This is a genomic window from Mesorhizobium sp. M1423, assembly GCF_040317575.1.
Lineage (GTDB): Bacteria > Pseudomonadota > Alphaproteobacteria > Rhizobiales > Rhizobiaceae > Mesorhizobium.
Map to the genome: position 1 here is coordinate 1 of NZ_JAMYKU010000039.1, position 47096 is coordinate 47096.

50 protein-coding genes and 6 pseudogenes are annotated in these 47096 nt (G+C 60.8%); 25 read left to right on the plus strand and 31 right to left on the minus strand.

What is annotated here, in order from left to right; genetic code table 11:
• From NKG95_RS31055 to NKG95_RS31065, 3 genes are all read right to left on the minus strand, one after another.
• The coding region (locus NKG95_RS31055; protein ID WP_502914002.1) for a SpvB/TcaC N-terminal domain-containing protein at window positions 1–1645 on the minus strand (1645 nt) is incomplete at its 3' end.
• 544 nt (window positions 1646–2189) lie between these two features.
• The gene (locus NKG95_RS31060) at window positions 2190–2462 is read right to left on the minus strand and encodes a hypothetical protein (protein ID WP_353043372.1); all 273 of its coding nucleotides are present in this window, start codon (window positions 2460–2462) and stop codon (window positions 2190–2192) included.
• An 80-nt stretch (window positions 2463–2542) separates the two neighbouring features.
• Window positions 2543–2941 (minus strand): hypothetical protein, encoded by a 399-nt coding sequence (locus NKG95_RS31065; RefSeq protein ID WP_353043373.1) that lies wholly within the window; start codon window positions 2939–2941, stop codon window positions 2543–2545.
• A gap of 161 nt (window positions 2942–3102) precedes the next feature.
• Between NKG95_RS31065 and NKG95_RS31070 the strand changes: the two genes are divergently transcribed.
• Entirely contained in the window at window positions 3103–3357 is a 255-nt protein-coding gene (locus NKG95_RS31070; RefSeq protein ID WP_353043375.1) for a hypothetical protein, read from the plus strand.
• A gap of 43 nt (window positions 3358–3400) precedes the next feature.
• Here NKG95_RS31070 and NKG95_RS31075 read toward each other — a convergent pair whose 3' ends face one another.
• Window positions 3401–3958: a hypothetical protein gene (locus tag NKG95_RS31075; protein ID WP_352857771.1), complete on the minus strand. Its 558-nt coding sequence runs from the start codon at window positions 3956–3958 to the stop codon at window positions 3401–3403.
• A gap of 268 nt (window positions 3959–4226) precedes the next feature.
• Between NKG95_RS31075 and rsgA the strand changes: the two genes are divergently transcribed.
• From rsgA to NKG95_RS31095, 4 genes and pseudogenes are all read left to right on the plus strand, one after another.
• The gene (gene rsgA / locus NKG95_RS31080) at window positions 4227–5234 is read left to right on the plus strand and encodes a ribosome small subunit-dependent GTPase A (protein WP_353043424.1); all 1008 of its coding nucleotides are present in this window, start codon (window positions 4227–4229) and stop codon (window positions 5232–5234) included.
• 135 nt (window positions 5235–5369) lie between these two features.
• Window positions 5370–5675 carry a hypothetical protein gene (locus NKG95_RS31085; protein ID WP_353043377.1) on the plus strand — a complete coding sequence of 102 codons (306 nt, stop codon included), beginning with the start codon at window positions 5370–5372 and terminating at the stop codon, window positions 5673–5675.
• A 22-nt stretch (window positions 5676–5697) separates the two neighbouring features.
• A pseudogene (locus tag NKG95_RS31090) lies at window positions 5698–5973 on the plus strand (HU family DNA-binding protein).
• 373 nt (window positions 5974–6346) lie between these two features.
• Complete coding sequence (locus tag NKG95_RS31095; protein WP_353043378.1) at window positions 6347–7648, plus strand: glucoamylase family protein; 1302 nt, start codon at window positions 6347–6349, stop codon at window positions 7646–7648.
• Window positions 7649–7832: 184 nt separating this feature from the next.
• On the opposite strand, the gene NKG95_RS31100 is transcribed toward NKG95_RS31095, so the two are convergent.
• Window positions 7833–8042 carry a DNA ligase-like domain-containing protein gene (locus tag NKG95_RS31100; RefSeq protein ID WP_353043380.1) on the minus strand — a complete coding sequence of 70 codons (210 nt, stop codon included), beginning with the start codon at window positions 8040–8042 and terminating at the stop codon, window positions 7833–7835.
• Window positions 8043–8298: 256 nt separating this feature from the next.
• Window positions 8299–8481 (minus strand): topoisomerase DNA-binding C4 zinc finger domain-containing protein, encoded by a 183-nt coding sequence (locus tag NKG95_RS31105; protein WP_353011141.1) that lies wholly within the window; start codon window positions 8479–8481, stop codon window positions 8299–8301.
• 308 nt (window positions 8482–8789) lie between these two features.
• Here NKG95_RS31105 and NKG95_RS31110 point away from each other — a divergent pair, with 308 nt between their 5' ends.
• Window positions 8790–9650: an alpha/beta fold hydrolase gene (locus NKG95_RS31110; RefSeq protein WP_353043382.1), complete on the plus strand. Its 861-nt coding sequence runs from the start codon at window positions 8790–8792 to the stop codon at window positions 9648–9650.
• A 129-nt stretch (window positions 9651–9779) separates the two neighbouring features.
• Here NKG95_RS31110 and NKG95_RS31115 read toward each other — a convergent pair.
• A pseudogene (locus NKG95_RS31115) lies at window positions 9780–10070 on the minus strand (tyrosine-type recombinase/integrase); the annotation flags it as partial.
• 135 nt (window positions 10071–10205) lie between these two features.
• Window positions 10206–10383: pseudogene (locus NKG95_RS31120) on the minus strand (monovalent cation:proton antiporter-2 (CPA2) family protein); the annotation flags it as partial.
• Window positions 10384–10542: 159 nt separating this feature from the next.
• Between NKG95_RS31120 and NKG95_RS31125 the strand changes: the two are divergent.
• Complete coding sequence (locus NKG95_RS31125) at window positions 10543–11532, plus strand: AraC family transcriptional regulator (RefSeq protein WP_353043383.1); 990 nt, start codon at window positions 10543–10545, stop codon at window positions 11530–11532.
• 59 nt (window positions 11533–11591) lie between these two features.
• The gene (locus tag NKG95_RS31130) at window positions 11592–12800 is read left to right on the plus strand and encodes an MFS transporter (RefSeq protein ID WP_352857696.1); all 1209 of its coding nucleotides are present in this window, start codon (window positions 11592–11594) and stop codon (window positions 12798–12800) included.
• A 199-nt stretch (window positions 12801–12999) separates the two neighbouring features.
• Here the strand turns inward: NKG95_RS31130 and NKG95_RS31135 are convergent.
• Together NKG95_RS31135 and scpB are read right to left on the minus strand one after the other, a co-directional pair.
• A pseudogene (locus tag NKG95_RS31135) lies at window positions 13000–13173 on the minus strand (transposase); the annotation flags it as partial.
• A gap of 111 nt (window positions 13174–13284) precedes the next feature.
• The gene (gene scpB / locus NKG95_RS31140; RefSeq protein WP_353043425.1) at window positions 13285–13869 is read right to left on the minus strand and encodes an SMC-Scp complex subunit ScpB; all 585 of its coding nucleotides are present in this window, start codon (window positions 13867–13869) and stop codon (window positions 13285–13287) included.
• Between scpB and NKG95_RS31145 the strand changes: the two are divergent.
• A pseudogene (locus tag NKG95_RS31145) lies at window positions 13813–14157 on the plus strand (Rossmann-fold NAD(P)-binding domain-containing protein); the annotation flags it as partial. The gene scpB and the pseudogene NKG95_RS31145 overlap by 57 nt on opposite strands.
• Before the next feature lie 42 nt (window positions 14158–14199).
• Here NKG95_RS31145 and NKG95_RS31150 read toward each other — a convergent pair.
• The gene (locus tag NKG95_RS31150) at window positions 14200–14331 is read right to left on the minus strand and encodes a hypothetical protein (protein WP_353043384.1); all 132 of its coding nucleotides are present in this window, start codon (window positions 14329–14331) and stop codon (window positions 14200–14202) included.
• A gap of 29 nt (window positions 14332–14360) precedes the next feature.
• On the opposite strand from NKG95_RS31150, the pseudogene NKG95_RS31155 reads away from it, so the two are divergent.
• The 4 genes and pseudogenes from NKG95_RS31155 to NKG95_RS31170 form a co-directional block, all read left to right on the plus strand.
• Window positions 14361–15038, plus strand: a pseudogene (locus tag NKG95_RS31155) (LysR substrate-binding domain-containing protein); the annotation flags it as partial.
• A 27-nt stretch (window positions 15039–15065) separates the two neighbouring features.
• The gene (locus tag NKG95_RS31160; RefSeq protein ID WP_353043385.1) at window positions 15066–15851 is read left to right on the plus strand and encodes an epoxide hydrolase family protein; all 786 of its coding nucleotides are present in this window, start codon (window positions 15066–15068) and stop codon (window positions 15849–15851) included.
• Window positions 15844–16497, plus strand: coding sequence for an NAD(P)/FAD-dependent oxidoreductase (locus NKG95_RS31165; protein WP_353043386.1), 654 nt, complete (start codon window positions 15844–15846; stop codon window positions 16495–16497). The genes NKG95_RS31160 and NKG95_RS31165 overlap by 8 nt, the downstream gene beginning before the upstream one ends.
• 2 nt (window positions 16498–16499) lie before the next feature.
• Window positions 16500–16943, plus strand: coding sequence for an Rrf2 family transcriptional regulator (locus tag NKG95_RS31170; RefSeq protein WP_353043387.1), 444 nt, complete (start codon window positions 16500–16502; stop codon window positions 16941–16943).
• 492 nt (window positions 16944–17435) lie between these two features.
• Here NKG95_RS31170 and NKG95_RS31175 read toward each other — a convergent pair whose 3' ends face one another.
• The gene (locus NKG95_RS31175) at window positions 17436–18332 is read right to left on the minus strand and encodes a LysR family transcriptional regulator (RefSeq protein WP_353043388.1); all 897 of its coding nucleotides are present in this window, start codon (window positions 18330–18332) and stop codon (window positions 17436–17438) included.
• Window positions 18333–18411: 79 nt separating this feature from the next.
• Here NKG95_RS31175 and NKG95_RS31180 point away from each other — a divergent pair, with 79 nt between their 5' ends.
• The 5 genes from NKG95_RS31180 (at window position 18412) to NKG95_RS31200 (ending at window position 23759) form a co-directional block, all read left to right on the plus strand.
• Entirely contained in the window at window positions 18412–19626 is a 1215-nt protein-coding gene (locus NKG95_RS31180; RefSeq protein WP_353043390.1) for a trans-sulfuration enzyme family protein, read from the plus strand.
• 31 nt (window positions 19627–19657) lie between these two features.
• On the plus strand, window positions 19658–20692 hold the full coding sequence (locus NKG95_RS31185; RefSeq protein ID WP_353043391.1) for a transporter substrate-binding domain-containing protein: 1035 nt from the start codon (window positions 19658–19660) through the stop codon (window positions 20690–20692).
• Between the two features lie 61 nt (window positions 20693–20753).
• Window positions 20754–21869: an amino acid ABC transporter permease gene (locus NKG95_RS31190; protein ID WP_353043392.1), complete on the plus strand. Its 1116-nt coding sequence runs from the start codon at window positions 20754–20756 to the stop codon at window positions 21867–21869.
• A gap of 2 nt (window positions 21870–21871) precedes the next feature.
• Window positions 21872–22960, plus strand: a complete 1089-nt coding sequence (locus tag NKG95_RS31195) for an amino acid ABC transporter permease (RefSeq protein ID WP_353043393.1) — start codon at window positions 21872–21874, stop codon at window positions 22958–22960.
• 55 nt (window positions 22961–23015) lie between these two features.
• Entirely contained in the window at window positions 23016–23759 is a 744-nt protein-coding gene (locus NKG95_RS31200; protein WP_353043395.1) for an amino acid ABC transporter ATP-binding protein, read from the plus strand.
• Between the two features lie 78 nt (window positions 23760–23837).
• Here the strand turns inward: NKG95_RS31200 and NKG95_RS31205 are convergent, their stop codons facing one another.
• Window positions 23838–24419, minus strand: coding sequence for a TetR/AcrR family transcriptional regulator (locus NKG95_RS31205; RefSeq protein ID WP_023721709.1), 582 nt, complete (start codon window positions 24417–24419; stop codon window positions 23838–23840).
• 126 nt (window positions 24420–24545) lie between these two features.
• Here NKG95_RS31205 and NKG95_RS31210 point away from each other — a divergent pair, with 126 nt between their 5' ends.
• From NKG95_RS31210 to NKG95_RS31220, 3 genes are all read left to right on the plus strand, one after another.
• The gene (locus NKG95_RS31210; RefSeq protein ID WP_352483349.1) at window positions 24546–24725 is read left to right on the plus strand and encodes a hypothetical protein; all 180 of its coding nucleotides are present in this window, start codon (window positions 24546–24548) and stop codon (window positions 24723–24725) included.
• Window positions 24722–25252, plus strand: coding sequence for a hypothetical protein (locus NKG95_RS31215; protein ID WP_353043396.1), 531 nt, complete (start codon window positions 24722–24724; stop codon window positions 25250–25252). Before NKG95_RS31210 ends, NKG95_RS31215 begins: the two co-directional genes overlap by 4 nt.
• Window positions 25253–25415: 163 nt before the next feature.
• A complete protein-coding gene (locus NKG95_RS31220; protein ID WP_023721707.1) occupies window positions 25416–25784 on the plus strand; it encodes a hypothetical protein in 369 nt (122 codons plus the stop codon).
• A gap of 52 nt (window positions 25785–25836) precedes the next feature.
• Here NKG95_RS31220 and NKG95_RS31225 read toward each other — a convergent pair whose 3' ends face one another.
• From NKG95_RS31225 to NKG95_RS31290, 14 genes are all read right to left on the minus strand, one after another.
• Window positions 25837–27225 carry an adenylate/guanylate cyclase domain-containing protein gene (locus NKG95_RS31225; protein ID WP_353043398.1) on the minus strand — a complete coding sequence of 463 codons (1389 nt, stop codon included), beginning with the start codon at window positions 27223–27225 and terminating at the stop codon, window positions 25837–25839.
• Between the two features lie 74 nt (window positions 27226–27299).
• Window positions 27300–27584 carry a copper-binding protein gene (locus tag NKG95_RS31230; RefSeq protein ID WP_023721705.1) on the minus strand — a complete coding sequence of 95 codons (285 nt, stop codon included), beginning with the start codon at window positions 27582–27584 and terminating at the stop codon, window positions 27300–27302.
• A gap of 25 nt (window positions 27585–27609) precedes the next feature.
• On the minus strand, window positions 27610–28098 hold the full coding sequence (locus NKG95_RS31235; protein ID WP_353043399.1) for a cupredoxin domain-containing protein: 489 nt from the start codon (window positions 28096–28098) through the stop codon (window positions 27610–27612).
• 43 nt (window positions 28099–28141) lie between these two features.
• Window positions 28142–29500, minus strand: coding sequence for a multicopper oxidase family protein (locus NKG95_RS31240; protein WP_353043400.1), 1359 nt, complete (start codon window positions 29498–29500; stop codon window positions 28142–28144).
• Window positions 29501–29516: 16 nt separating this feature from the next.
• On the minus strand, window positions 29517–30974 hold the full coding sequence (locus NKG95_RS31245; protein ID WP_353043401.1) for a TolC family protein: 1458 nt from the start codon (window positions 30972–30974) through the stop codon (window positions 29517–29519).
• A gap of 313 nt (window positions 30975–31287) precedes the next feature.
• On the minus strand, window positions 31288–31737 hold the full coding sequence (locus tag NKG95_RS31250; RefSeq protein WP_353043402.1) for a hypothetical protein: 450 nt from the start codon (window positions 31735–31737) through the stop codon (window positions 31288–31290).
• Between the two features lie 76 nt (window positions 31738–31813).
• Entirely contained in the window at window positions 31814–32251 is a 438-nt protein-coding gene (locus NKG95_RS31255; RefSeq protein ID WP_353043403.1) for a YqaA family protein, read from the minus strand.
• Between the two features lie 26 nt (window positions 32252–32277).
• Complete coding sequence (locus tag NKG95_RS31260; protein ID WP_353043405.1) at window positions 32278–34845, minus strand: multicopper oxidase domain-containing protein; 2568 nt, start codon at window positions 34843–34845, stop codon at window positions 32278–32280.
• Window positions 34846–34913: 68 nt separating this feature from the next.
• On the minus strand, window positions 34914–35435 hold the full coding sequence (locus NKG95_RS31265; protein WP_353043406.1) for a cytochrome c: 522 nt from the start codon (window positions 35433–35435) through the stop codon (window positions 34914–34916).
• A 32-nt stretch (window positions 35436–35467) separates the two neighbouring features.
• Window positions 35468–35866: a Cu(I)-responsive transcriptional regulator gene (cueR, locus tag NKG95_RS31270; protein WP_353043407.1), complete on the minus strand. Its 399-nt coding sequence runs from the start codon at window positions 35864–35866 to the stop codon at window positions 35468–35470.
• Window positions 35867–36251: 385 nt separating this feature from the next.
• Entirely contained in the window at window positions 36252–36584 is a 333-nt protein-coding gene (locus tag NKG95_RS31275; protein WP_353043409.1) for an RES domain-containing protein, read from the minus strand.
• Window positions 36575–36859, minus strand: coding sequence for an RES domain-containing protein (locus tag NKG95_RS31280; RefSeq protein ID WP_353043410.1), 285 nt, complete (start codon window positions 36857–36859; stop codon window positions 36575–36577). The genes NKG95_RS31275 and NKG95_RS31280 overlap by 10 nt, the downstream gene beginning before the upstream one ends.
• Window positions 36860–37546, minus strand: coding sequence for an XRE family transcriptional regulator (locus NKG95_RS31285; protein WP_353043411.1), 687 nt, complete (start codon window positions 37544–37546; stop codon window positions 36860–36862). It lies immediately after the preceding gene.
• A gap of 93 nt (window positions 37547–37639) precedes the next feature.
• The gene (locus NKG95_RS31290) at window positions 37640–37795 is read right to left on the minus strand and encodes a helix-turn-helix domain-containing protein (RefSeq protein ID WP_353043412.1); all 156 of its coding nucleotides are present in this window, start codon (window positions 37793–37795) and stop codon (window positions 37640–37642) included.
• Between NKG95_RS31290 and NKG95_RS31295 the strand changes: the two genes are divergently transcribed.
• Together NKG95_RS31295 and NKG95_RS31300 are read left to right on the plus strand one after the other, a co-directional pair.
• Entirely contained in the window at window positions 37783–38019 is a 237-nt protein-coding gene (locus tag NKG95_RS31295) for a hypothetical protein (protein ID WP_353043414.1), read from the plus strand. The two genes, NKG95_RS31290 and NKG95_RS31295, sit on opposite strands and share 13 nt — an antisense overlap.
• Window positions 38020–38498: 479 nt before the next feature.
• Window positions 38499–38735, plus strand: a complete 237-nt coding sequence (locus NKG95_RS31300; RefSeq protein WP_353043415.1) for a hypothetical protein — start codon at window positions 38499–38501, stop codon at window positions 38733–38735.
• 943 nt (window positions 38736–39678) lie between these two features.
• On the opposite strand, the gene NKG95_RS31305 is transcribed toward NKG95_RS31300, so the two are convergent.
• Window positions 39679–40140, minus strand: a complete 462-nt coding sequence (locus NKG95_RS31305; protein ID WP_353043417.1) for a hypothetical protein — start codon at window positions 40138–40140, stop codon at window positions 39679–39681.
• 457 nt (window positions 40141–40597) lie between these two features.
• Between NKG95_RS31305 and NKG95_RS31310 the strand changes: the two genes are divergently transcribed.
• Together NKG95_RS31310 and NKG95_RS31315 are read left to right on the plus strand one after the other, a co-directional pair.
• On the plus strand, window positions 40598–40741 hold the full coding sequence (locus NKG95_RS31310; protein WP_353043418.1) for a hypothetical protein: 144 nt from the start codon (window positions 40598–40600) through the stop codon (window positions 40739–40741).
• Window positions 40742–41087: 346 nt separating this feature from the next.
• Window positions 41088–41291: a hypothetical protein gene (locus tag NKG95_RS31315; RefSeq protein ID WP_353043420.1), complete on the plus strand. Its 204-nt coding sequence runs from the start codon at window positions 41088–41090 to the stop codon at window positions 41289–41291.
• A gap of 196 nt (window positions 41292–41487) precedes the next feature.
• Here NKG95_RS31315 and NKG95_RS31320 read toward each other — a convergent pair whose 3' ends face one another.
• The 3 genes from NKG95_RS31320 to NKG95_RS31330 form a co-directional block, all read right to left on the minus strand.
• Complete coding sequence (locus tag NKG95_RS31320) at window positions 41488–42327, minus strand: ATP-dependent DNA ligase (protein WP_502914003.1); 840 nt, start codon at window positions 42325–42327, stop codon at window positions 41488–41490.
• 126 nt (window positions 42328–42453) lie between these two features.
• Window positions 42454–42861 (minus strand): KTSC domain-containing protein, encoded by a 408-nt coding sequence (locus NKG95_RS31325; RefSeq protein WP_353043421.1) that lies wholly within the window; start codon window positions 42859–42861, stop codon window positions 42454–42456.
• A gap of 67 nt (window positions 42862–42928) precedes the next feature.
• Window positions 42929–46354, minus strand: a complete 3426-nt coding sequence (locus NKG95_RS31330) for an acyl-[ACP]--phospholipid O-acyltransferase (RefSeq protein ID WP_353043423.1) — start codon at window positions 46352–46354, stop codon at window positions 42929–42931.
• Window positions 46355–47096 lie beyond the last annotated feature (742 nt).

Genomic DNA, 47096 nt, shown 5'->3' on the forward strand with positions numbered 1-47096 from the left:
GGCCAGGATCCGAGAAAAAGATCGGTTTGGGTGGGGGCTGTTGGTTTGGGTCGCTTGGGTCCGGTGGTGGCGGGGACTCCGAGGGTGACTTGATACGCAGAAATACGGTCTTGTTGTCTGCCGGAGTTCCGCCAGTACCAAACTTGATGACACGCTTATAGACGTTGGTCTTTATTGTCTGCCCGGACATCACCGTTTCGGTGTATTCCCCGAAGACCTCGTCGCGGCCGTCGAAATCAAGGTCGCCGACTTCTTTCGGATTGCCATAGCTCGGTGGAAAAATGCTGATTTGCGTATGCTCGTAAAGCTGCGCATTGACGGTCGTATAGACGCCATCGGTGTTCTGGTAGGTCATCTGGCCTAGCGGCTTTGCGGTGCCGCCGGCGATGGTGCCGTCGGCGGCAATGGTTGCGTCGGTGCCGTAGCGGGTGACGGCAGTCAGCCGCGAGGCGCTGGAGAACGGCGCCTGGTCGTAGGTCAGCTTGTAGGCGCTACGCAGTGCGCCGGAGACCGTGACGCCGATCGCTTTGATCCGCTGGCTGGTCTCGGAGATGTCTCGGCCATTGCCCATCAGGATCAGGTCGGGCCGTGTCTCCAGATAGAATTTTACCACCGTGCCGTTGTAGCTGATCGCGTCGGGATAGCAGACCGGGCTCGCCGGACAGGTGTAGCTGTAGGCGATGCTGTTGCCGTTGGGGTCGGTGACCGAGGTCAGCAGCCAGCGGTAACTGTAGGCAAGGTCATAGGCCGGCGTGCCGGCGGTTGGCGTCAGGTTGGCAACGGCCGCGACCGAGCGGAAGGTCGAGACGGTGCCGTCGCGATCCGTTACCTTCCATTCATTGGAGGTGCTGTTCAGCGCAATGCGGCGATAGGATTCATTCTCCGTCACATGCGTGCCGCCGGTCGCGCACGACGGCGACACCATGCCTGCCACGCAGGCAACCATCGCCTGACCGTCGAGCAGGTAGATGTCGCTTGTGGCAAACGCGGGCATGCCATAGCCGGGGCTTGTCCGCTCGATGACGTCAAAGCCGTCCAGACCCCAGGCATAGCCCAGCCAGCCCTGGTAGAGGCCGCCGGTCTTGGTTCTGCGCGAAGAATTGTAATCGAGTGCGATCGAGGGCTCGATGCCATGAAAATCCGGGGCATCGATGCCGATGGCATAGCCCAGGTTGCCATTGCCTGAACTCTTCGGCAGATCCACCTTTGGCGTGCCGATCGCCTCCGGATCGCTCTCGGTGGTCGTGGTCGTCGCCAAGGTAGCTGCGGCTGGTTCCTCGGGTGCGGCTTCTGCGTCGGTCGTCTTCGCCGCGGTGCCGGTCTTGGCATCGGTGCTCTCGTCGCCAGCCGGCTTGCCGTCGACCTTGGCTGCCGCGTCTGGACTATCGCCCGCCGGCGCAGCATCTCCCGTCGCACTTGCTGGGGGCGTTGCGCCCGCATCATCCGTGCCGGAGCCTGTTCCCGAGCCAAGTGCCGCCCCACTATTGCCGAAGCCGCCACTCGCGCCAGCATCCGGCGAAGTCCCTTGCGCCTCCTGCGCAAAGGCCGCCATCCCTGCAGAGCTTCTAATATAAGAAACGAAAGATATATCTGCGCCGAAGACGCCGGCGGCAAGCAATGCCGCTCCAATAAGCAACTTGTTCATGAATCCCCCGTGCCCAAGTTGCTTACTTCTACTCAACCGCAACCAAACGAATACGACACCGCATCGTCACAGAGGGAATATCCACAGGGAAATTTTGTGGAGGCCTGTGAGAGGCTATCTTTCAAACACCCTCAGCCGAGAGCGGTAGCCATCGAACTTGACCTCGTGAGTCCATCCGTCGCCCTGGGGCGGCTTGGCGACCAGGGTAGGCATCATCGGCGGAATGAAGGAGCCGGCCGGTACTTACAATTTTACGCACATTAGAGAATTAGGCGCTCGGCTTATATTAGCCACAGCGAAGATAAAACGTGATTCAGCACGGAAACCAAAACGCGACAGTTTGCGTTGCGGATAAATGAGGAGGATCAGAACCGACAACATCGCTACCGGCTACCAAGGCAAGCCGCATGACGGGCCGGTGGAGGACGAATCGAAGCACTTCGTCTACTGCCCAGTCTGCGGCCAGAGACGCGCGTGATCTTGGACAGGTGTTTCACCACGCCGAGCCGCGACACGATCCACTTCCGGCAGAGCAATAGTCCCGCTAGTTCACCGCCGGGGGCCGGCCAAGCCTGAAAGCCTTAAGTGCGGCAGCGATGCCCATCCATTGCGTGGGACATTCGAGCACCCGCAGCCTGCCCGGCTCGGCGCCGTCCACGCCGCAGATCGGCAACACCTGGTAGTCGCCGTCGAACGCCAAATGTCGCCGTTGGAATAAATCCTGTTCGGGAAAACAGCTCTTCAGGAATGCCTCGACCCCGCGCAGGGCCGATTGCGACCGCGCGCCTGACGGCGGCAGGATGATGAAGCTGTCCACGTCGTCCCCGGCAGGCATGCCGGAAATGTCGATGGCGAAATCGACGAGAACCTACGCGCTGTGTAAGGGCATCCGGCATTTCATCTGTAGCCCGGCCCCTCCCAAAGCACACACGACGCGTGCCACCCCGAAGCCGTGTCAATCAATTGCTTCGACCACACGCTGCGAATACCTGATGCCCGATGTCCTTCTTCTAGTTTGGCGTTTTCTTCGGCCGTGCCTACTCCGAAGCGCCATATAATGCCGGCCTCGTTTGGCACCCAGACGATTTTCATCGAATAAACCGCTGCGGTTCCGGAGATGCTATCGATTCGGCAATCAATGGACGCCGGCATCATCCCTTTTGCTTTCATCTTGCGGCTTTCGGTGATCACGGTCTCAGCCTTCATCCACACACTTTCAACGGCGTTGGGAGGCAAATCAACGTTGGGCGTTGCGGCGACCAATGTCACCATCAACGCGACTGCCTGAAATGTCATTTCCCGACCCCTGCCCCCAACTGAATGTTCTCACTCCGCTCATGATCGGGAGTGCAGGTCAATCCCGTCCGACAAACGCAAAAAAAGCGCTGTCAATACCAACTTCTTGCGATGGATTTGCCCTGCGGACTAGGCAATCTCGGGGCGAAGGAGTGATCGCCATGACCGTCCTCGCCTACAGCCTCGCCGCCGACGCAAAGGGAACGTGGCGACTCGTCTTTGTGCCTGACGATCTGCATCTCTATGTGGAATTCAGCCGGCCAAATGCTGAGTCAAATCCGGTGAACTGGCTGAACGTGGATGATTTCTTTGCCTGGCAATCTACGCCGAACCGTTCGTCGGTTGCCAAGCTTCGACTTCGAATTCGTCGCCCTGTCCGCGACTGGAAAAGGCAAGAAGGGAGAGGACGTGGCTAACAATATGGACGCTTATAAAAACAAAATGGAATAGGGCCACGCCTCAAGCATCGACCTTCTTGAGCTCCGAGAGCCGCACAAGGCCGTTCTGGCTGCGGAATGTCAATGTAGCATCCGTACTTTGCGCCTGGGCGATCCCCGAAATAACGTGATCGCCGGTGTCGTAGATCGTACGCTGCCTGGCATCCTCGATGACCAGTCGCCGCGAGTCGGGATATATCGCGTAGCGCAAATGGTTCTGCGATCCGGTCGATGAGGGTGTGCCGAGACCGCCGGGCCAACTTTCACGTACCTGCTGCTGTGATCTATAGCTCACTTCGGCCGGTTCATTATGGGCAGCCTCGGGATTCTCCCGCAGATGAGCTACTAGTTCCGTGGCCACCGCGTTCAGCTTCGCCCTCAGCGCATCGTTGAACATGTCGCCGACCATTGTCATGCCTGATGACCACTGCGACATGCCGCCGAATTCGGCATGGCTGAACTGCGCCATTGAACCGCCGCCCGAGCGCAGGGCACGCAGCACGGTTTCTACCGCGTCCCTTGACAACCCGTGCCGCGCCGCCAGCCGCGCGATCAATGCCGTTTCTTTGAGATCAGCCACCGTACTGCCTCCCTCCTTTCGCCATTTAACACTGCGATAAGGACATCGTTCCACATGCCCAAAGCTCCGAGCACGCCAAGGGCAAGAGCGGATGACGAGCATTGCCAAATCCCCGCCATGCCGCCCATACAACGGCTCGAACAATCGTGCCCATAACGAGTGGCTGCTTTCCGCGCCTCACCTCATTTTGCCAAGGATACTGTCCGATGTCTGTGACGCCCCACCTTTGGTCAAAGCCGTGACAGATCGCTCCACAGCCACTCGATCGATGTCCCTCGCAAGCCTGGGATGGACGGATTTTTTCGGAGATCAGGTTGGTCCGCATGAGGTAAACCTCGTCCCAACGCGTATTGCCACGGTGCACCGTGACCGCCTGATCGGCATATCTCAAACAGGGCAAATGGATCTGACACTGCCGACGCAAACGAACACCGGCGACTACGCCGTTGGCGACTGGGTCCTTGTCGATCCCCATGCCCACCTGCTGCACCGCCGCCTGACCCGCAAGACAGTGCTGGAACGCCGCACTCAGGGCACCAAGATGCCGCAGCTTGCCGCAGCCAACGTCGACACCTTGTTTATCGTCAGCTCATGCAATGCTGATTTCAACCCCGCTCGGCTCGAGCGCTATCTGGCGCTAGCGAACGAGGCCGGAACAACTCCGGTGATCCTGCTGACCAAGGCCGATACGGTGGCTGACGCCCGGGAGTACGAAAAGCAATCTGCCGCTCTGCAGCGGGGGCTGATTGTAGTGACGTTGAACCCCCGCACGGCTGATGCGGCAATCGCCTTAGCCGCCTGGTGCGGCGCAGGACAAACAGTTGCACTGGTCGGTTCCTCGGGCGTGGGCAAATTGACGCTGGTGAACACGCTGGCCGGATCAGCGCAGCAATTGCCTCAACAGACCGGAGACATTCGCGAACAAGATGCCAAAGGACGCCACACCACCACCTCGCGATCTCTGCACCCCATTGCAGGTGGCGGGTGGGTGATCGATACGCCAGGAATGCGAGCGCTGCAGGTTAGCGATGTGGCTTACGGCATCGACACACTGTTCGCCGAAATTACCGAGCTTGCCCCGCTTTGCAGGTTCCGCGACTGCACCCATGCTCATGAACCGGGCTGTGCGGTACAAGGAGCTTTGGCCGCTGGTACGCTGGATCCTGAGCGTCTTGCTCGCTGGCGCAAACTCTCCGACGAAAATCGCAACAACACGCCAGTTCAAACCGGGCCTCGCGGCAGCAATTTCACCAGCAATCGCGGCAAAAGGCGTTGAACGACAAGGTTTGAGCTCAGGCCCTATCCTCAAAGACACCTTATCGAGCCGTGCAATGCCGGATGTCGACATCTAACCGGTGCCCTGAGGATCGCGCACCTGGGCGGTCAATCTGTTCTCTCAACGTTCCACAACTTGGCCAAAATCGCAGCTTCGGGCCAATTAGGTCTCGTACGTGCCCTGGCCAGTGTCGCTGCACACCAAGGCCACAGTGTTTTTGTCATTGACGCCGACGAGCGCAAGGATGTCGACCGCTGGTCCATGCTGCTCGACCGCTTCGGCAACAAACCGGACAATCTGGAGATCGTGGCGGTCACGACGCCCACCGACATCCTCGCGCTCGCCCGGCAACAGGATAAGTTTCCAGTGGATTGCCGGCGAAACCCCCCGCTCCGTGAGTTCCAGTGGCATGTTGTGATTGCCACACGTAGGCGAGGATGATGCAACAGAGGATATGCAGATCATGACGACGACACCGAAATCGCCGACAAGATTGCCGCGGAGCAGAGCCTGAGCAAGGCGCAGGCCAAACAATCGTGGAAAGCGTGTTTAAGGAGATCTCGGATGCCGCCCGATCGGGGGCGGAAACCAGCATACCGGGCTTCGGCAAGTTCAAGGTCAAGGACACGCCGGCGCGTGAGGGCGCAACCCGTCGACCGGCGCCACGATCAAAATCGCCGCCTCGAGAAAGCTCACCTTCGCGCCGGCGAAGGCGGTGAAGGATGCGTTAGACCGCTGACCGCTCTGGCGGCTCGTTTCCGGTGGGCCGAGATCGTCGAAATAATTGAAGGCCCCGTTTCGGGAATTGGCGGCAAGCCGATGTTGTCAACACCGGCGCCTCGGGGCGCAATCGGCCAATATTAGCATGAAGCGACGTGGGGAGTTTAGCCGTCGGTGGGCGCACCGAACTTTGGCTTTCATTCATCCAAGTAGTTGTGGAGATGAATTTCCACATGACTTGTTGCCGCCATTAGCGGAATGTCAGCTTCTGGTGTTCGAACTTAGTTATAGAGACACCTGGGCAAGCGCGAGCATCGTCGTGACATGACCCAAAGGCGACAAGACGACCAAAAAGGTGGGAAGCGCAGCGAAACCCCTCTATATCGACAGCCATGGATGCATCGAGCGACCACCCGCAGAACGACGAGCTTCTCTCGGACATCCAGCGCCTGTCCTTCGACTATTTTCTCAAAGAAGCCAACCCGGCGAATGGCCTGATCGCCGACCGCAACACCCCGGGGTCACCGGCCAGCATCGCCGCCCTCGGGCTCGCCCTGTCGGCCTATGCCGTCGGTGTCGAGCGCGGTTTCATGACGCGCGCCGCCGCCGCTGAACGGACGCTCGCCACGCTTCGCTTCTTCTGGAACGCGCCGCAAGGGCCCGAAGCCGACGCAACGGGCCACAAGGGCTTCTACTACCATTTCCTCGACATGGAGACCGGCCGCCGCGTCTGGAAGTGTGAGCTGTCCACGGTCGATACGGCGCTTCTGCTTGCCGGTGCGCTGGCCGCCGGCGCCTATTTTGGCGAGGACGATGAATCCGAACTGGAAATCCGGCGGCTTGCCGATGCGCTCTACCGGCGCGCCGACTGGCGATGGGCGCAGAACGGCGGCGCCACCGTCACCCATGGCTGGCGGCCTGGAAAAGGCTTCCTGCCCTATCGTTGGCAAGGCTACGACGAAGCGGTGATCCTTTATGTGTTGGGCCTCGGCTCGCCTACCCATCCGCTGCCGCCCGAGAGCTATGCGGCCTGGCTATCCACCTACAAGTGGAAAAAGATCTATGGCCGGGAATTGGTTTACGCCGGTCCACTTTTCATCCACCAGCTCTCGCATATCTGGATCGATTTTCGCGGCATCCGCGATGCTTCCATGCGCAACCACGACTGCGACTATTTCGAGAACAGCCGAGAGTCAACCTACCTGCAACGCGACTACGCCATTCGCAATCCGAAGGGCTTCAGCGGATATGGCGAGAATTGCTGGGGCATCACCGCCAGCGACGGCCCAAGCCCGACAAAACGCCAAATCACGGTCGGTGGCCGCCGCTTCTTCGGCTATCTGGCGCGCGGTGCGCCATTCGGCCCTGATGATGGGACGTTGTCGCCGTGGGCAGCGATTACCTCATTGCCCTTTGCGCCAGAGATCGTTCTGCCGGCACTGCGCTATTTCCACGAGATCGACCTGCAAGAGGGCAACCCTTACGGCTTCACCGCAAGCTTCAATCCGACAATAGCAGCCGCCGACGGCCGGCCATGCGGTTGGGTATCGCCGGACCATGTCGGCATCAATCAGGGGCCGATCACTCTAATGATAGAGAACTACCGCTCGGGCTTCCTGTGGCGCCTGATGCGCCGCGTGCCGGCCATCATCGCGGGACTGCACCGAGCCGGTTTTTCGGGCGGTTGGCTATAAGAAGTCGAGATGACAAAGCTCCCCGACTGATACCGGGACTCTTGACTGCTAGCGCATGCCGCATTTGCTGCGAATGTCGGCTTAGAGGCGCAATGTACTCGGCAGCATTGGTGAAGGTTTTCCGATGCGGGTCGCGGCGCGAGGGTGCATGCGGGGCCGGCGTCGGCCCCGCGTTGGACAACCTTCACCCACTCGGACGTAGGGAACCTAAGCTGCAGCCGGTGCGGGTGAGCAAGCGGATGTCGCTGCCGTCGATCCGCGCGTGCATGCGGCATCCGTCGTACTTGATTTCCTGAAGCCAGTCGGGGCCGTCGGGCGCTTCGTCGACCAGGCGCGTCAGCTGAGGCTCGATCCATTTCGGCGGATGCGTATTATTCGGCTTTGTGGGATTCACCGTCTTCCGCGCCAATTGAGATAAAGCGTCGTCATGCGGGCCAGACTACCACATGATGACGGTATAGAACGTCGGGAATGTTGCGACCTTTCTCGCGTAAATGGACAACGGCGCGTCGAGCGCTGATCTGGATTGATCGGGACAAAAGAGTCCGGGTTGGGATTCCGCGCGGCGCGGCGTCGTGCGTATCGAAACGGCGTCCGCGCGGCAGCATCGCCCGGATGCCGCTGCAACTGCGCAAGCGGTGCTCCTGGCGTTAGGCGCGTCTATCCAGGTGCGCCGTCGATTGCGCCGGAACACCTTCGCTGTGCCTGCAATCAGGGAACTGATTGCATCCGTGAAACACCGTCCCGTTCCTGTTGCGCTTCTCGACCATTTGGCCCACCAGACAAACGGGGCATTGACGCAAGGCAGCGCCTTCGATCGTCTCGTAGCGCATCTCATCCCCGGCTATCTCGCAAAGTTCCCGGATATAGCGGGACGGCTGGCGGCTGTTGGCGATGAGGTATACGCCCCGTTTGAACCAGCGGGACGCGCCATGAGCGGCCCCTTAGAGACAAGGCATCGAATGACCGCAGTGGGGCCGTTTGCTGTCCGTCCGGTTATTGCCGAGGGACCAGTTAAAGCCGCCGTTCGGCTCACGACCTCTTCTCGGACATACGAGGCAAGTTCAGGTCCCGCGGAAGCCGACATTGAACTGCCTCTCCGTTTACACGTTTGGCAAATGTTGCGAATGGAGGGAGTTGCATGTTTGAAGGTTTCTCGCTGGAGCAGATCAAACTTCCGGAAGCGACGCTCAGAGTGCGGGTTGGTGGAAGGGGCCCACCGCTTCTGATGCTGCACGGTCATCCTCGCACCCATGCCACTTGGCATCGCGTGGCGCCGATTTTGGCTGAGGAATACACCGTAATTTGCCCTGATCTTCGCGGTTTCGGCCAGTCTTCCAAGCCCGTTGACATGCCTGACCATTCGGGCTCGTCTAAAAGGTCCAAGGCCCGCGATTGCTTAGCCCTTATGTACTATCTGGGCTTCGATCGCTTCGGACTTGTGGGGCACGATCGTGGGGCATACACCGCATTTCGGACAGCGATGGATCATCCGGCATCCGTCAGCCGCCTCGCAATCCTTGAAGCCATTCCGATCGGCGATGCGCTGGCGCGATGTGACGCTCGGTTCGCATCGGCATGGTGGCATTGGTTCTTCTTCGCTCAGCCTGAAAAGCCGGAGCAGGCTATCCTTGCCAATCCAGATGCATGGTACGGCGGTGATCCCGCGGAGATGGGCGCGGAGGCTTACGCTGATTTTCTCGCCTCGATCCACGATCCGGCGACGGTCCACGGCATGATCGAGGATTACAGGGCCGGGTTAGGCATAGACCGACAACATGACGAGGACGACCGAGCCGCAGGCCGAAAATTGGAATGTCCGCTGCTCGTGCTATGGTCAGCTTACGATGACCTGGAGGAGTTGCATGGCGACGTCATCGCCATCTGGCGGGAATGGTCTTCAAATGTTCAAGGAAACAGCCTCAACTGCCACCACCACATGGCGGAGGAGGTGCCAGAGGCACTGGCTGCCGAATTAGGTGCATTCTTTCACGACGAATAGCTCATGTCGGCATCCTCCGCGTCTCCTCCTGATAGCAGCCAGTCGGCTTCCCACCAATCTCGGAGCTGAACAGAAAGGGGCGCTACGTTGGAAGCGGCCATCCAGTATCACCGGATGACCGCACCCGATTCAGATTTCAGTTCGCTCGGCCAAGAGCAGCGCATCCTCGACGTCTACACCGAGGTAGCGCACGGTGTTCTCGATCTTGGTATGGCTGAGTAGGATCTGTACAGCGCGCAGGTTGCCAGTCGCCTTGTAGATCATTGATGCTTTCGTTCGTCGTAGCGAGGGTGCCATACTCCGCCCGTCGCAGACCAATCGCAGTTACCCATTCATCGACAAGGCGGGCGTATTGCCTCGTGCTCACGTGTGCGCGTGGTTAATCCGGCTCGGGAATGCATGGTCGTCGACTAGCGTGCCGTCGCAATTAGTTGCTTCTCAAACTAAGCCGTCTTCGAAGGGCCCGCTCGCCCTTGTGCTATTCGCCATGGGCGCTGGACTGGTTTGGTGCAGCACGCCGTATAATGAAACCAAGATTACCGGAGGACGGTTATTAACTACTTCCGACTCGGAAAAAATACGAAATCCGAACGGGCCGATGACGACGCCGGCGACGAGGTAGCCCAGGATCGAGCCCAGCCCCATGCGTTCTGAAGATCGGAACGGCGACGACCCCTGCGGCAAGCAGCGCCACCACCTGAACGAGATCGCTGCCCGATGCTTCCGCCGCCATGCCTCTTGTCCCAATGTCTTGCAGCACTCCTTGCATGCACTGGGAGCGGGAGGCAAGGGCGAGAAGCTGCCAGGAAGGGTACGTGCCGTTGCAGCGATTCCTCTGGTGAAACGACGGTCCCCACTTGCTTGCCGGACGTTCGGCATTTATATCTGCCAAATGCTTGACCATTCGTCTCGACCGTCTTCGCTGCCAAATATCCCGATGGATGCGCTCAGCGAAGTTCTGCAAGACTTTCGCTTGAATGGTGTCAACTATGGCCGCTGCGAACTCCGACATCCATGGAGCATAGAATTTCCGCAACAAAAGCTGCTTCGGTTTCATTTTGTCGGCCAGGGTCCATGCTGGATTCATACCGACAGCCAAGGCTGGCAGGAGTTGCGCGATGGCGATCTGGTGCTGCTGCCGCAAGGCATCGGCCACCGGCTGGCGAGTGCGCCGGACGTGGTAGGCGACTCGCTTGAGGGTTGCCAGGTGATCAAGTTGGGGGGCAACGTATGCGAAGTGGTGCGGGAAGGAACGGGCGCCACAAGCACCCTTTTCTGCGGCTCCATGGCCTTGGGCTCTTGTGCGCTCAACCCATTGATCACGTTGATGCCGTCTGTCATCAAGGGTTGCGACGTGGCTGGCAATGACCCTGTCGTAGGTCCTTTGCTGGCGGCTATGACGGTGGAGGCCGCGCAACCGCAGATGGGCAGCGCCACCATCTTGTCGCGTATGGCGGATTTGCTGACAGCCAGGCTCATCCGCTGCTGGGTCAATTGCAACGGAGCCTCGACCACCGGTTGGCTCGCAGCCATCCGCGACCCCCATATTGGCCGGGCTCTGGCAGCCATGCACCGAGATCCCGGCCACAACTGGACGCTGGGAAGCCTCGCTAGCGTGGCAGGCCAATCGCGATCGATTTTCGCCGAGCGCTTCAGCGCTGTCCTGGGGGAGGGTGCTGCACATTATCTCGCCCGCCTGCGCATGCAGCTTGCCCGCGAGTTGCTGGGCCAAAACGGCTTGTCGGTTGCCGAAGTCGCTACCCGTTTGGGCTACGATTCGGAAGCATCCTTCGCGCGCGCATTCAAGCGCATCACCAATGTCTCGCCGGGTGTTGTGCGCCGCACAATTCCCGGACGAATAGATATGAATTTCGGATTTTGAGACACATATCATCCGGGCGGACTCGTCTATGAAGACCTCTAAACTTTGGAGATCTTCCCGTGACTGACACAACATTACAGCTTGAAGACGCCGCGATTGGCCTTGATGCCGATGCGCCAGCCACATGGAGCGTGGCCACCTGGTTCGCGGTCATTTCATTGGCGGCCACCAGCTTTGCCCTGGTGTCAGCCGAATTCCTTCCGGCAGGTCTGTTGACGCCGATGGCGCGCGACCTCGGCATCAGCGAGGGAACGGCCGGCCAGGTCGTCACTGCCACCGCTTCCGTCGGCGCCGTGACGGCCATGTTGAGCAATGTTCTCATCGGCCGGTTGAACCGCAAGACGGTGCTGGTTGGCCTCATGGCCTTGGCGGTCGCGTCCAATATTCTTGCGGCGTTGGCGCCCAATTTCTGGCTGTTGTTGTTGGGCCGGGCCGGGCTGGGGATCGCGCTTAGCGCTTTCTGGGCACTTTCGGTTGCCGTCGTAGCGAGGCTGGTTGGCGCCAATGCGACGGGTCGGGGCATGGCTATCGTCACCCTCGGCGTCTCACTCGCCACCATTGCCGCGCCGTCGATGGGTGCATTGATAAGCGACTGGCTGGGATGGCGCAGCGCCATGGCCATGACAGCGGGGCTGGCCGTGATTGCCATGCTGCTGCAGTTGCTTAGCCTGCCGACCTTGCCTGCGGCAGCAAGCAACAGTCTTGCCGACGTGTTTCGGCTGACACGGCGGCGTGGCATTCAACTCGGCATGCTTGCCATTGTTTTGCTGATGACGGGGCATTTTGCCGGCTCTGTCTATGTGCGCCCGTTCCTCGAACAGGTGACGCTCCTTGGCACCGGGCCAATTGCCTTGGCGTTGCTCGGATTTGGCAGCGCCGCTGTGATCGGCAATATTGCCGGCGGCCGCATGGCCGATGCCAATATCCGCATGGCTCTCGTGGTCACCGCCGCGCTGATGGCGTTTGCGGCGCTGGCATTGGTGCTTTGGGGGGCGCACATTGGCGTTGCCTTCGGGTTCGTTACGCTTTGGGGCTTCGCCTTCGGCATGGGGCCGGTGGTGCTGCCGACCAATCTGTCCCGTGCGGCACCTGATGCGCTGGAAGCGGCGGGCAGCCTGATGGTCGTCTCTTTCCAGGTGGCCATTACTGTCGGCGCGGTTGTCGGCGGCTATGTCGTGGACACATATGGGGCCACGGCGCCCTTGACGCTTACCGCCGTCCTGGCCGCCACGACGGCTGTGCTGGCGCTGCTGCAGCCTCGCAGCTGAGTTTTTGCCGCAGTTGACGCCGGCGGCCTCAAATCCGGCCGCCGCGATGTCGCAGCCGCGTTACACAAGCTTTATGCAGTTCTCGCGTTGCGTTTTGCCGCAATCGGCGGCTATGGACGCTCGGCTTCGGCACGACACTGGGCGAGGCCTGCAAGGCCTATGACGAGGTAACGGCCAGCATCAAGGGCTGATTTCGGTTGGGGATCGAAGGCCGCCCCATCGGCGAATAGAGCGCCGCCAAATCCCCCTCTAACGCCGCCAGCGCCTCGTTCACAATCGCCCGAATGCGGCGCAATGGATGATCGCGCCGCACCCGAGCCTCGAGATCAACGTAACTGAACAGTTCGCCAGACCGTTCGTCTCCGCCGCGCATGCCTCGTTCTCCGAATCTCTCCGGAGACACTGAATCACGCTCACAACCTCGCTGCGAGCCACTTTTTCAACAGCCTGCTAGGCGCCCGAGCAGCTGCCTCGGGTTGTGTCGCTATACGACAGGTGTGAATTCGACAGCGGCGTCCTGTTCATCACTGGTCTGGCAAACATCCTCTTCCGCGTCGCTGGAGAAGGCCGGCATGATGTCGCCCGCCAGCAGCTTTTCTTTCGAGAGCAGACCTGCGTCCTCGAGCGCTTCGATGTCGGGAAGATCGCGCAGTGTGTCGAACCCGAACTGCAGCAGGAACGCCTTGGTGGTGACATAGGTGTAGGGCGCACCTGGCGTCGGGCTGCGCGGCCCGGAGGCGATCACGCCGGCACCGCGCAGGTTGCCGATCAGGTCGCGGCTGATTTCCTTGCCAAGGAAGGAGGACAGCTCCGCCCGCGTGATCGGCTGGAAGTAAGCGATCGTCATCAGGACGAGCACCTCCGACTGCGAGAGGTCTATCGTGCGCTCGCTGGCGCCGACAGCGGTGCGGATGGCGTCGGCATAGGCCCTCCGCGTCAGATGCCGAAAACCGCCGGCGACCGCAACCAGGTCATAGGGTCGGCCGCGCAGTTCCCCGCGGATGTCGTCGATGGCGTTGGCGCTAACCGCTGGCCGGCAGCGCACATCAGTGACGTGGCCCGCCTCTATCGCCTGGCATTGGAGAAACACGAAGCTGGCGCGCTATCACGCGGTTGCCGAGGAAGGTGTGCCGATGCGTGAAATTGCCGAAGTTATCGGCGCAGGACTCGGTGTGCCGGTCGTGTCGCTGCCGCAGGAGGCGGCGACGGACCCTTCGGCTGGCTGGCGATGTTCGCCGGGCTCGATATGCCGGCGTCCAGCACATGGACATGTGAGCATCTCGGCTGGCAGCCGACCGGTCCGAGTCTTCTCGCCGACCTCAGAGAATGCGACTACCGTCCCGTATCCGCCAAATAAGAACGCGCGACATTGCGCCGCGCGACGCCGTTCGGTCCATCCCTATACGACGAAGTCGAAGCGCCCCATACGGAGGCCGCGATCGCTCCCCATATGCAGGACGAGCCGGGGATCGAACAGGCGATCGCTCCTGTTACGCGGATGATCGGGGAAATAGAGCTGAGTGGTCAGCATACCGCCATTCGGCCGCCGAGATGGTCAGCGGCTCGGCCAGGCAAGTGCAGGAAGCGATCCAGCTCGTTCGGGAGGTGCAGACCCGGCCGTCTGGCCTACTGAAGATGGCGGTGTCGACGATCGCGGAACGGTTCATATCAGGCCCGCTGCTGGCGAGCTTCATGGAAGCCTATCCCGATCTGCATCTCGACATCACGATGACGGACGCAGAGTTCGATATCGTCGAGGCCGGCTTCGATGCCGGGGTCCGGCTTGGAGAAGTCCTGGAACAGGACATGCTGGCGGTGCCCGTGTCGTCCGCCCAGCGGCATTGCGCGGTCGCTTCGCCAAAATATCTGGCCACGCGAGCCGCTCCCCTGCATTCACAGGACTTAATAGGCCATGTCTGCATTGGTTGGCGGCCGAGGCCGGATGCCGCTCCTTACCGCAGGGAATTCACCGAGAACGGCCGCGACTTCGATGTCGCGGTCGACCCCGCATTGTCGACCAACGATCTGGGTTTGATGATCCGGACGGCTTGCGCGGGAGCGGGCATCACCTTCGGCATGGTCGAGACGTTCCAGCCATACATGACAAATGGCAAGCTCGTGCCGTTGCTGGAAGACTTCTGCCCACCGTTCGATGGCTTTTACCTGTACTATCCGAAGCGGCACCGCCAACCTCTGAAGCTCAGAGTGTTGATTGATCATGTTCGTACCCATCGCTGATCCTCTCCAATCAACCGAGGTCGCAGAATGCAATCGTTCACCATCGACATCCCTGATGCGCAGATCGAGGACCTGACGCAGCGACTTCGAAACACCCGTTTGCCCGAAGGGATATTTCAACCCGATGATGAAGACGGGACGAGCTTGCCGCTGGTCCAAGAGCTCGCACGGATTTGGCGCAACGATTTCGATTGGCGGGCGGTGGAGGCGCTGCTGAATGAACTGCGTCACTTCACGACGAACATCGATGGCCTCGACATTCACTTCATTCACAAGAAGGGTGTCGGTTCCAATTCCAGGCCACTCCTGTTGACCCATGGTTGGCCTGGCTCGTTCCTCGAGTTCGTATCAACCATCCCGCTTCTGACCGATCCAGGCGCTCATGGCGGCAATCCGGATGACGCGTTCGATGTCGTCATTCCTTCGTTGCCCGGCTACGGATTCTCGTCGGCTCCGCAGGAACAGGGGTTTGGTGCGCGACGTACCGCAGATATCTGGAATACGCTCATGCACCGACTGGGCTATCCCAGATACCTCGCCCAAGGCGGCGATATCGGCGCAGGCGTATCTTCATGGCTGGGTGCCAAATATCCCGAGTCCGTCGTCGGCATGCACCTCAACTATATTCCCGGCAGCTTCCGGCCTCCCCTTGGAAACGACTACGCGGCCGTCAGCCTCGAGGAGCAAGCTTTCCTCGACAGAGCGGCGAAGTTCGCGGCCGAAGAAGGGGCTTACTCTCTTCTCCATTCCACGAAGCCTCAAACCTGGCCTATGCACTGTCAGACAGCCCGATCGGTCTGTTGGCATGGATGACGGCGTGTTTGACATTGAATACGGGGACGGGGCAATTACCGCCAGAACGGTCGTGCTGGCCACGGGATTGAAAGATGTCCTTCCGCCATTATCGGGAGTTCCGGAAGCATGGGGCCGCGATGTTCGCGTTTGCCCCTGTTTCGATGGGCACGAAGTGCGGGGGAAGCGCTTTGTGGTATTCGGGTTGCCCGAACGGCTCGCGCAAATGGCCTCCTGGGTTTGGATGTGGTCCCAAGATGTGACAGTGGTTACGGATCACGTGTTCAACGAAACTGACAGCGAACGGCTCCGGCTTCTGGGCATCAAGGTCGTACCCGGAACGGTGACCGGGCTGCTCCATCGCGCGGACAGGCTAGTGGCCATTGAAACGGCGAGCGGAGCAGAAGTCGAATGCGATGCCGCATGGATCGCCGCACCTATGACGGCGGCATCTGACTTGGCAGCATCACTTTGCGAGGTCGACGAGATCGGGCTTGCGAAAACCGACAAACACGGCAGGACCAGTCGGCCGGGCGTATTCGCCATCGGCAACGCCAGTGATCCGTTGGCACATCTCGCCCACGCGTCGGCTGCGGGTACGAATGTCGGTCCGGTCGTGACGCTATACTTGCTCGAGCAGCATATAGCTGCTCAGCGGGCCGCGTAGTCATGCGAAACGACAGCCGTCTTTCACGAATGCTGCATGTCCTGCTTCACATGGCCCGGCAGGCCAAGCCGTTCACGTCCGAGCAAATCGGCGAGATGCTCAAGACAAACCCTGTCGTGGTCCGCCGGACCATGGCGGGCCTCCGCGATGCCGGATATGTTACGTCGGTCACGGGGCCAGGCGGCGGCTGGACCATCGCCTGTGATCTCGAAAAGACCACTCTTCTCGACATCCAAAAAGCGGTCGGCGGTCCGAACCTATTTGTGATCGGGATCGACAATCCGAATCCGGTCTGCGCAGTAGAGCAGGCCGTCAATGCGGCACTCTCGGAGGCGATGGAACGCGCGGAAAGAATGCTGCTTGATAGGTTAGGAGAAGTATCTCTTGCTAGCCTGGCCATCCATTTCGGTGGCTTATGCGAAGGGAATCATGGTTCGGCGAAATAGTCCGCTTTGCGCCCAATCGCGGACGTTCGCGCGAAGTGTACAATCAGCCAGAAGCGGACGTTCAGGCTCGTTTCGACAAATGGCAGCAATGCGCCATCTGCGGACCTCCCTAGACGCTACCGCTAACGTCAGGTTTCGCAGAATCCAGACCTACATCGCCTCCGTTGCCAAAAGTCTCCTCTCGTCCCGTTCCCTGAGCGGTGATGGCGGATCCTGTCTGGAATGCTGCAATGGGCCGTTGATAGAAGGGCACTACGACAAAGCTACAAGCCTCCTAGGCTTGGTGGATCAAATATTGGATGAGAGCGCAGCCGACGCGTATGTGATTGGCTACTTCGGCGATCGGGTTTTGCGGGCAGCGCGCGAAGTCTGTTCGCCCCTGTCCCGCAAGCGCGGGCCAATCGGCCAATATTGTCGGTCTCGAGGAACCCGTCTTATCTCATGCTGGACAGGTATTGGCGCCTGCCTCGCCTCTGGACCGTGCTTCCTTGCCTACTCTTCGGCCGACAGCACATTGCGCGCGGCATAGAGTTCCGCCGTGAAATCAGTAATCAGAGTCGAGTTGATGCCGTCTGGCGGTCGCAGGATCAGCGCTCGGAAATGGACCGCCGGCTCGAATGGTGTCGCGATAATGCCAGCGATCATGCGGTCGGCGATAACGGACGGATTAACCAGACCGATTCCCATGCCTTTTGCAGCAAGAATGGCGATCGTCAAGCCATAGGGGGTCTCGATCAGGATGCGCGGGCGCACGCCATGCGCGGCGAAGACCTTGTCCATCGCAACCCGCACCGTGTCCTCCGGTGACAGTGCCAGGAACGCCTCGTCGGCGAGATCGGTTGGCGTGATCACCGCTTTCTCCGCCAGTCGATGGTTCTTCGGCATCACGCAAACCGCGCGCGGCGTGTTGAAGACGCTGTGGAGCACACCGCTCGTGTCCACTTCGTCAGCGGCGAGCCCTATGTCGAAACTGCCTGATGCCACCAGATCGCGCACCACGTTGGAGGTGCGCACCTGATAGCTGATGCGCACCTGCGGATGCTTGCGCGAAAAGGCCACGATGGCGCGTGGCACTAGCCCGTGCCCCAGTGCCGACAGGCTGGCGACACGGATCGTCCCCGTGCCCACTTCCTTGATCTGGGCCGCGCGCAGCTTCAGCCGGTCGAGACCGACCAGATTAGCCTTCACTTCTGCATGGAAAAGTTCGCCTTCGCGCGTGGGTACCAGCCTGCCGCGGATGCGGTCGAACAACTTGAAGCCGAGTTCGGCCTCCAACTTCGCGAGCGAGCGGCTGATCGCTGGCTGCGAGGTGTCGAGCAGCGTTGCGGCAGCGCCAGCGCCGCGCGTGATCATGATTGCGTTAAAGACATCGACGTCGTGCAGGTTCATGGATAAGCCATATCAAAAACGGATGAACTTTATCGTTGCGGTCATAGATAGCAATGGGCGACATGGCTATGGTTTGCCTATGACCCAGCGCGACGACACCTCCCATGTCCATCCTCCCAAGCGTTCGCAAGAGCCATTCCAGTCGCTGGCAATGCCTGTTGAGCGTGCGTCGACCGTCGTCTTCGACGATCTGGAATCCTTCGAACGTCGCGTCGCGCGTCTGTATGACGGCTTCAGCTATGGGCTCTACGGCACGCCGACCAGCCGTCAGTTGGAGGATCATATCGCCATGCTGGAGCACGCGACGCGCGCGCTTGTCGTGCCTTCTGGCATGGCAGCCATCGTGCTGGCGACCATGGCCACCTGCCGCGGCGGCGACCGGGTGCTAATGCCCGAAACACTTTACGGTCCGGCGCGCGATATGATGGCCCGTTTTCTGGGGCCGCTCGGCATCCGCGCCGTTTCCTATGATCCCCGGCTCGACGCTGGAATAGCTGCGCTGCTTGACGACACGACACGGCTGGTGTGGGTGGAATCGCCGGGCTCGACCACCTTGGAGGTGCAGGACGTGCCGGCCATCGTGGCAGCAGCTCACAAGGCCGGCGCATTGGTGGCGGCGGACAATACCTGGGCTTCGCACCTGCTGTTCAAGCCACTCGACCACAACGTCGACATCTCTATGCAGGCGCTTTCCAAACATGCCGGCGGCCATGGCGATCTGCTAATGGGCTCGCTCGCCGTGCGTGATGAGGTTCTGTTCCGGCGCCTCAAGGATACGGCGCGATTTCTCGGCTACGGTGTTTCGCCAGAGGACTGCGCGCTGTGCGAGCGCGGCTTGATGACCATGCCGGTGCGCATGCGACACGCCGACGCCACAGCCCGCAACATCATGGAGTGGCTGTCGGGGCGGACCGAAATCGCCCAGCTCCTTCACCCGAGCCTGCCGGACCACCCCGGCCACGCTGTCTGGAGACGCGACTTCGCCGGTTCGGCAGGTTTGTTCTCCTTCGTGCTGCGGCCGGAACTGTCCTCGCTCCAATCCAAAGTTCTCGGTCGCATGCGCCTGTTCAGGCTGGGCGCGAGCTGGGGCGGTGTGCATTCGTTGATCTCAGTCAGCGATCCGCGAAGAGACAGGCCCGCTCCCGATTGGCTGAAGCGTGGTCCGGTCTGGCGCCTGTCGATCGGCCTCGAGGCACCCGACGACCTGCTGGCCGATCTTTCCCAAGCCTTCGACCTTTTTGCCGAAGCCCTGCAGAACGGAGTTGCCTTGGCCGATGCCAAGGCTGCCGAGTGACGCCAAACTCAACAAAACAAGGGGAATAACGATGAAAACCAGAAGTTTGAAATGGATCACCGGTATCGCGATCGGACTAGTGGGTCTGGCCGCCGGCGTCGGCGAGGTGTCGGCGCAGGCCGTCGTCAACAAGATCAAGGAGCGCGGTTATGTGAGCTGCGGCGCCAGCCAAGGCGTGCCAGGTCTCTCGCGCCCGGACGAGAAAGGCTATTATCGCGGCTTCGATTCCGACATCTGCCGCGCGTTCGCGGTCGCCATCCTCGGCGACAAGGATAAGATCCGCTATGTGCCCCTCAATGCCGGGCAACGTTTCCCGGCACTGCAGACGGGCGAGATCGACATTCTGTCGCGCACATCCACCATCACATTTACCCGGGATACGGTTGTCCGTTTCGTCTGGATCAACCTCTACGACACGGACGGTGTGCTGGTGCGCAAGACCGACAACATCACTGAGCCGAAACTGCTCGACGGCAAGACCGTCTGCCTGCAGGGCGGCGGCTCCCTAACCGAAAAGGCCATCGAGGAAACCGAGGAGGAATTCGGGATTTCCATGAAGAAGGTCTACTACGACTCGACCATTCAGGCGCGTGATGCTTTTTTCGGTGGTCGTTGCGACTCCTACGTGACCGACGGCACCGCCGCGGCAGGCCAGCGTGCCTCGGTGGCCAAGAATCCGGACGACTACGACATCCTCAAGGTCGGCCACGCCGCTGAACCTAATGGCGTGGCTGTCGCGCGCGGTGACGACCAGCTCTTCGACGTGGTGCGCTGGACAATGAACGCGCTGTTCTGGGCCGAAGCCAACGGCATCACCACGCAGAACGTCGATGAAAAGCTCGCTGCGGGCAATTCGGAGATCAAACGGGTGCTTGGCGAAGAGCCCGGCTTTGGCGCGCCGCTCGGGCTGGACGACAAATGGGCCTACAACGTCATCAAGCAGATGGGCAACTATGCCGAAATCTGGGACAGGAACCTGGGCAAAGACAGCCCGCTCAAGGTCGAACGCGGCATGAATGCGCTGTGGAAAGACGGCGGTCTCAACTATCCCTTCCCATGGGATTGAGCCTTGGTCCGGGGCGCGCCGAGCGCGCTCCCATCCCCTCAACTGATGAACCGAGGCCGGTATGTTAAGCGACGCCAAGACCAGATCGATCATCATTCAAGGCGTGTTGGTGACGGCTGTCGTCGCTCTCGCTGCGCTGCTGGTCTCCACTACCTTCGCCAATCTAAGGGCGCGCGGTATCCCGATTGGCTTCGATTTCCTGACCATGCCGTCGAGGATCATCATTTCCGAGGCCATCCTCACCTATAAATCGCGCGATCCCTACTTTTGGGCGATCGTTGTCGGGCTGGCCAACACGGTCTTCATCTCCGCTCTTGTCATCTTCTTCTCCTCCGTCCTTGGCCTCGTCGTCGGCATCACCCGACTGAGCAGCAATCCCCTGGCAGCGGGTACCTGCCGGGTCTGGGTTGAAATAGCCCGTAACTCACCGCCGATCGTTCTTTTGATTTTCCTCTATTCGTTGTGGTGGAAGGTGCTGCCGCCGGTCGGCGAAGCGCTGAACCCGCTTCCCGGTGTTTACGCATCCATGCGCGGCCTCGTCGTGCCGGCCTTCAGCATCGACATCGGTATGACAGGCGCACTGCTCATCCTGTTCGCCATGACGCTCGCCGCGCTCAGCTACGGTCTCGCCCGGAGTGGTCGCCTGCCGCCCTTGGTTGTGCCGGAGATCCTGGCTGCCGGCGTCGTGGGACTGTGGCTCGCCGATATTCGCTTCGCCGTCGATTTCCCGGTCTTCACGGGTTCGAACTTCCGGGGCGGCAGTGAACTGACGCCCGAGCTCAGCACCATCCTCGTCGGCCTCACGATCTACACCACCGGTTTCGTGGCCGAGATCGTACGCGGCGGTGTTTTGTCGGTCGGTCGTGGCCAGTGGGACGCCGGCCATTCGCTCGGCCTGCCACGTGGCAAGATCCTGCGGCTGGTCGTCATCCCGCAGATGCTGCGGGTGATCGTCCCGCCGCTCAACAGCCAGTACATTAATGTCGTCAAGAATTCGACGCTGGCGATCGCCGTCGGCTACCCGGACTTCCTCGCGGTGATGAATACCATCATCAGCAAGTCCAGCCACTCGATCGAAGGCGTCTTCATCATCCTCGGCGCCTATCTCGCCCTCAATCTTACCCTGTCGAGCGCGGCCAACTGGTACAACCGCCGCATCGCCATCGTGGAGCGCTGACCATGGCCATGTCTCTTCCCATGTCCTCCGAGGCAGGGCCGGACCATTTCCGGCTCACCGGCCTGCGGCGCCTCGCCAAGCTGTTGTTCGGCACACCGCTCAACGCCGCGCTCACGCTGCTGTTCGGCGCGCTGCTGTTCGTCACCGTGCCGCCCATGCTGCGCTGGCTGGTGATCGATGCGGTGCTCTTCGACCCCGACCCGAATGCCTGCCGAGCAGCCACTGGCGCCTGCTGGAGCTTCATTTATGCCAAATCCGGCCAACTTCTGTTCGGCATCTATCCGTTCGACGAACGCTGGCGCCCAGCTATTGTTTGCCTGCTCATTCTGGCGCTGCTGGGCTGGTCGGTGCGTCCGGCGAGCTGGACGTCACGACTGCTGGCGCTCTGGGTGCCGGCGTTCGCTTTGATCTTCTGGCTGATGGGGGGAGGCTTCGGACTGGCCGAAGTGCCGACTTCATCCTGGGGCGGCCTGCCGGTGACACTGATCTTGACCGTCGTCGCCATCGGCATCGCCTTTCCGGTCGGCATCCTGCTCGCGCTGGCAAGGCGCTCGACGCTGCCGGCCGTCCGGGTCGGCGCGGTGGTGCTGATCGAATCCGTGCGTGGACTGCCATTGCTGTCCATCCTGTTCGTGGCGTCGATCATGATGCCGCTGTTCCTGCCCGAGGCGCTGCTGCCCGACAAATTCGTGCGCGCGCTTGTCGCGCTCACGATCTTCGCGGCTGCCTATCTCGCCGAAGTGATCCGCGGCGGTCTGCAGGCCATCCCGAACGGGCAGTATGAGGCAGCAGCGTCGCTCGGTCTGCCCTTTTGGCGCACACAACGTCTAGTCATCCTGCCCCAAGCCATCCGGGTGGTGATCCCTGCGCTCGCCAACACCATCATCGTTATGATCAAGAATACGAGCCTTGTCCTGGTCATCGGGCTGTTCGACCTGATCAGTTCAGGCAAGGCTGCGCTAGCCGACCCCGAATGGCCGTCGCCGGCCGCCGAGACCTTTCTCTTCATTGGCGCGATCTTCTTTGCGCTGTCCTTCTCCTTCGCCCGCTTCGCCGATTTCCTGGAGCGGCGAGGCCCGGCCGCTCACTAGGAATGCTGCAATGTTGAATTTCGTATCTGCCACCCGGCACGTTCCATCCCTGCCCATGACAAACGCTCCCGCCGTCGTCGAGATGGTCGGCGTGAACAAGTGGTACGGTGCCTTCCACTCATTGAAAAATATCGATCTCACCATCCAACGCGGTGAAAAACTGGTGATCTGCGGACCGTCCGGTTCAGGCAAATCGACCATGATCCGCTGCATCAACGGACTGGAAGAGCACCAGCAGGGCCGCATCGTCGTGGACGGCATTGAACTGACGGGCGACCTGAAGAAGATCGATGAAATCCGCCGCGACGTCGGCATGGTGTTCCAGCACTTCAATCTGTTCCCGCACCTGACCATTTTGGAAAACCTGACGCTGGCGCCGATCTGGGTGCGGAAGATGCGGCGCAATGAAGCCGAGCAGATCGCCATGCACTATCTCGATCGCGTGAAGATCCCGGATCAGGCGCACAAATATCCCGGGCAGCTTTCAGGTGGCCAGCAGCAGAGGGTGGCTATCGCGCGCTCGCTTTGCATGAGCCCGAAGATCATGCTGTTCGACGAGCCCACTTCGGCACTCGACCCTGAAATGGTCAAGGAAGTGCTCGACACTATGGTTTCGCTGGCCGAAGAGGGCATGACCATGCTGTGTGTTAGCCACGAGATGGGCTTCGCCCGACAAGTGGCCGACCGTGTCGTCTTTATGGACCAGGGTGAAATCGTCGAGATCAACACACCGGCCGAGTTCTTCTCAAGCCCGCATCACGAGCGCAGCAAGCTATTTCTGGCCCAGATCCTGCATTAGCTACTCCTACGCAATTCCTCGTGCGTATGGTCGGCATGGAGCGCGTGGCGTGAGGCAATGTGATGACGACCCCAACGCTCACCTGCGGCCGGCGCGTAGAGGCCGCAACGCGGCCAGAGTGACCGCAACGAGCCGGCGGACCGCTGCTTTGGATGGCAGGCTGCTGGCCGCTGCGAGAGCGTGGAGGCAAAAGATTGCAAGCTCGCCGGGCGCGATATCATGCCGGAAGCCGCCGGTCTTTGCACCCTCAGCGAGCAGGTCCCGGACGAAATCGCTGAGCTGCTGCTGCGCCTGGGCAACGTGCTCACGTCGATGCAGCCGCACCGCGAGTTCGGTGCCGTGGTGCTCGTGGGAAATGAACGCGTAGGCCTCAAGCACAGCTCTAAGCTTCTCGCCAGCGGTGCCAGCCTGGTCCCGGATGGCGATCAGATGTTCTAGGTGGCCGGCGACCTGACGTTCATGCCAGGCGACGAGGATCGCTTCAACGTCCGGGAAGTACTTGTACAGCGTCGCACGGCCTATTCCGGTTTCCTCGGCGATCTTCGCCATCGTCACCGACAGCAGCCCGTGCTTGGCCACCAGCGCCGCGGTGGTGTCCAGCGTCGCGTCGCGCACCGCGCGGCGGTGCGCATCGATGGTTTCGTTCCATAGCTTCGGCATCACCCCAAGATACCTGACGTGGCAACTTTGTCGAGATAAGAGACATCATGACTTGATGTAGACATTACGTCTTGATAAAACTCCAGCCGTCGTTAGCGTCGACATCACAGGACGGAGGAGACGCACATGGCCGACCCGCCTCCCTACCCCGGCGCACCGCGCTGGGTGAAAGTGTCGGGGATCATCGCGATCATCGTGGTCCTGCTGGTCATCGCTGTGCTCTTCACCGGCGTCGGCGGGCCTCACGGTCCCGGTCGGCACATGCCGACCTCCAGCGTTACAGAGCCTGGCACGCAACAGCCATGATCATGACGCCCGGCCTCCGCAAGTTCGCGCTCACCGCGCATGTCGCTTCATCGGTCGGCTCCCTTGGCGCGGTCGCTGGCTTCCTGGCTCTCGCCGTCGCCGGCCTTGCCAGCAAGGATTCGCAAATGGTGCGCGCCTCCTACCTCGCGATGGAGCTGACCGCCTGGTACGTCATTGTCCCGCTAGTCCTCGCCTCATTGGTCACCGGACTTGTCCAGTCACTGGGCACCAATTGGGGCCTGTTCCGGCACTATTGGGTCCTGGCGAAACTCCTGCTGAATGTCCTAGTCACGATCGTCCTGCTGCTTCAGATGGACGGCATCAGCTATGTGGCGGACGTCGCGGCAGAGGCGACGTTGTCCAGTACCGATCTTCTCGAGCTGAGGCGCTCAATCCGGACGCACGCAGTCGGCGGCCTGCTGGTGTTGCTCGTGCCTGTGGCGCTGTCGCTCTACAAGCCGCGCGGCTTGACCCGATACGGATGGTGCAAGCAGCTTGAGGGGTCCACGGCGGCTCTGCATCCATAGACGCAGCCGCTCCGCCAATCAGCGCCGGCGCCGCGTCGACCGAAAGGTCGTCGGATGCTCAGGCGAACATCCTCAATGCGTCAGCCCGCTGCCGGAACAGAGAATCGATTCGAATATCGATGCAGGAGATGGTAGTCTTCTCCTCAGTCCTCGGGAGGAGGAAATGCGCGCCATTGCATTTGTTGCCGGCGTGTTGGTGGCTACGCCGTCGATGACGGCGGAGCAATTGATCTTTTACACTGCCAGTTTTCCGGATGCCACATCGGTCCAGCTCAGCGTCATGAACGATACTGTCTTTCATGAGAAAGAGTATGACTTTGAGGTGGCTATCGGTCTGGTCGAGACCGACGCGAGTGGTGCGATCAAGTATGTGGATCGCAGAAGCCACCATGCACGCATACGGTGTGCGGCACCGGCTTATGTCAGCGTTGGCACGCGCAAGTACCCGGTAGGTGCTGCCCTGCGCGACCTGCAACGCAGGGATTGGAAGCAAGATCTCTGGACAGTGTTCTGCGCTGTACCCTCGTCCTGAACCTTCGACGCGTCAGGGCCTGCCAGGGGCGCGGTTCCGTTCAGCCCCGCCGTCAACTTGGCGACTCGGGTTGCCGGACGGATGCTGCCTTTCTCGCCGCGCCATTGCCGATTTCCGGATGTCCGGACGGCGCCTGCATCGGTTGCGGCAAGATACTTTCACGAGGAAGAAAGGCGAGGTCTATCGGGAATCGGCGGCCGCTCAGCGCAACCGCGTTCTTCCATATCCAGGGCCCTGTCAGTGTGCCTTTTTGCGTCTGGGTCAACAGCGCCGAAGAGACGACGAGTGAAGCGCCGAGATCCTTGGTCAGCGATTCCAGTCGCTGCGCGACGTTGACGGCGTCGCCGATGACAGTGAATTCGTCGTGGTAACCGCTCTCGAGCACCCCGCCGATGATGGTCCCGTAGTGAAGGCCTATGCCTACGTGAAAGACCGACCCATCAGAGTCGCTAAGCGGCTTCCATTCGTTCAAGAGCGCAATCAGTTCCATCGCGCAATCCAGAGCTCGCTCGGCGTCATCCTCTGCAGCGGTCGGCTGGCCAAACACCGCCATGACACCATCGCCGATGAATTTGTCGACCGTTCCGCCAAACGCAAATATTGTACCTGCGACCAATCGCCGATACTCCGCCAGCACACCGGCCAGTTGCGAAGCGGGGGCCGTCTCGGCGTAGCTGGTAAAGTCCCGCAGATCGACAAACATGATCGCGGCGGGACGCCGCTTCAAATCAAGTGCGTTACCCGCCTCCTGCAGGTGCGCGACCACGAGAGGAGAGAAAAAACGCGCCAAATTATGCCGCCACCGATCAATCTTCAGCACCCTTCTGCGGGTTCGGCTGTGATCCATCGCCAGAAGGCAGGTCGAGATCGCGGCAAACCCGAAGCTCAATGCCAGACCGAGATCAAGGTCGAAGAACGCGTCGAGGAACGTCCCGGGCTCGCCAATCTCGTGGCGGAAGGCCATCAGGCCCAGCATTGTCACCCAGGCCGTCAGGACTATCGCCGAGAAGATGACGATTAGGCGACTGCTCAGGTTCATCCCGATATGGCTTAGAAGGATAAACGGGATAACCAGGCCTGCAGTGGTCAAGCCATGATCGTTGGTGATCGGGGTGCCGAGTATGTGCTCGTACAACACACAAGCTACGAAGATCGCATCCAGCACCGCGAAGTATGTGAGCGGCCGCGTCAAGCGGGAAGCCAGAAACATTCCCGTCAAGAACGTGACGACGATTAAGTAGATTGCCGCAGTTGCTACGTAGATTGTCGAATCGCGGCCAACACCACCTATAAGGGTGATTGCGACTGCTGCAAATACAGCCACCATTCGAAGCGATATGAAGCGAATACGCAGGTCGCGGCCAAGCTTTCTGACGATCTCGTTCAAATTAATGAACAGCTGCCTGACGTTGGCGGCCGGAATGTAAGGCAGCACGTTCATTCTCGAGCAGTCTGCGGAATGCCGGCAAGCAAGCCGCGGGCCGTTGCTCACAGCCCGCGGCGGATGGCGTGCATTTACTTGATCTCGGTAACCGTAATCCGTCCGTTGACGCGGTCGGCTGTGAACTCGATTGCTTGACCCGCTTTGACTTTGTCGAGCATGCCCTGCTCCGCAACGACGAACACCATCGTCATCGCGGGCATGTCGAGATTGGTCAGTGGCTCATGTTTGATCGTCAGCTTTTTCTGCTTGGCGTCGACTTTGACGACTTCGCCTTTTACGTATTCCTGTGCGAACGCGCTCCCGCCGATGGCGAGCGCGAGCGCGAGGGTCGAGAATGCTCTTATCAATATCTTCATGACTGCTTCCTTTGCGGTTTGGGGATCAGTGGGCGACGCTGATATCGCCCTTCATGCCGGAATCGTAGTGACCCGGGATTAGGCAGGCGAAGCCGAATTCGCCGGCATTGGCGAACGTCCAGATGATCTCGCCTCTGGCGCCGGGCGCCAGTCGGACCGAGTTGGGATCGGCGTGCTCCATCTCGGGAAACTTCTCCATCAGCGCCTTGTGCTCCATGATCCCCTCATGGACGTCCATGACGAATTCGTGGTCGACTTGGCCCTTGTTGACGAATTTCAGGCGAACGGTCTCGCCCTTCTTCACCTTGAGCACGGCCGGTTGGAACAACATCGTCCCGTCGTTCTTCTCCGACATCGAGATGTTGACAGTCCGCTTTGCCTTGCCAGCCTCACCAGGGCTGCCGATCGGCATCGTGGCGGCTTTGTCGCCATGGCCTCCGGCATGGGTTCCACCGGCAAAAGCTGCTCCCGAACTGACCGCCATCAAAACGGCTGCTGCGATTATATGTTTCATGCTGCACTTTCTCTCATGGTTGAGGTTGAGGGGTTTCGGTTTCTTATCCCTGTTTGCCGTGACCGCCGTGCGTTGCCGGGGCCATCGTTTTTGCGTCGCCTGATTTCGTCGGAGCGGGGACATCCCCCTTCCACTCGTAAGCCACGGTCCCCTCCGGGTGCTGGTACCAGCCCGGATCGGCGTAATCGTTCGAGGCGAGGCCCTCGCGAACCTTCACGACCGAGAACATGCCGCCCATCTCGATGGCGCCGAATTGGCCCCAGCCGCTCATCATCGGGATCGTGTTGTCGGGAAGTGGCATCTCCATCTCGCCCATGTCGGCCATGCCGCGGTCACCCATCGCCATGTATTCGGGCTGGACCCGGCGGATCTTGTCGGTGACCTTCGAGTTGTCGACGCCGATGAACGTGGGCACGTCGTGGCCCATGGCGTTCATTGTGTGGTGCGACTTATGGCAATGGATCGCCCAATCGCCCTCGTATTTGGCTTCGAACTCATATGCCCGCATGGCGCCGACGGGGATGTCGATCGACACCTCCGGCCACCGCGCCTCCGGCCGGACCCAGCCACCATCGGTGCAGGTCACCTCGAAGTCGTAGCCATGCATGTGGATCGGATGATTGGTCATGGTCAGATTGCCCACGCGGACCCTGACCCGGTCGTTTTTCGCCACTGGAAGATGACTGATCCCCGGAAAGACGCGGCTGTTCCAGCCCCAGAGATTGAAATCCGTCATCTCCATGATACGCGGGACATACGACCCCGGTTCGATGTCGAAGGCGTTCAGCAGGAACACGAAATCGCGGTCCACGCGCATGAATTTCGGGTCCTTGGGATGAATGACGAAGAAGCCCATCATGCCCATCGCCATCTGGACCATTTCGTCGGCGTGCGGGTGGTACATGAATGTGCCGCTCTTCACGAGGTCGAACTCGTAGACGAAGGTCTTGCCGGGCGGGATTCCGGGTTGGGTAAGACCGGTCACGCCGTCCATGCCGTTGGGCAGGATCATGCCGTGCCAATGGATCGTCGTGTGCTCCGGCAGCTTGTTTGTCACGAAGATGCGGACTCGATCGCCCTCGACCGCCTCTATGGTCGGGCCGGGAGATTGACCGTTGTAGCCCCAGAGATAGGCAGTCATGCCGGGCGACATCTCGCGCTCGACCGGCTCGGCTACGAGGTGGAACTCCTTCACGCCGTTGTTCATGCGATGCGGAAGGGTCCAGCCATTGAGCGTCACGACCGGCTGGTAGTCCGGTCCGCTCGTCGGGAAGATCGGAGGCTGCATGTCGGGGGACTCCATGATTGGAGCGTCGGGCAGCCCCATCGCGGACGTTTTGGTCCATGCAGTGGCGCCGGCGAGCAGGGCTCCCGCGCCTAGCAATTGACGTCTTGAAAGCATTGTCTTCTCCTTGAGTTCAGTGGCGTTCGGCGCCCGCTTCGGCCGCGGCCGGTGCGTCGCCGCCGCCGGGCGAGCTTGCGCCGCCACCGTGGATGGCGGTTCCGAGGTTGACATCGGCCAGCCAGAAATTGCGCTTGGCGTTGACGGAAAGCATGATCGAGCTGATTTTCGCGCGAGTGTCCGCCAGCAGCTCGAACGTGTTGGTGATCATACCGTTGTAGGTAAGGAGCGACTCCGCCTCGATCTTTGTTCGCAGCGGTACAACATTGTTGCGATAGTGTCGGGCAATGTCGTAGGTCGAACGATACGCGTCATAGGCGGATCTGGCCTCCGACCGGATGTTGACCGCCTTTTCCGCGAACCGGTTTGCGGCTTGCATGTAAGCAAGCTCGGCCTTGCGCATACGTGCCTTGCCGGTATCGAAAATCGGAATGACGAACTCAAGCTCGAGAGTGGGTGAGACAATCGTCTCCGTTCCGCCCTCCTCCGCCTCCTCACGTTCCACCTCCACGCCTGAAAGCAGTTCCAGATCGCTGACGTAGCGCGTCGCCTCGGTCAGACCATAGGATTTCGCCAGCGCGTCCAGCTCAAGCTTCGCGATCTCAAGGTCGACACGATTTTTTAGCGCCTCCGCCTCGATTGCGCGTTTGGCCTTGGCCCCTTTGGGCAAGGCTGGAAGCGTGTTGGGGACTGAGTAATCGACGTCCGGTCCCCATAGACCCATCAGCCGGGTGAGCTCTTCCTTGGCAGTCCGGGCGGCGAGCCGCGCCTCCGCCGCCTGACCGGTGATCTCGGCGTAGAAGACGTGTTCGCGGGCCTGACCGGTCTTTGTGAAGGCGCCCGTCTCTCCAAGTTTTTGAGCAAGTTCGGAGGCAGCGTCGGCTGCGGCTTGCGCCTTGTTCAAATATGAAACGCTCTCCCAGGCCGAGACAGCATTGATCCAGGCCCGCCGCGTGTCCGCGGCCAGTCGTAGCGTTTCTTCGGCGGCGCGGAGCTGGGCCTGGCGGAAACGTGCATCCGCGACTGCGACGCGCCGCTTGTGGGTCGCCAGCGCAAGGATGTTGCTGACCACCGCTCCTTCAATCGTCCGCACAGGATCGACGCCGATCATGCCGACCGAGATCGTCGGATTGACGAGCATCGTTTCCTGCCACATGTCAGCCGCCGACAGGCCGATCTCGGCGTAAGCGGCCTGCAGGCCCTTGTTGTTGAGCAAGGCGACCTGCACCGCGGTGTCCGGGGCGATCGTCTTCTTCTGGACAAGGCGCTTCACGCGCTCCGAAACCATCCGCGCTTCCTCGCTGGACTGCACCCACACGGGTTGCTTGCCGGTCACGGATTCGGCACGCGCCGCGACTGTCGTGAAGCCAGCCATCGGGGCTGAGATTCCATCAAGAGCCCCGCTGGTCGTGCATCCGGCTGCGATCAGCGGAATGGTCACCACCGAAGCTATGATCAGGAACCGGCGCGTCATGATCCGGCTCCCGGGTTCGCGGGAGAACGTTCTTGATTGAGACGCCGCCAATTCCGCGGATCGACTGGCTCCCGGTGGCGATAGTCGACGACGACTGGGTGGTAGTGCGCATCACGGACGCCCATTGCGGGATCGGCCGGATTGAAGGCAGGCAGGATGTCCGGCGTGGTTGCCGTACATCCGGCAACTAACAGCGATGCGAGCAGCATCGCGGAGCTTGCGATTTTCATTGTAGACCTGAAGCATGACGTGTGCGTTTGGCCGCGGGGGAACGGATTCCCGACGCAGCGCGCGAACGCCCGAAGAGGGCGCGTCAGTTCAGATGTTTGGGGGGTCTTATCAGCGCTGTGTATTCGCCAAGCGGCAGAGTAACGGCAACGACCGACGCAAAGCAGCGGGAGACGACATGCTCCAAGTCAGGGCATTCGACCGGCACCGCATGTGCCGGCGCGCAATGGACTTCGCAGGTTTTGTCGCTGGAATTCTTCGTGCCGTGGTCGTGCTCTGACATATCCGAATCGTCGGCAGCGGCGCCGTGGTTGTGACCACCCATCTCGTGGGAGTGGTCTTCGGCAGGGAGATTCATCCCTGCGTCGCTGTGAAACCCCGTGGCGTTGGCCGTGGCAAACAGACCGGGCTGAAGAGCCGACATGACCAGGAACACGACCGCCAGGATTGCTCGGAGCGGTATGTTTCCCAAGATCGAGATTCGACCAACATTCGTCATCGCGCCCTTGGGACAATTGTTCGCCTGATTTGTCAAGGCAACCTGCGCCCATTTTGTTGCAGTGCAAACAAAAGTGAACGCAACTGCATGTTACTATCCCCTGCATGGTCGGTTACATCAGGCTCAGCACAGCCCCGGCGACCGCCAGGTACCGCGTGACCTTCGCGACGGCGACGATAGCGACGAAGCTCCACAGGGGCTCGCGCAGAACCCCCGCGACCACGGTCAGGGGATCGCCGACTATCGGCACCCAGCTCAACAGGAGCGACCATCTTCCATAGCGGCGATACCAGCGCGTGGCGCGGTCGAGCGCTGCGGGAGGCACCGGAAACCAGGGCCTGTCCCGGAATCGTTCGATCCCTCTGCCCAGAGCCCAATTCACGGTCGAACCGAGGATGTTTCCTGTGCTGGCGACAAGGACCAGCATTGCTGGCGAGAAGGAACCTGTAGCGAGGAGTCCTGCAAGGACGCCCTCCGACTGCGCCGGAAGGATGGTCGCCGCGGCGAAGGCAGCAGCAAACAGGCCGCCGTAAACGGCAAAAGCGTCCATCTAGCTTTGGCCTCGCAGGACGGGATTCAGGGGTGCACATCGATCACGACCATCAGTCCGCCACCACCCTTTTCTTCGACGTTGTTGTTGGTGGTGTGATGCCCGATATGGCAGTGAATGAGCCATTTGCCGGGCCGGCGTGCCTCCCAGACGACATCGTAGCGCTGTCCTGGACCGACGTTGACTGTGTCGGCGAGGAAACGTGCCGACTCCGGGATGGTCTCGCCGTCGCGGGCGATGACCTCGAACGGACCGCCGTGGATGTGCATGGGATGGATGAACCCGTTGTTGGTGCCGATGAAGCGCACTTTCAGGGTTTCGCCGACCTTCATCCTGATCGTGTCCGTCGAAGGATAGGCGCGGCCGTTGATGGTGAAGTAGTTCGGCTGGCCGCCGTCCATCGGCATCGATGGAAACGTCAGGCCCTCCCGCATCAGCCACTCCTGCAGCTGGATCACATAGTCGTGGTCGGCCGGAATTTCGTCTTCCGCATTCGCGGGATCGATGATCAGCGCCCCGTAGAGTCCGAGCGCCTGCTGGCGGTCGACATGGTCGTGCGAGTGATAGAAGTAGGTCCCCGATTGGCCCGCCGTGAACTCGTATCGATAGCTGCCGCCGGGCGGGATCGGTTCCTGCGTGATCTCGGCCGGGCCGTCCATTTCGTTAGGTAGGATCAACCCGTGCCAGTGGATGGTCGTGCTCTCCGGCAAGCGGTTCGTGACGTTGATGCGAACGCGGTCGCCTTGCCGGATATGCAGCCTTGGGCCCGGAACCTGGCCGTTGATCGCGTAGGCGTCGACGTTCACGTCCGGCAGGATCGCCCAGCGGATGACGGACGTCTCCAGGTCGAACACCTTCACCCCGTTGTCGATCCTGGGTTCCAGTTCCCGGTCGCCGCGAACGTCCAGTCCATAGCTGGCGCTGATCAGGCGGGGATGCACGGCGGCCATGTCCAGCATCGCTTCCGCGGGCGTATCGCGGTCCATGATCATGCCGGGAGGCATTATTGCGCCGCCGACGTCGCGGGCGCTGAGGGTGAGATTCACCCAATTGGCGGGTGCGACCATGCCCAGCGCCAGCGCGAGCATGGAAACGCCGCTGACCGCCGCGAGCTGCGGCACGGTCGCGTCCGGTTCCATGCCGTGGCCGCCGTGCGGACCATGCGATCCGTTTCCGCCTTCACCATGCGCGCCGTGGCCGGATCCGGACCTCTGCTGAGGGGCCCCGTGCCGTGCTCCATGGCGATGCGGCCGCATGCCCACGCCGTGACCGAAGACCATCTCGCCGCCGTGCCACCCGGTGAATCCCAGGAGCGCGACGATGACGACCGACAGAAACAGGCCCCAGGGCAGCACTGCTTCGGCCCCTGCTGTCGAGGCGCGCACCCACAGACTGACCGCCCCGATCGCCAAGACCGCCAGGTTTCCGGCGAGATGATAGCGCGCGTGGTAGAGCGCACGTATCTCAGCGTTTCCGAAAAAGTCGGCAAGGCCCGCAGCGGCGGCGACGGTGCCGCTGACGACACCCCCGGCGACCAGCCATGCGGCTGCGCTCGCCGCGCCCGGCGACCCGGTCACCCAAAAAGCGAGGTCGGCAAGCAGTGCCGCGACGAAGAATCCGATCGGAAGCGGCACCAGCATAGGATGGAGCGGATGGCGGCCGATCGCCGCGAAAACAGCGATGCCCTGCTCGGCGTGCGCCGATCCGTGCCCGGATGATCCGTGATGGCCTGGGCCCGGATTGCCGTCGGGACCGTGACGTCCAGGGTTGGCGTGTTCCTGCAGGCAGGCGCGAGCGCCATTTCCCGGGCGATCTTCCGCCGCTTCGGGCTCATGCTCTTTCTCGTCGTGACGGTGTCCCGTTGCTTTGGCTTCCGCGCTGGCGTGCGCGTGCTCGCGCTTGCCTTCCTCCGCCTTGTCGAATTCCTGCTCGCGTTGCGTCATCAGACCGTGCTTGAGGCCACGGGCTACCATCCACACGTTCGACGGATATGCCGTCATGAATCCAACGATCACGCCGAATGACATGACGCCCCAGAACAGGAGTTCGGTCGGCTCCATGGCCCGCATGTCGCTGCCCATCATCAGGAAGCTCATCACCGGAGCCATGCCTGCCATCATGAAGTTCATGCTGATGAATTCCGGCACGAAGCTCTTGCGGACGTTCTCCCAATAGGTGCCGCCCATCATCGACTTCATGAACAGCGACTGGAAGATGAACAGGCCGAAGGCGAACCCGGCAACGTATTCCACGATGAGATCGATCCACATCGGCAGCCCAAGGGCGGCGGTGACTGCCGCTGCGAGGATGATGCCCGTAGCGTCTCCGGCGACGCAGTGGATCGTCGAGCCGACGCCCTGCTTCCAGAGCGGCTCCGTGAACGCCTCGTGCTCGCCCGGCCGCGGCTCCTTGTCGGCCAGCACGTAAATCAACAGCCCCAGCGGTCCCATATAGAGCGTGACCAGGATAAAGCCCCATTTCATCACTACGGGTTCGGGATTGTTGCGGAACTGATCCCACGCCACATAAGCCGTACTGACGCCCGCAAGAACGAACCAGACTGCAAGGAAGTAGTCGACGGGCTGTACGAACATTGTAGGATTCCTGTCGGTTTGCTGTCCTCGTCACCTAGTCCGGCGTCGCATGAAGTCGATGCCCTTGCTTACTGCCGCTTCTCCCTGAACTTGGCGTGGCAATTCGTGCACTCCTGCAAGATCAGGTGGAACAGATGTTCGGCTGGCATCTTCGAAGGATCGGCCTCGGCCGCCACGCCAGCCCGCTTCCCGAGAAGGCTGCTACCCATGGCCATACCCGGCGCCATCCTCATCGATTCGGTAATGCCGTCGGGAGCATTGTCAGCCGCCAATGACAGCTCAGCCGCCAGGTCTTGGAGATGGCGGGCAAGTGCTGTGAATTCCTCGCGGGACTGTTCGATCTCCACCTTCGCAGCAGACGACGCGCCAAACGAGCCCCCTGGGAAACTCTCAACCATCGCCTTTCCGGACCGGTGGCGGATGGTCTCGGCGGCCGCCTTGAACGTCGCCGCGTCATAGGCCAGCTTCCCGTCAAAAATCCCGGAGATGGTTTTGGCGGCGTCCGCCATCGCCTTCATCGCCGCCTGGCGTTCCGCGACAACCGGGGTGACGGCCGTTCCTGACAACGCTGTTCCAGCGACGCCGGTCACGAACAGGACCGCGGCGATGACGGTGATGCGCCTCACTGGACCGTGCCGCTTCCCGCAAGGCCGTCGATGATCGGGCAATCCGGCCGCTCGTCGCCGTGGCAATTGTGAACGAGATGCCTGAGCGTGTCGCGCAGGCTCGCAAGCTCCGCGATCTTGCGATCGATTTCCGCGAGCTTGACCTCCGCGATCGCCTTGACGTCGGCGCTCTCGCGCTCCTTGTCGCCGTAGAGCGACAGGAGTTGGCGGCATTCCTCGACAGAGAAGCCCAGGCTGCGCGAGCGCTGCAGGAAACGCAGCCGATGCACGTCTGACATTGAATAGTCGCGATATCCGTTTCCTGCACGGCCGGCCTTCAGGAGCCCGATTTCCTCGTAATAGCGGATTGTTTTCGGCGGCAGGCCGGACTTTTCGGAAGCGGTTCCGATGTTCATTGGCGTCTCCTCGTCGGTTGAAATCGAGAGATAGTCCTTCCAGCTACTGGAAGGTCAAGAGCTGCGAAAAACACCGCCAGGCGGTTACAGCATGGCCAGAGAAATCTAATTCTTTAGATCGCCCCCTTCCGATCTATATGCTGCCCATTGGCGGGCAGCTATCCACCACTGTTCCGGACGTTCATCGAACGGATTTGGAGCGTCCGAATCGGGCCAGAAGCCGCCGTCGAGCTCAGCCGCTTTACGGCAGCTATTCAACCCTCGACGCCCATGAGCGGACAGTCGGCCTGCGGCCCCCACACCGGTCGTTCCGTTGCTCCGGCTTAGTGGACGCTTCTGGCGCTACAGCCATCTTCGCCAAGCGATGCGGATACGAGCTGCATCTTCACACCAACCCCACCCTGAAATCCTCCATAACCTGGGCCAGCCCTGGCGCGCCAAGAAGCGTCACAACACGCTTCGGCTGAAGCTTCGGTACCGCGCGATCGTAGATGGCAAGATTGGTCGCCTCATTGAGGCGCGAGGGATAAATGATCCCGTCGGGCTCAGATGGGTGCTCGTGAAACGCCAGTGACCACCGGCGTGCCAGGTTCTGGCGCTGTGCCCGGACGACATCGGTCGGCACACCCATCCGAACGGCATTGTCGCCTCTGAGATCGACCAGGCGTAGGTCTGTCGTGGTCGCGATCTCCGCATAGCGCCGTCGGGTCAGCTCCACCTCCTCTTTGGAAGATCGTCAAGTATCCCTTCGCGGCGGTCGCGGAGCACGGTCTCTAGGAAGCACACCTTCAGGGAGTCGCCGAGGTAAAGAACGCCAAACCGGTTGGCGTCACCGAGGCGTCGAGGATCGCTGAACCGGCTCGGCGACTTCCCGTATCCCAACGGATCGGGGTAGGTGCTCCAGTAGATCCGACCGAACGTCCGACCCCGCGGTATGGTCTCGATTTCGAGGTTTGCACGCCCGAAATCGGGTGGAGGTGGAACGCCGGGCATTCAGTCGAAATTGCCCCTGGCCATGCCTTCCGCCGCGGCCAAAACCGAGGCGTCATCGCCTTGTTGAAGGGCTCGAAGGCCAGTCCGGCCGTCGAGGGCGCCATGGCGCGACACCAGAAACCGATAGACGGCCCAGGCGCTATTGCCCAACATGGCATGCAGCGCCGGCAATGCGCCGAAGGGACGACCGTCCTTGTCGAGTTGCCAGACAGGAAAGCGGAAACCGCGTTTGGCGCCATCGATCCCGAGCACCTGTCCGCTTTGCCGCCTGACGTTGACGGTCACGCGCGACGTGCCGAGCAGTTTGGCAAAGGCTTCCGCGCTCAGCATCTCCTCGCCGGCGACAATTTCGGCGACACGCTTGTGGCCACGCGCGCGCGCTTCGGCAAGAGCCGCCTCGAGTTCGGCATCGGGCCTGCCCGTGTCCTCGACGGGAAAGCTATCGTCTGAAGCGATCGGTTGCTCTTCGACCGGAGTGATCGTCTGCGCATCAGCCGCCGGATCGACCTCTACCCGGAACGATACGCGGTGGCCGATCTTGCGGCTGCGTGCGATCGCTTCCTGATAGCGTTCGAGCAATACCTTCTTGAAGGCTGCCTGTGCCGGAAGCTTTGCGGTGAAGCTCAGGGTGGCGACCCCCGCATGCGATGCGGTCCCGCCATGATTGCTGCGTTTTGGAGCGGCCATGATGACAACCTCCTGCTGTCACCAATATGGTTGCAGATCGTAAGTTCGTCAAGTTCGATAATTTCGTAAAGTTAGCCGCGAATGGCCTGCGGACTAAACAATTCCCCATGCCCGAAACCTTCCCGTGCCCGTCATCTCGCGCAGCCCGAGCTCGCCGACCAGATTGAGAAAGTGACAAAATAAACCAGGCAGGCGCTGCACAGCGCCTGCCACTTCTTTCCTTGCTGGAGCCAATCGTGACAACGACACAAATCGCCTCGAAATTACACCTTAGCGACTTGACCCTGCTGACGGGTCGCCTGCTGCTCTCACTGCTCTTCCTGCATGAAGGCCTTGAGCTGGCGAGCCACTTCGACGGTGCCGCAAAAGCCATGGCCGCGCTCGGCGTCAGCTCGCCGCTTCTCATCGCCACGCCGATCGCAGACGGTCAGCCGGGTCGTGTTCGCCGTCCCTTTGCGGTTGCCGGATGGTGATCGGTCAAAGCAGATTGCGTCGGACGCGGCCGAGGCGGCGAGAAAAGAGCGGCTTCGGCAACTCAACGAGACAATGCGCTCAGACAACGGCCGGACGGCTGGATGTCACGATGAAAGAAGAGCCCTCCACCGTGAGACAGTGGGCGAAAACCTTGCATTTCATCACGTTTGCACCTCCCTCGACTTGAGCCGTCACAAATGCTCTGATCCTCCTTCCTTGGGAAGGGGGCAACCATGTTTCGACTCGTCGCCGCTGCGGCGATCGCCGGCATGCTGATGCCGACGGCGTCGATCGTCATGCGCCCGGATCCGCCAATACCCTGGTCGACAATCCCGATCGAGGGCTGCTGCAAGACGTGCTCCGCCGGCAAGGCGTGCGGCGATAGCTGCATCTCGAGGGAGAAGAACTGCCACAAGGCGCATGGGTGCGCATGTGATGGATAGGAGAAGGAACTATAAAAAAATTCGCTTTTGCGCTGATGCTGTTCGTTTGGTGCGGCGGGGCCAATGCTCAGGAGACCTTTGGCGGCAACGATTGCACCGAAGACTGCTCGGGCCACAAGGCTGGCTATGATTGGGCTCAGCAGAACGGGATCAGCGACGAAAGCGCTTGCAGCTCAAACAGCCAATCGTTCAACGAGGGCTGCCAAACGTACCTCGAAGATCCCAACCGCGGATCCGACGAGGATGACGACGGCAACGAGATTGATGACTGACCATGAGGGCGATTGCAGGCCATCCCATCGCAGTGGGCTTTCTGACGTTCATCGTCTCAAGGATTGCCTATCGCCATTCGTCGGGGTCAGCGTGTGCAAGGACGGCTGGCATTCTATGCGGTGGTGTCGGTGGATTGGATCGAGGCGGCTGGGTGGGGCCGCTCTGTGTCGCTGCGGGGATCGGCGCGGGTTTCTGTTTCAAAACTTCAGAGACCGGATCCGACGAGAGCCGGATGAGCCGACGGTTTTTGTTCCCAGGTTGGAGGTGAGACCCCGCTGACCCGCCCCATGGGCCCTCCCGTTAAACTGATGATCCGGACCCGATCTGGATGGCCTGCGGTGTGTCATTCCCGGGACAATCCGTCATATCCTGTGGTGTCCGTGCACGCATATGATGAAGACCGGTTCGATGAGCTCACTCGGATAAGCCGCAGAGATCATGTCGAGCAGTTTCCGAAATGTGGAAATTGGTTCCCAAGCTGCCGAAACCAGTCCTAGGTAAAGACCACGAGGACGAGGGCGAGGCGGGATGAGCCGAATCTCCATTGCCGAAGAGATCGAGAACGCCGCGGACCGCACCGCGGATGTCGCGGGCCGATCTTCCGACCATCTTGAATCGCAGCGCATTGACTGGAGCCCACGAAGGACGCGCCCAATTCCATCGGCCGCTGAGATGAAAATTGGCCGAATGGACCTCATCCAGGTTGTGCTTTGGCGAGCGGCTGGAAACCAACGCCTACCTGGCAGTGAAGACGGTTGACGAGGAAAGCGAAACCGACGGGTGCGCGTAGGCCGTCTTCCGTGATCGCGGAATTACCTGAATCACCAAGTTCGGTACTATTCACCGCGGCGGACCCCAATCCGCCCGGCCGGCGCCTATTCAGGCAAACTACCCCAACGCTCCCCAAGCGGCGCCGGCCACCTTCCCCACGAGGCGAGCGCTTCAGTTCCTCGGCAGCTTGTGGATCTCCAACCTGACCGGGCCGCCTCTGTCACAGCTCGTACAGAACAGGGCCCTTTCGACCGTGCTGAACAGCGCATCTTTGCCATAGCGCCGGACCAGGCCAGCGGCCTTCACCTCGGCATGATGTGAGCAGTTTTTGCACCAGGCGCGCAGCGTGTGCCATTCGCGCAGATCGCCAAGCGATACGTCGAGGCCGGTGTGCACGCTACCCGCAACGATGGTATGCGGCGGCACCGTGGGCTCGCCCGGTGTAACGATCTTCTCCATCACATGCCGGCTGTGGTAGTGGATCAGCAGCATCCCCGGCCGGCGCCTGATAGCTGCCTGCCAGGCGGCCTGGCTGACGCTCGAATCCGGCGATCGACTTATCGTCTCAACGAGCGCCTTCTCCTCGCGGTCCCAAACCTCGATCCGGAAATTGTCCTCCGCTGTGTTTGCCATAGCTTCGCCGACCAGCGCTTTTGGCACTTCGCGACCATTCCTTCCCGCCTCAGATTGAAACAGAAATAAGGAACAAATTCCTCTCCGGTCAAGGCGCTCTTGGCATTTTTGTTCTTATTTCGTTCGGGGTCGCAGGGTCTTGGCGGCTTCCTGGAGGCGGGCGCGATCGAGGGTCCGCTCGCCACTGTGCGAGCAGTGGGAGCGGACCCTATCAGCGCATGAAGGGACTAGGATACGCATGACAACGCTATCAACTTCAACCCGCCGTGCAAGTTCCAGGCGCTATTGTGCGCAGGACCATAGCCCAAGGCGGTCAGACTTAGGTCCTGGGGTTTCGGGCAGCTCGAACATCCAGTCGAAATGGCGCCGTCTTGACGATCGCCAGCCCAGCGCCAGTATCCTGGCGATGGATGAGAACTACAAATATGGGGAAAGAACTGGCCTGCAGCTCGTTCGCATGGCGATTGAGCTGACCTGCCCCGCCGGCGTTCTGCCAAGCGAAGAAGCGGTCAACCTGCTCTACGGCCCGCTGCCGGTGCATGAGGGCGAGGCACTTGCAAAGGCGATCGTGGAAACGGTCGAGCGGCTGACGCGCGATTAGCGGGTTCCACGCAGAAAGCGGGCTTCACGTAGAAGCGATGACCAATTGTTTCCTATCAGGCTTACAAGGTCTTTGGCTTGTGGTTCGGAAATGCCGGTTTCTTGCACTAAGCGCTTCACTACCGCACCGGTCATCGTAGCCTTATTATGCTCGATTTCGTCAACCATAGGGACACCGCCCCCTTTGGTGACGGTAACTACTGGTATACTAAGCTCCCCGAAAAGACAACTGACGAGATGCTCAGATTGTATGTTTTTAACACTCCTTCCGGTGTCATTGACTCCCCTTACGAGCGGTAGTTGAATTTGTTTCTAACTCGCGGCTCCTTTGGGAGGGAGTGAGTCAGATGCTGGGGCGCCCTTCGGGCCATGGTTTCTATCCCAACGATCTCGCAATTTGTCAGCGGGTCTTCGATCAGGTTTGCAGCGAGCGAAAGCTCGATCCATCATCCCCGGAAGTAGATGGGCTGGCAGCGACGCTCATTTCGCTCTTCGGCAACGGCTGCACCGAGGAGGCGACACTTCTTGAGTTGTTCAGGAAAGCCACATAATGGCGAAAGCGAGATCCGCGCTTGAAGACGATCCTTATAGCGCCGCAGAGTTCGCCGAAAGGCACGGCTTAACTGTCAGGACGGCTGAGATCATTCTCAAGTGCAATGGTCCTTCGAAGGCGGCATGCGACGGAGCGGCGCGCGCGTTCAAAGAAGCGTTGGCGATGCGCAAAAGGCATTGGTTCCGAGACCCGCACTAACCCTCGTCCCAGAAATCCTGCAGGGAGGCATGCCGCAGGTCTTCCTCACCTCTCAGGTACTTGATGCGCGCCTTAATCCCTGGCTTGACCCATTGCGTCGCCGGCCGTTTGGGCATGTCCTTCGGCGGCGGGCCGGCATGCTCCTTCGCCCGCTTCCATAGCCGCTCGCGCATTTCGCGGTTGATGCTGACGAAAGCGCTGCCGACATATTTGCGCGTGCCGGGCTCCGCCATCAGGGCGAAGGCGGGCTTGCCTTGCTCCCGCTCAACGCCGAGCAGTTCGAATTCACCAATCGTATAGCATTTGGTTTTCAGCCAGTTTGTGGTCGGGCCGCTGACATATCTGCTGCCGAGGCGCTTCGATACCATGCCTTCCAGGCCGGCCTGATCGACGAGGTGATAGATGGCGTTCGCCTCGCCCGGCAGCGCCTGGCTAAACTGGATGCGGATGTCTAACGGGATGATGCCCTCCAGGATCTCGCGGCGCTGCTCCATCGCCATCTCGCGCAGATCGTGACCGTTGAGGTACAGCAGATCGAAGGCGACGAAATAGAGATCGTGCTGGCGTCGCGTGATCGCTTTTCGCAGCTCGGCAAAGTCGGACAGGCCCTTGTCGTTGAGAACGATGATTTCGCCGTCGATGATGGCGTTCTCAACGTCCAGCGTTTTAGCTGTTGCGGCGAGGTCGCGGTATTTCGACGTCCAGTCGAGCCCGCGACGGGTGAAGACGCGCACCCGGCCGGCGTCGATGATGATCTGGGAGCGGTAGCCGTCGAACTTGACCTCATGAGTCCATCCGTCGCCCTGGGGCGGCTTCGCTACCAGAGTAGGCATCATGGGAGGTATGAACTCTAGACCCCCTGCGCCGGCAGTCGACCCCTTGCTCACGACACAGGTCTAAGTTTTGGTACGCCGGAACGCATCCCTCAAACGGGGGATGCGCTATCCCTCCTCCAAAGGTCCTCACCGGTCGTCGGTAGCAACAAGCCGGTAACGGAAGTGATTTCGGATGTGGTCGTTGAAGTAGCGACCCTTAGCGAAGGCGGCTCGGAATTCGGCGTAAATGTCCGGCGGCACGTCCTCAAATTCGTACCGTTTGCCGCTGGCGACAAACCACACCGAGAGGGTTTTGCTGTCGGGATCATATTCCGTTTTGCGGATCGAAGTAGATGGCATAAGCACCACAGCAACGCGCCAACGCCCGCGCCCTTGCGGGGGGCGCGGGCCGATCGGGATACCGATCTGCAGCAATACCCGGAGGGGAGGAATTCGCTGCGTGCACCGAACTTTCGCGGCGGTCCCGTGTTCCCAACCGAGATACACAAAAAAGTTAGCCGCAAAAACGAGTCGAAGCCTCGTTCGAAACTGCATGCATCCGCGTCTAGCTCATAGTTTCACCTGATTGAGCAAACAGGCCGACTTCCTCAGTCGGCTATTGTCAAGCCGCTTGGGTTTTCATGTCATAGCCGCTCACCATTTTGGTCACAGCGGAGAAATCGAGCTTGCCTGAACCGAGGACAGGCACTTTCGCAACGACGCGCACTTCGGCCGGCACCATCAGGTCCATGGCGCCGATGGCCTTGGCGAAGGCCAGGAATTCGGCACGCGTGGCGTTGACGGCCTCGGTAATGAGGACCAGCTTTTCGCCCTTGCGCACATCTGGCACGGCGGCGACCGCCGAGAGCGAGCCTTTCCACAATTCGCCCGCCAGCGCCTCGACGGCGGCCAGCGAAACCATCTCGCCACCGATCTTGGCAAAGCGCTTCGCTCGGCCTCGAATGGTGATGAAGCCGACGTCGTCGACGGCGACGACGTCGCCGGTGTCATGCCAGCCGTCTTCGAGCGGCTCGAGCACGCCCGGCTTCTCGGTGCGCAGATAGCCTGCCATGACATTGGGCCCGCGCACGAAAAGCCGTCCGCCATCCTCGACGCCAGGCACCGGGTCCAGGCGATACTCCATACCGGGCATGATTTTGCCGACACTGCCGGAGCGGTTGTACATCGGCGTGTTGATGGAGATCACGGGCGCGGTTTCGGTCACGCCATAACCTTCGAGGATGCGCAGGCCGAACTTTTCCATATAAGTCGCGCGCGTAGAAGCCTTGACCGGTTCCGCGCCGGCAAAGCAATAGCGCACTGAGCGGAAGTCGTAAGGGTGTGCCGTACGCGCATAGCCGCTGAGGAACGTATCGGTGCCGAAGATGATCGTCGCGTTCGATGCGTAGACCAACTCCGGCACGATGCGATAGTGCAGCGGGGAGGGATAGAAATAGACCGGCACGCCCGAGATCAGCGGCAGCACCGTGCCCGCCGTCATGCCGAAGGAATGGAAGATCGGCAGCACATTGAAAACCTTGTCGCCCGAATGAAAGTCGATACGCGAGGCGGCCTGGGCGGCATTGGCCAGGATGTTGCGGTGGGTGAGCACCACGCCCTTGGGCGTGCCTTCGGAACCTGAGGTGAACAGGATCACCGCCGGATCTTCGGGCTTGCGGGCGACCCGGGGTGCGCTCTTGCGCAGAAGGCCGAGCAGCTTGTCCTTGAGGCCAATGGTGGCCCGCAGATCATCGAGCCAGACGATGTCGACCGAGCGGCCGAGTTCCTCGACCACGGCGCCGAGTTTCGCTTGTTCGACAAAGGCGCGTGAAGTCAGCACGGTGCGCACCTCGGCGGCCTTGCAAGCGGAGAGGATGTTGGCCGCACCGGCAGTGAAGTTCATCATCGCCGGAACCTTGCCGGCGGACATGACGCCGAGCAGCGTCGCACAGGCGCCGTTGGCGTTGGGCAGCATGATGCCGAGCGTCTGCTGGCCGGCATAGAGGTTCTTGAATTTCTCGCCAAGCACGGCGGCGGCTGTCAGCAGCTTGCCGTAGCTCAGCGAACCGGTGACGGGGTCCTGCACGGCCAGTTGCTTCATGCCGCGTTCGTTCGCCGTCTGGATGATCTTCTCCAGCACAGTCTTGTCGATGTCCTGGGTGCGGAAGACGAGATCCGACATGACCTGATAGAGGGCAGCACCCGCCGCTGCGCGGCGCTTCCGGCCCTTGAGATCCGGCGGTACTTCAAGTTTGGCCGGTTCTAGTATCGTCACCTTGACTTTTGGGAACAGCTGGCGGCGCACATGCAGCGAACTCAGCCGCGAAAAATAGCTCTTCTCCAGGCCGTCGATGCGCACTGGCACGACCATCGAGCCGGTCTTGTCGGCCACCATGGCGGCACCGTCATAGACCTTCATCAGGCCACCGGTCACGGTGATCCGGCCTTCGGGGAAGATGACAAGCGGATCGCCGCCTTGCACGGCCTTGATAAGCGTGCGGGTCGACATCGGCTTGGCCGGATTGAGCGGCAGGGCGCGCGCAAGTTTCATGAACGGCTTCATCCACCAGGCTTGGGCGATGGTGTAGTCGATGGCAAACACCGGCTCCTCATCCGTCAGCGTCAAAGCCAGTGGGCCGTCGAGGAAACTGACATGGTTGAGCGCCAGGATGGGTGCCGGGCCGGCCGCCTTGAGGTTGTCCAGCCCCTCCACTTCCAGACGATGGAAGGCTCGGAACAGAATGGAAACGAAGTCGCGGAAGGCGTTGGTTGGCAGATATCTCAGCATCAGCCAGGCGGCGACCACGTTGAGTGCGGCGAGGCCGAACAGGATACCTCCAGTGGAGACGCCCGCTGCTTGAATCGCGGCGACAAGTATGCCGCCCCCCGTCATGAAGCCTGCATTGACGATGCTCACCGCGGCGACGACGCGAGCGCGGCTGGCTTCGGGCGCCCAGGCTTGTACGGCGGCGAAGGTCGGTACGACAAGAAAGGCGCTGGCAATAGCCATGCCGGCAAGGTCGATCGCAACATGGATCGTGTTTGGCCCGGCGAAGAATATTGCGAGCGTTTCGGCCCTGACCGAAGGCTGCATACTCCAGATGGTCCAGGCCAAGTCCAAGCCGAATAGTGCCATCAACGCAGTGCCAACCGGGGCTGGCAAGAGCACAATGCGGCCCTGCGACATCCATGCGGCTATGGCAGAGCCGATGGCGATCGAGACGGCGAACACCGCGAGATAGGCGGTGACAGCGATTTCTCCGCCACCGAGCGAATCCTTGACCAACGTAGGCAAGATCGAAAGGACAATGGCCCCGATCAGCCAGAACCACGACGTCATCAGTCCGGCGCGCCAGATCCGCTTGTCGGCACGCAAACCGTTCACCTGTCGCCAGGTCGAGCGAAAGATGTTTTTGTCGATGACTAGGTCGGGAGCCGCAGAACCGGTGGACGGAATGTAGCGGCTGACAAACCAACAGGCCACGGCAAGGATCATCATGATCGGCCCGAACACCGAGACGCCAATGCCATCGGCCGAGACGACGCCTCCGGCGATAGTGCCGCCGAGGATGGCGGCGAAGGTTGCCGATTCGATCCAGGCATTGGCGCGGGGCAATTCCTTGCGCTCGAGATGATCCGGCAGGATGCCGTACTTGATCGGTCCGAACAGTGCCGAGATGATGCCGAACATGAGCAACGCGATCATCAGCACCGGGATCGACGACAGCGTGATTCCAACGACAGCGACAGCCGCAGCGGCGATCTCGGTGAATTTCAGCCGACGGGCGATGAGCGCCTTGTCGAACCGGTCGGCGATCTCGCCACCAACGGCGGACAGGAGCAGGAAAGGAGCCATGAAGACGGCACCCGCCAGCGTGACCAGTGATGCAGCCTTGTCCGCCGCCAAGGTAAACAGAATAAGGAACACCAGCGTGTTCTTGAGGAAATTGTCGTTGAAGGCGGACAGGAACTGCGTCCAGAAGAGAGGCGCAAAGCGCCGTGACGTCATCAGATGGCTACTCGTATGGCCGTTCGTGGCGATTTCCATTGGGGCGGCTTCCATTAGGGCAAGACCCTTGAAGATCGTGGTCGTATCGATCAGCGGTCTTGCGCGGTTTGAGTTTCTTGTAGTGGGAACCCGGTTACACTTCGTTACTGCAGCACGCATCGATCAGCGGCTTTTGGGTTTTGGAGTCTTCTAGCCAGTTCATGAGCGGCTTGCCTCTTCCGCGTCTCGCAGGATCTTGGTGATGGTGATCGAGGTATGCACGAGCCTGGTCGCGGTCATCGGGCAGAACCCTGGCGGCAAAGCTTGCTCCATGAAATTGATGGCGCCGTCATTATCGAAGCGGCGATGGCGAAATTGGCATGGCGAATGTTTGCAGGCGCTTGAACCCTTGGGAGCATAAGCTGTTGGAGGTCATCGATATTGTCTTTTGGTTTCAGAGTGAGGTTGCGCCGGCGTTGGTCTGTCTCCAGGCCGGATTTAATTAAGCGGTCTTGCGATGGTCCGGACGAACGCAGCCCCAGCGCTGCTCCGCAGCAGCACGCTGCAGACGGCCGTCGCCAGCTTGAGGCGCAGTTGCCGCAACCACTCGCCATCCTCTCCGAGCGGAACGCAGGACAGCTACGCGAATCTGAGCACTGCCAAATCGGCCTAATTTTCCACTGCCGAATAGACGATGAAACGCGTAAGCAGTTTCCGGACCGGAAGGTATGCGTTGGGTTGCCCAAACGATGTTGGCGCGACACGCTCGACCGCAGGTGCGGACGGCATAAGAATTTTGGAG

Bases quoted from the DNA above. Each gene is read 5' to 3' on its own strand.
- NKG95_RS31110 (WP_353043382.1), top strand. From the start codon at position 8,790: ATGTTTGAAGGTTTCTCGCTGGAGCAGATCAAACTTCCGGAAGCGACG.
- NKG95_RS31150 (WP_353043384.1), bottom strand. From the start codon at position 14,331: ATGCTGACCACTCAGCTCTATTTCCCCGATCATCCGCGTAACAGGAGC.
- NKG95_RS31105 (WP_353011141.1), bottom strand. From the start codon at position 8,481: ATGCGCTACGAGACGATCGAAGGCGCTGCCTTGCGTCAATGCCCCGTT.
- NKG95_RS31200 (WP_353043395.1), top strand. From the start codon at position 23,016: ATGACAAACGCTCCCGCCGTCGTCGAGATGGTCGGCGTGAACAAGTGG.
- NKG95_RS31180 (WP_353043390.1), top strand. From the start codon at position 18,412: ATGACCCAGCGCGACGACACCTCCCATGTCCATCCTCCCAAGCGTTCG.
- NKG95_RS31170 (WP_353043387.1), top strand. From the start codon at position 16,500: ATGCGAAACGACAGCCGTCTTTCACGAATGCTGCATGTCCTGCTTCAC.
- NKG95_RS31225 (WP_353043398.1), bottom strand. From the start codon at position 27,225: ATGAACGTGCTGCCTTACATTCCGGCCGCCAACGTCAGGCAGCTGTTC.
- NKG95_RS31205 (WP_023721709.1), bottom strand. From the start codon at position 24,419: ATGCCGAAGCTATGGAACGAAACCATCGATGCGCACCGCCGCGCGGTG.
- NKG95_RS31285 (WP_353043411.1), bottom strand. From the start codon at position 37,546: ATGGCCGCTCCAAAACGCAGCAATCATGGCGGGACCGCATCGCATGCG.
- NKG95_RS31165 (WP_353043386.1), top strand. From the start codon at position 15,844: ATGGATGACGGCGTGTTTGACATTGAATACGGGGACGGGGCAATTACC.
- NKG95_RS31325 (WP_353043421.1), bottom strand. From the start codon at position 42,861: ATGCAGTTTCGAACGAGGCTTCGACTCGTTTTTGCGGCTAACTTTTTT.
- NKG95_RS31070 (WP_353043375.1), top strand. From the start codon at position 3,103: ATGACCGTCCTCGCCTACAGCCTCGCCGCCGACGCAAAGGGAACGTGG.
- NKG95_RS31300 (WP_353043415.1), top strand. From the start codon at position 38,499: ATGCTGTTCGTTTGGTGCGGCGGGGCCAATGCTCAGGAGACCTTTGGC.
- NKG95_RS31210 (WP_352483349.1), top strand. From the start codon at position 24,546: ATGGCCGACCCGCCTCCCTACCCCGGCGCACCGCGCTGGGTGAAAGTG.
- NKG95_RS31315 (WP_353043420.1), top strand. From the start codon at position 41,088: ATGCTGGGGCGCCCTTCGGGCCATGGTTTCTATCCCAACGATCTCGCA.
- NKG95_RS31095 (WP_353043378.1), top strand. From the start codon at position 6,347: ATGGATGCATCGAGCGACCACCCGCAGAACGACGAGCTTCTCTCGGAC.
- NKG95_RS31195 (WP_353043393.1), top strand. From the start codon at position 21,872: ATGGCCATGTCTCTTCCCATGTCCTCCGAGGCAGGGCCGGACCATTTC.
- NKG95_RS31255 (WP_353043403.1), bottom strand. From the start codon at position 32,251: ATGGACGCTTTTGCCGTTTACGGCGGCCTGTTTGCTGCTGCCTTCGCC.
- NKG95_RS31280 (WP_353043410.1), bottom strand. From the start codon at position 36,859: ATGCCCGGCGTTCCACCTCCACCCGATTTCGGGCGTGCAAACCTCGAA.
- NKG95_RS31245 (WP_353043401.1), bottom strand. From the start codon at position 30,974: ATGACGCGCCGGTTCCTGATCATAGCTTCGGTGGTGACCATTCCGCTG.
- NKG95_RS31260 (WP_353043405.1), bottom strand. From the start codon at position 34,845: ATGTTCGTACAGCCCGTCGACTACTTCCTTGCAGTCTGGTTCGTTCTT.
- NKG95_RS31230 (WP_023721705.1), bottom strand. From the start codon at position 27,584: ATGAAGATATTGATAAGAGCATTCTCGACCCTCGCGCTCGCGCTCGCC.
- NKG95_RS31320 (WP_502914003.1), bottom strand. From the start codon at position 42,327: ATGATGCCTACTCTGGTAGCGAAGCCGCCCCAGGGCGACGGATGGACT.
- NKG95_RS31240 (WP_353043400.1), bottom strand. From the start codon at position 29,500: ATGCTTTCAAGACGTCAATTGCTAGGCGCGGGAGCCCTGCTCGCCGGC.
- NKG95_RS31220 (WP_023721707.1), top strand. From the start codon at position 25,416: ATGCGCGCCATTGCATTTGTTGCCGGCGTGTTGGTGGCTACGCCGTCG.
- NKG95_RS31330 (WP_353043423.1), bottom strand. From the start codon at position 46,354: ATGGAAATCGCCACGAACGGCCATACGAGTAGCCATCTGATGACGTCA.
- NKG95_RS31160 (WP_353043385.1), top strand. From the start codon at position 15,066: ATGCAATCGTTCACCATCGACATCCCTGATGCGCAGATCGAGGACCTG.
- cueR (WP_353043407.1), bottom strand. From the start codon at position 35,866: ATGAACATCGGAACCGCTTCCGAAAAGTCCGGCCTGCCGCCGAAAACA.
- NKG95_RS31175 (WP_353043388.1), bottom strand. From the start codon at position 18,332: ATGAACCTGCACGACGTCGATGTCTTTAACGCAATCATGATCACGCGC.
- NKG95_RS31305 (WP_353043417.1), bottom strand. From the start codon at position 40,140: ATGGCAAACACAGCGGAGGACAATTTCCGGATCGAGGTTTGGGACCGC.
- NKG95_RS31125 (WP_353043383.1), top strand. From the start codon at position 10,543: ATGCTTGACCATTCGTCTCGACCGTCTTCGCTGCCAAATATCCCGATG.
- NKG95_RS31310 (WP_353043418.1), top strand. From the start codon at position 40,598: ATGGCGATTGAGCTGACCTGCCCCGCCGGCGTTCTGCCAAGCGAAGAA.
- NKG95_RS31215 (WP_353043396.1), top strand. From the start codon at position 24,722: ATGATCATGACGCCCGGCCTCCGCAAGTTCGCGCTCACCGCGCATGTC.
- NKG95_RS31065 (WP_353043373.1), bottom strand. From the start codon at position 2,941: ATGACATTTCAGGCAGTCGCGTTGATGGTGACATTGGTCGCCGCAACG.
- NKG95_RS31235 (WP_353043399.1), bottom strand. From the start codon at position 28,098: ATGAAACATATAATCGCAGCAGCCGTTTTGATGGCGGTCAGTTCGGGA.
- NKG95_RS31185 (WP_353043391.1), top strand. From the start codon at position 19,658: ATGAAAACCAGAAGTTTGAAATGGATCACCGGTATCGCGATCGGACTA.
- NKG95_RS31190 (WP_353043392.1), top strand. From the start codon at position 20,754: ATGTTAAGCGACGCCAAGACCAGATCGATCATCATTCAAGGCGTGTTG.
- rsgA (WP_353043424.1), top strand. From the start codon at position 4,227: ATGTCCCTCGCAAGCCTGGGATGGACGGATTTTTTCGGAGATCAGGTT.